This is a genomic window from Actinosynnema pretiosum (assembly GCF_024171695.1).
Classification (GTDB): domain Bacteria; phylum Actinomycetota; class Actinomycetes; order Mycobacteriales; family Pseudonocardiaceae; genus Actinosynnema; species Actinosynnema pretiosum.
In genome coordinates, this window is record NZ_JAMTCF010000022.1 from 1 (window position 1) to 57,671 (window position 57,671).

A 57,671-nucleotide genomic window follows, 5' to 3' on the forward strand; every position below is an offset into this window, starting at 1 on the left:
GGGGGGTGGAGGGGTGCAGGGCTGAGGTGTGCGGGGCGCTGGGGTGCGGGGCGTTGGGGCGGAGGGCTGTGGAGCGGCGGGAGGCGGCGAGCGGCGGGCAGGCGAGGGAGAGCCAGGTCTCCAGGTCGGGCAGCTCGGCGGCGTGCTCGCGGGCGCGCAGCGCGGCGAGCACCCGCCCGGCGGCGGTGGTGCGCCCGTGCCAGACGAGCTGGCGCACCAGCACGGCGGCGTCTCGGGGGTCGAGCGCGGCGGGGTCGGCGGCGAGCGCGTCGGCGAGCGGGTCGAGGTGGCACAGGGCGGCTGCCGGGTTGAGCTGCCAGCGGGCGCGGGTCAGGCGGGCGGTGAGCGCGAGGTCGGGAGGGGGCTCGTGGGAGGTGGGGGGCACGGGCGCGACCCCGGCCCCGGCTCCGAACGCGAAGGCAGGCGCGGACACGGGGGTGGGGACGGGCGCGGGCACGAACCCGGCCCCAGTCCCGGCCCCGGCACCGGACGCGGGCGCGGACACGGGGGTGGGGACGGGCGCGGACCCGGTCCTGGCCTCGGACACGGACCCGGACACAGGCGCAGACACGGAGGTGGGTAGGGGAGCGGACACGAGTGCGAACGTGGACCCGGAAGTGGGCTCTGACGCGGAGGCGGACACGGGGGCGGAGGCAGGCACAGACATGGGCGCGGACCCAAATCCGGACACGGCCCCGGCCACGGACGCGGGCGCGGCCCCAGGGACGGAGGCAGACCCGGCCCCGGAAGCGGGCACTGGCCCGGACACGGAGGCGCCCCCTGACACGGCGGCGGGCGCGGAGGCGACCCTTGAGGCGGAGGTGGGCGCGGTCCCTGACACGGCGGCGGGCGCGGAGACGGGCGCGGTGGCGGGAGGCGCGTGCCGGTCAGCGGGTATGGGAGTCGCCGGACGGTCAGTGGGGGCGGTCCCCCGGTCCGCGCACCCGCACTGGCGGGCGGGGCTGTCCGAGTCCAGACCCCCGCCCTGAGGCTCGGCCTGCGGGCGGTTCGCGTCTCGGCGGTCCGCGTCTCGGCGGTCCACGTCTCGGCGGTGGGCGGCGGTGAGCCGTTCGACGGCGGTGGGCACGTCGTCGGCCGCGAGCGCGAGGTCGGCTGCGGCGACGAGCACGTCGACCGCCCAGGCGGGCGCGGGCAACCCCGCCGTGACGAGGTGGTCGGCGACGGTGGTGGGCGACTCGCCGCGCTCGTGCAGCGTCCGGGCGGCGCGCAGGTGCAACTCGGCGCGGCGGGCGGCGGGCAGCACGTCCAGCACGGCGGCGGGATCGGCCTGGTCGAGCCCGGCTCCCGCCAGGCGGGCGCGGGCGTCGGCGACGGTGGCGGGCGCCCGGCCGAGCAGGTCGGCGACCAGGTCGACGGTCACGGGGGCCGGGGGCGCGGTGGTGGGCGGGCGTGGGACGGCGAGCACGGCGGTGGCGTGCGCGGTGGCGGCCACCTCCGGGCCGCAGCGGTCGAGCAGTCCGGCGAGCGCGGCGCGGTAGGCGGGGCCCGGTCCGGCGTCCCCGGCCGCTAGGTCGCGGGCGAGCGCGCGCACCAGCGCTGGGTTCCCCCCGGTCACCGGCCACGGGGTCCCGTCGAGCAGTCGGGCGGTGGTGTCCGCCCGCAGCGGTGGCAGGTCGAGCACGACCGCGCCCGGCGCACGCGCCACGGTGCCCAGCGGGTCGGCGTCGGGCAGGCGTGGCAGGTCGGTGAGCGCGAGCACGACGGCCGCGCGCCTCGCCAGCGTCACCAAATCGAGCAGCACGCCCACGTCGGCGGTTCCGGCGTCGTCCACGGCCACCAGCACCGGGGCCCTGGAACCGCATCGCCCCACCGCCCCGGCCCGCGCGCCCGTTCCAGGCGTCGAGCAAGTCCCGCTCCCCGGTGGCTCCACACGCCCCGACGACTCGACTGGCTCCCGCCCACCCGGCGACCCGGTCCGGTCCCCCGCGAGCTCCGCCACCCCCGGCAGCGCGTCCGGCTCGGCGGCCAGGCAGCGGAAACCCGCCCCCTCCGCCAGCTCGACCAGCCACCCCAGCAGCGCCGTCTTCCCGTGTCCCGGCGCACCCCTGAGCAGCACCGCGCCCCCGCGCCCGTCCGCCGCGCCCGCCAGCAGGGCCGCCAGCGCCTCGCACTGCCCGTCGCGGTCAACCAGCCGCATCCCTCGCCTCCCCGCGTCCGCACCACCGACCTTCAGGCATGTCAACAGCCCTGTCAGTCGTCTTGTCCACCCCCCGACCACCGCGCCCCCACTGGCCGCCCACCCGCGCCGGGAACACCACGAAGAGCCCTGCCGCGCGGGCGTTCCGGGCTGAACACTCCCTGACGCGACCCCCGAACCAGTTCCAGGAGGCGATCCCCGTGACGCTGATCTACGACGAGCGCAGCGCGCGCAGCCACGACGCCGGAGCCGAGGCCTTCCAGGCGCTCGCGACCGCCGCCGCCGGGTGGGGCGCCCTGCGCGCCGCCGTGGAGCTGCGCCTGCCCGACCTGCTCCCGGAGACCCCCACCGCCGTCACCGAGCTGGCCGCGCTGGCGGGGGCCGCGCCGACGCGGCTGGCGCAGCTGGTGGCGGTGCTCGCCGACGTCGGCGTGCTCGCGCTGGACGAGCGCGCCCTCGTCTCCCACACACCCCTGTCCCGCGCGCTGCGCTCCGCCGACGGCCTGCCGCTCACCCGCCTGCTCACGGCGGGCTGGGCGGACGAGGCGTGGCGCGGGCTCGCGGACGGCGTGCGCGCCGACGCCTCCCCGTTCGAGCTGGTGCACGGCCACTCGCTGTTCGCCCGCTTCGCCACCGACCCCGCCGCCGCCGAGGTGTTCCACGAGGCGGTGGCCACCGGCCCCGGCGACCCGTTCGACGAGGCGATCCGCGCCGCGCTCGACCTGACCGGGGTCGCGCGGGTGGCCGACGTCGGCGGTGGGCGGGGCCGGTTGCTCGCCGCGCTGCTGCGCGAGCACCGCAAGGTCTCCGGCGTGCTGTTCGACCTGCCCGAGGCGGTCCGGGACGCGGCGCCCGAGCTGCGCGGCGACGACCGCGTCGAGATCCGGGCGGGCGACCTGTTCGTCGACCGGGTCGGCTCGGCGGACGTCTACGTGCTGCGCACGGTCCTGCACATGCTGGACGACGAGCAGGCGGTGCGGGCGCTGGCCAACGTCCGGGCCGACGCGCCCGCGCACGCCAGGGTCGTGGTCGTGGAAGCGCTTTCCGACGATCCCGAGCACCGGACCTACGCGGCGCACAGCAGCCTGCGGCTGTTCGTGCTGTGCGGCGGGCGGGAGCGCTCGACGGCGGAGTTCGCCGGGCTGTTCGACCGGGCCGGGCTGGAGCTGCGGTCGGTCACCGCGACCGGGACGCCCTACCACCTGCTGGAGGCCGCGCCACGCCTGAACCCGCGCACGGACGGGTGATCGTCAGCTCTCGCCAGGCCGCACTGGTGCGGCTCTGCTTGACTCGGTCCGCGCTGGCCGCCACACCACCCGGCCCGTTCGCCGGACCCGTTCGCGGGGTCCGCCGTCCAGGGTGGTCGGGCGCCCCGACCGGCCGCACGAGAGCCGCAGGGCGCGGAGCACGAGCCCGGTGGTCGGCGTGGTCCACGCCCCGGTGGCGGGACCCGCGTTCCGAGCGACGTCGAGCGAGAGCAGGACTGCGGGCGCCGCCAGGCGCACCCTCGTGGCGGCGGCGGGCCTGGCGCTCGCGCTGGCCGGACCGCTGGCCGCCTCGGGCACGGCCTTCGCGGACCAGGACCCCGAGGAGAGCAGGTCGACCACGGTCACCATCGCGGACGCGGGCACCGAGAACTGCCTGACCGCGCTGGACGAGCACGCCGCCGTGCTGCCGTGCGACGGCGAGGCCAACCAGGAGTGGGAGCTGGCGGAGGTCGACGGCAACGCCGTGACGCTGGAGGCGGTCGCCTTCGAGGGCAGGTGCCTGGCCAGCGAGGACGTCTGGTACGTCGCGCTCCAGGACTGCGAGGGCGGGGCCAGCGAGACGTGGGCGCTGTACGACCACGGCAAGGAGTCCGTGTCGGGCCTGGCCGAGGTGACCGGTGACGTCGCGTTCGTGAGCCCGACGCAGTTCCCGCTGACCAACCAGTTCGGCCTGGCGATGGTCGGGACCGGCAAGCCCGCCAAGTCGCTGTGGACGGTGACCGAGGTCGAGGAGACCGAGGAGTCCGAGGACACCGTCCAGGGCTGATCCACGGGATGAGGGGGTCTGCGGAACGCGTGCCGCAGACCCCCACCAGCCCAGAAGTCCACTGTGGACGAACGCGAACTACCGGACTCCCCCGAGCACCCGCGCCTCCCGACCGGCCCGCCGGGCGATCAGCGTCAGCAGCGGCCCGGTCGCCGCCGTCGTCACCAGCGCCATGACGACCAGCACCGTGAACAGGCGCCCGTCCAGCACCCCCAGCTCCAGCCCGACGCCGAGCACCACCAGCTCGGTCAGCCCCCTGGCGTTCATCAGCACGCCGACCTCGGCCGCGTCGCGCGCGGGCAGCCCCGCCAGCAGACCGCCTCCCGCCGCGCCGACCAGCTTGCCCGCGCACGCGGCGACGAGCACCAGCAGCACCTCCCCCGCGCCCGACCAGCCGAGGCCGCCGACGTCCACGGACAGCCCGGCCACCACGAAGAACACCGGCAGCAGCAGGGAGCTCAGCCCGCCGACCCGGTCCACCAGGGTCGGCGCGGCCTCCCGCAGCGCGTCCTTGGGCACGACCGCCCCGAACAGGAACGCCCCGAACACCGCGTGCAGGCCGATGGCGGTGGTGGCCAGCGCGAACAGCAGCAGACCCTGCACGACGACCGCGAACAGCACCGCGTCCGCGCGCGGCGAGCCGCCCACCAGCCGGGCCGCCCACCCCACCAGCGGCCGGACGACGAGCACCGCCACCAGGACCAGCGCCGCCGTCCAGGCCAGCACGGCCAGCGCCGACCACGGGCCGCGCGCGGTCACGATCCCGGCGACGACCGCGAGCGCGCACCACGCCACCACGTCGTTCACCGCCGCGCTCGCCAGCGCGACCACCCCCGACCGGGTGCGCTGCATCCGCCGCTCGGCCAGAATCCTTGCCAGGACCGGGAAAGCGGTGATCGACAGCGCGGCGGCGGTGAACAGCGCGAGCGCCTCACCGCCCTGCGGCCACAGCAGCGCCGCGACGCCGAGCCCGAGGCAGAAGGGCAGCACGACCGAGCCCGCCGACACCGCGCCGACCACCCGGCCCGTCCCGCGCAGCCGGTCGACGTCCAGCTCGCAGCCGACCAGGAACATGAACAGCACCAGGCCGAGCTGGGCGGCGAACGCCAGCGGCGGGCGCGCCTCGGGCGGGAACAGCAGCCCGACCGGGTCGCCGGGCAGCAGGCCGAGCAGGCTGGGGCCGAGCGCGATCCCGGCCGCGACCTCCCCCACCACCGCGGGCTGCCCCAGCCGCCTGGCCAGCGCGCCGAGCAGGGCGCCGAGGGCGAGGACGACCGCGAGGTCGAGGAACAGGAGCGCGACGAGCGAGTCGCCGACGGGGGAACCCGCCGCGACCGCGACCGGCGCGCTCAGCCCTTCGCCCCGGCCTGGAGCTCCCACAGCGAGGCGTAGCGCCCGCCGGACGCCACCAGGTCCTCGTGCGCGCCCTGCTCGGCCACGACACCGCCCGCGTCCAGCACGTAGATGTGGTCCGCGTGGCGGATGGTGGACAGCCGGTGCGCGATCACGATCAGGGTGCGGCCCTTGGCGAACGTGGCCAGCGCGCGCTGGATAGCCGCCTCGGTCTCGTTGTCGACCGCCGACGTGGCCTCGTCCAGGACCACCACGGGCGGGTTCTTCAGCACGGTCCTGGCCAGCGCGATCCGCTGCCGCTGCCCGCCGGACAGCGACGCGCCGTGCTCGCCGACCACCGTGTCGTAGCCCAGGGGCAGCGACTGCACGAACGAGTGCGCCTCGGCCGTGCGGGCGGCGGCGCGGACCTGCTCGTCGGTGGCGGAGAACGTGCCGTAGCGGATGTTGTCGGCGATCGTGCCGTCGAACAGGAACGGGTCCTGGGAGACGAACCCGATGGAGGCGCGCAGGTCGGGCAGGCGCAGGCCGCACACGTCCTGCCCGTCGAGCAGCACCCGGCCGGAGTCCGCGTCCTGGAACCGCATGAGCAGCTTCGCGATGGTGGTCTTGCCCGAGCCGGTCGCGCCGACGATGCCGGTGACCTTGCCCGAGGCCGCGCGCAGCGACAGCCGGTCCAGCACGCGCGGGCGGCCATCGTAGGAGAACGACACCCGGTCGAGCGCGATCGCGCCCTTGACCCGCTCGCGCGCGAGCGCGCGTCCCCCGGTCGGCTCGGCGGGCAGGGACATCAGGTGCTCGACCCGGTCGTGCGCGGCGAGGGTGCGCTGGTACTGGTCGACGATCGGGCCCAGCCGGGTCAGCCGCATGACCATCTGCTGCGGCAGCCCGATCAGCGGGCTGAACCGCTCGAACGCGAGCGTGCCGTCCAGCACCTTGAGCCCGCCCACGAGCAGGGTGCCCGCCATCGAGCAGGTGGTCCAGGCGCGGATGCCCTCGCCGAACCGGACGGTGTGCAGCTGGGTGCGGGTGGCCGCGTCGGCGCCCGCCAGCTCCAGCCGGTCGACCAGCTCGGCCTCGTGGTCCTCGGCGCAGGCGCCCTTGACGGTGGCGGCGGCCTCCAGGCTGGCGGAGAGCCTGCTGCGCAGCAGGGCGGCCTGCTCGCCCGCGTCGGCGTAGTCGGCGGCGGCGCGGTCGCGCTGGCGCAGGGACAGCACCGCCACGAACGGCAGCGGCAGGAACGCGATCCAGGCGATGCCCGGCGCGAGCAGCAGGAACGACGGGACCAGGATCACCGCGCTGGTGGCGAGCTGGACCACCTCGCCTGCCGGGCCGGAGAAGAACGCGCCGAGCTGGTCGACGTCGTCGGCGAGCACGCCCGCGACGCGGGTGGGGCGCTCGCGCTGGAGGTGCCGCATCTGCAGGTGCTGGGCGTGGCGGTGCAGGCGGGCGCGCTGGTCGCGCTGGACCCCTTGGCCGAGCTCGCGCCAGCGGGCGCCGGAGGCCGCGGACAGCGCGACGACGACCCCGCAGGTCACGGCGGCGCCCGCGGCGAGGGCGAGCAGCTGGGCGGGGCCGCTCGCGATGCCGAGCGCGGTCAGCGGGGCGTGCTCGCCCTTGATCAGCACCAGCAGGATCCAGCCGAGGAACAGCCCGAGCCCCAGTTCGGCCAGCTGGCAGGCCGCGGTCAGCGCGGCGGCCACGGCCAGCGCCGAGCGGCGCCTGCCGAGGACGCGCACCAGCGGGTGGGCGGAGAGGCGGGTCCCCGGCGCGGTGCGGCGCAGGGGGCGCAGGAGGGCGCGCCAGGCGCGGCGCAGGACGGCGGACGAGACGCCGGTGAGCAGGCCGACCAGGGCGAGCGGTCGGCGCAGGGCGGCGCCCCCGCGCCGGAGCGCGACCGCGCTGCCGGTGGTGTGCGGCGCGGTGGCGGGCGGGGCGGTGGCGGGCGGGGCCGTCGTGGTGCGCCCCTCGACCACCAGCGGCGCGGTGGCCGAGGCGGCGACCGCGTCCCGCAGGGCGGCGCCGACCTCGGTGACGCCGAGCTCCCGGTCGTGCAGCACCAGCACCCGGCCGGTGGCGGGGCTGGCCTGGACCCCGGTGATGCCGGGCAGGCGCAGCAGCGCGGCCTCCAGGGCGCGCGCGGCGCGCGGGTTCCCGCGCACGCGCGGGACGTCCCAGCGCTGGCGACCGGGGACGACCGAGCGCACCCGGAACCCGGTGAGCCTGGTGGTCGGGGCGGCGTCGAGGAGCTGGGTCATGGCGGGGGCCTTCTCTCGGGGGAGGGTCGCGGGGTCAGCGCGCTCTGGCGTCCGGCCCGGTCGCGGCGGGCCCGGTCGCGGCGGGGACGGCTCCCCGCGCGGGCGTGCCCTGCTCGGGCACCTCCACGTCGGCGACGAGCCGGGCGGCGGCCATCTCGGCGGTCACCTCGGCGGCGATGTCCTGGAACTCCTCGCCGACGGCGTGCGCGGCGCGGCGCGCCCCGGCGGCGATCCCGATGGAGGTCTTGACGATGCCTCGGGCGAGCGGTTTGGCGACCCTCCTGGCCACGGGGACGGTCAGGAGACCGGCCAGGAAAGGAGCGACGAAGGGCATGGTGCTCCCCGATTCCTCAGGCGGTGGACGCGCGAAGACGATCAGCGCTTGGGCAGCAACGCTAGTGGAGCGGGCGGGCGCTCCCGGCGGATCGACCGGGGGTTCACACTTTCCGGTGGACAGCACCGCCCGGTGGGCCCAAAGGGGGTGATGGGCGCGAAGTCGGGCGGGCGCCGGGGGCAGGGGGCAGGGGGCCGGGCGGGCACGGGGGCGCTGTCCACCTACACCGGCACGGTGCTGTTCCCGCTGCACGGAGCGAGGCGGGCACAGGGCGCTGGGTCGGGGCTGCGCGGGCACGAGGCGCGGTGGGCACGAGGCCAAGCGGGCGCAGGGCTGGCCGGATGGCCGCAGGGGCGAGGCGGTCGGCAGGGAACTGCGGGCGCACCCCGCGCGACGTCGGGCCCTCGGCCCTCACCGCGCCTGGCGGGAACCCGTCGACCACCGGCTGCGGCGCACGCTTTCCCGCTTCCGTGCCGCCTCATCGCAGGCGGGTGCCCGTGGTGCGGCTGTCGACCGCGCGGGCGGAGGGCTCCCGCGCGCGGGACAGCGGACGCACTTCCCGCAGTAGCAACGCCCTACCGCCCTCGACCTACGCGGGCGACGGAGCGAACGCGCGCTCAGCAATGTCGATGGTGCTACCCCCGACCAGCGCGGGGCGGCGGAACGAACGCGCGTTCAGCAGTGCCGATGGTGGTGCCCCCGATAGGCGCGGGGCGGCGGAACGAACGCGCGCTCGCCGGTGGCGGCCCCCGGCCCGCGCGGGACGGTCTGCGGTTCAGCTGTCCCCGCGCGCGCCCTCGCCGAGCCCGCAGGCGGCCCAGGCCGCCTCGATCATCCGGAACACCTCGTCCACCGCCGCCTCCGGGTCCGGCGCCTCGCGGGCGAGCGCGGAGGCGTCGACCACGAACCGGGCGATCGCCCGGCACGCCGTGGCGCCCGGCGGCGCGCCGAGGTCGGCGGCGAGGGCGGTGGCCAGCGAGGTCGCGTGACGGGCGCGCATGCACTCGTCGTAGCCGCGCAGGGCGGGCGAGGAGTCGATCAGGCGCCACAGCGGGGCCGAACCGGCCCCGGTGCAGTGCCGCACCACCCCGTGGACCTCGCGGCGCAGGGCGAGGACCACCGCCTCGTCACCCCGGTCCGCCACCGCGCCGACGAGGCGCTGCTCGAAGTCCGCGTCGTGCGCGAAGACCAGGGCTTCCTTGCTGTCGAAGTGCGCGAAGACCGTGGTGACGGCGACGTCCGCCTCGGCCGCGACGTCGCGGATGCCGACCGCGTCGTAGCCGCGTTCCAGGAAGAGCCGCAGGGCGGTGTCGGCGATCTTCTGGCGGGTCGCGGCCTTCTTGCGCTCGCGACGGCCGGGCGGTGCGGTCACGGCGGGATGCTACCAAACACAAAAAGCTACCTGTTTCAAAACCCTAACCGTTAGGGCTATTGTCGACGGCATGAAGAAGATCAGCTTCAGCGAGCACGGCGGACCGGACGTGCTGCGGTTGGTGGACGCCGACGAGCCCCACCCCGGACCGGGGCAGGTGCGGGTGGCCGTGCGGGCGGCGGGGGTGAACCCGTTCGACTGGCGGGTGCGCGAGGGGCAGTTCCCGGTCGACCTGCCCGCCGGGACCGGGCTCGACGCGGCCGGGGTGGTGGACGAGGTCGGCGCGGGGGTCGACGGGGTCGCGGTCGGCGACCGGGTGTTCGGCGAGGGGATCGACACCTGCGCCGAGTTCGCGGTGCTCACGGCGTGGGCCCCGATCCCGGAGGGCCTCTCGTTCGAGGAGGCGGCCGGGTACCCGTCCGTGGTGGAGACCGCGCTGCGGGTGCTGCGCGAGGTCGGGGCGGAGGCCGGGCAGACGCTGCTGGTCAGCGGCGCGTCCGGGGGCGTCGGGTCGGCGGTGCTCCAGATCGCGCGCGACCGGGGCGTGCGGGTGATCGGCACGGCGAGCGCGGCGAACCAGGACTACCTGCGCGACCTGGGGGCGGTCGCCACGACCTACGGGGACGGCTGGGCGGAGCGGGTGCGGGCGCTGGGACCGGTGGACGCGGCGCTCGACCTGGCGGGGGCCGGGGTGCTCGCCGACCTGGTCGCGCTGACCGGCGACCCGAGCAAGGTGATCACCATCGCCGACCGGGCCGCGTCCGAGCACGGCGTCCGGTTCTCCGGGGCGGCGCACGACGTGCCCGCCGCGCTGGCCACGGCGGTCGAGCTGATCACCAGGGGCGCGCTTCGCATCCCGGTCGAGCGGTCCTACCCGCTCGCCGAGACCGCCCAGGCGCACGCCGACAGCCAGGCCGGGCACGCGCGCGGCCGTCGGGTGGTCGTGGTCTGAGCCGCGACGGCTCACCGGTGCCGGGGCACCCGGCGGTGCAGCGGTCGCGCCTGCGCGGGGACGGGGGCGTGCGCGTGCGGGGCGGGGTCGCGGTCGAGGCGCCGCCCGGCCGGTGGGGTGGGCGGGTCGAACCGGAGCACCGCGCCCGCCGCAGCGGTGGAGAACGAGCGCGACCCGTCGACGTCGGCGGGGCGCTCGCGCCGGGGTCGGGGGCGCCGCGAAGGGGGGCGCTGAGGTCGGGCGCGCTGGGCGGGCGGGTCGGCCCGACCCGGCGGGCGTGGCCGCGCACCGGCGACCAGCAGGGCGGCGGCCCCGCCCGCGACGAGCAGCAGCGGCGCCCCGAGCGCGACGCGGCCCGCGAGCCCGCGCACGACGGCCGACGAGATCCCGGTGGCCACCCCGAGCAGCACGACCGGGTGCGGTCGGACCGCAGGCCTGGCGGCAGGAGGGGCGGTGGCCAGCGCGTCCCGCAGGGCGGCGCCGATCTCGGTGACGCCCAGCGACCGGCGGTGCAGCACGAGCACCCGACCGGTGACCGGGTTCGCCCGGACGTGGGTGATGCCGGGCAGGCGCGGCAGCGCGGTCTCCAGCACGAACGCGGTACGCGGGTTCCCGCGCACCTGCGGGACGTGCCAGCGCTGGCGACCTGGGACGACCGAGCCGACCCGGACCCCGGCGAGGGCGTAGGGCATGGCGCTCCCCGATTCCCCGAGCGGTGGACGCGCTGGGGCGCGCGTCTCCTGTGCGCCGACGTTAGCGGAGCGAACGGGAACCCTCCCCCGGAGCTCCGGGGGTTTCACGCTTTCCGGCGAGCCCGCGCCGGGACGGTCACGGACCGGGAGCGACCTCGTCCCGGCGGGCGAACGCGCGCGCCCCGAACGCGACCAGCGCGCTGCACACCGCCGCGCCGACGAACGCCAGCACCGACCCGATCACGAACAGCCCGTCGTCGGAGATGATCGCCGCCGAGACGGTGAACCCGAGGGTGAACCCGACCGTCGTGCCCGCCGCCGCGAACCACGGCCGCACCCCGCGCAGCACCACGGCCCCGACCAGCACCACGAGCAGGCACACCGCGCACCCGACGCCCTGCCACACCTGGTACGGCCCCGTGAGGGTGAGCCCGTCGGGCGACAGGTCGCGCTCGGTGTCCCAGCCGAACCACGCGAACCAGCTCAGCGCGGACAGGACCGCGACCACCAGCGCGCCCACGAGCTGGGAGCCGGTCCGGTCGTGATCCGGGTTAGTCGTCACGATCTTGACGCTACCCCGGTTCTCGCGGAGGGGGTCACGGAAGCAGTCCACCGCAACAACAACCCCATCACGGTCCGCCTCGGGCACGTCCGGCGTGGACACCTCGGCCCGCGCTCACCCGAGCAGGACGGCCGCCGCGACGACGCCGAGCCCGTTGTTCACCGCGTGCACGAGCACGCTCGGCCAGATCGACCCGGTCCTGCGGAGCAGGACCGCGCTGAGCACGCCGACCAGGAACGCCACCGGCAGGATCACGTTGATCCCGTGCGCGAGCGCGAAGACCGCCGAGCTGAGCGGCACCCCGGCCCACCAGCCGTACCGGCCCAGCGCATTCGCGACCACACCTCGGAACAGCAGCTCCTCGCCCAGCGGTGTCAGCAGCGCGCCCGCGAGCAGGGAGACCACGAAGGACAGCGCGCCCGCGCCCGCCGCGGCCTGGTAGCCGCCCTGCGGGTTGTCGTTCGCGACGAGCACGGTGTAGGCGGCGACCACGGCGGCGTTCGCGAAGTAGGCGAGCACCCCGAACCCGGCCCCGACCGCGAGCTGCCCGCCGGACGCGCGCCGGAACCCGAACACGTCCAGCCGCCTGATCCGCACCAGCGCGGCGAGCGCGAACGCCCCGATCCCGGCCCCGCCGGACACCAGCAACCCGGCGTGCCCGGCCGCCGCGCCGTCGGCCGGGAGGGACAGCAGCCAGAGCGTCCCCGGCACCAGCAGCGCCACGTACGCGACCAGCCCCACGACCAGCTCCAGCGGCCCCGGCCCGACCGGCTTCCCGTCCGGCAGCCCGACCGGCCGCCCGGCGACCCGCTCCTGCTCGACCACGTTCTTGGTCATCGCTCCCCTGCTCCCCCCTCGACGCCCGCCCTCCGGCGGGACCCTGGCGGCACGCTGTACCGGTACACCGTACCGGCACGGCGTGCGGCACACTGTGCCGGTACGATTTGGGCATGTCGACGCGGGAGAGAATCACCGAAGCCGCACTGAGGTTGGCCCTGGTGGACGGCCTGGGCGGGTTGAGCGTGCGGGCCGTGGCGCGGGAGGCGGGGGTGGGGGCGACGACGCTGCGCCACTACTTCCCGACCCAGGCCGAGCTGTACCGCGTGATCGCCGCGCGGTACGTGAACGCGCAGCTCTCGGACCTGGGGATCGCGGACGCGGACCGCGACCCGGTGCAGCGCCTGCACGAGTGCCTGGTCCAGTTCCTGGCGCCCGCCGACCAGCCGGACCAGCGGTTGTCGCTGGAGAGCTGGTTCGAGCTGCACCGCACCGCGCTCGCCCCGGACGCGCTGCCGACCGGGCGCGAGACCCTGGTGAACGGGCACCACAGCTCGGCGGACGTGCTGACCCGCTGGCTGACCACCCTGGCCGAGCAGGGCCACCTGGCGGCCGAGGGCGTGGCGGGGCACGCCGGGACGGCGCTGGCGCTGATCAGCGGCCTGCACCTGACGATGCTGATCGACCCGGAGCGCTTCGACCACGCCTCGGCGGTGCGCTCGCTGCTCTGGTTCGCGCGCGGCGCGATCACCGGCTAGCGGCACCCGCGACGGGTCCGGACCGGGTCGCAGACGGCCGGGACCCCGGACCGCCCACCTCCGCTGCGGGCGGTGGGCGGTCCGATCACGGCGTCAGCGCCGCTCCTCCCGGTCGGTCACCGGCCGGTCCACGTCGGAGCGCTGCGGCGGGACGACCCCGTCCGCGCCCTCGACCAGCTCCTTCGCCCGCCGCAGCGCGGCCCGCAGCTCGGCGCGGGAGACCCGGCCGTCGACCGGCCTGGCCAGCAGCTCGATGCCGTCACCGCGCGCGGTGGGCCGGTTGCGGATCTCCACCCGGTCGCCCAGCGCGCCCAGCGGGCCCGGCCAGGCGGCGGGCACCCGGTCGCACTCCACCGTCACCACCAGCCACCGCTCGGCGCCCGCGCGGCGACCGCGCCACGCCAGCGCGACGACCACCCCGGCCAGCAGCACCGCCACGGCCCTCATCCGCCGCCTCCTCCCGTGGGATGGCCAGCGGGTAGCCCGCGCTCCGCAGGTCAACCGCCCGGCCGGGGTTTTCCACGCGCACGGCTCACACCGGGTCGTGCCCGTCCGGGTCGGCGGTCACCCGACCGCGCTTGGGCGGGTGCATGAGCGGGGTGTCCTGCGCGTGGACGGGCAGGTCCTCCTGGCGGATGCGGATGGTGGCGGACGGGGTGGAGGTCTCCACCCTGCGGACCGGCGCGTCCGGCGAGTCGAGCAGCTGGGCGGCCCTGGGGGCGAACTCGGCGTCGGTCAGCACGTCGTAGCTGTCCGCGCGCATTCGGACCACGGGCGTGCCGCCGGGCCCCCGGACGATGTGCGCGATCAGCCCGAGCACCCCGGCCAGCAGCCCGCCGCACAGCGCCCCGTAGCCGATGAGCAGCGGCGTCGACACGATCGGGTCGACCCAGCCGAACGCGCTGAAGAACCACCCGAGCGGCGCGCCGATCACCGCGCCGAACCCGGCCGACGTCGCCGCGACGCCCAGCGAGCTCGGACCGGCCGCGATCTGCTCGAAGCTGTGCAGCCCCCGGCCGACGATGGTGGCCCGGTCGACCGGGAAGTGCCGGTCCGACAGCAGCTCGACGGCGCGCTCGGCCTCGGCGTACCGGTCGTAGGTGCCCACCGCGGTCTGCGGCCGGTCGGGGTCGGTCGGCTGGTGCTGCGCTCTGCTCACAGCGGTCAACTCCTCGCTCGTTCCGGTGGCGCTCCCTCAACGCCCCAGGATGCCCGACCGGCGCTCCGGCGAACCGCAAGCAATCACACACCGCTGGCACCGGCCCCACCGCCGGGCCGTCGCGCGGGCGGGGTCAGAAGTGCGCCAGCACCGACTCCCGGGAGACCTCGGCCAGCGTCGCGGGCGACCAGCGGGGGTCGCGGTCCTTGTCCACGATCTGCGCGCGGATGCCCTCCACCAGGTCGTGGTCGCGCAGGCAGGCGGAGGAGACCCGCAGGTCCTGGGCGAGCACGGCGTCCAGGTCGGGCAGCTCGCGGGCCCTGCGCAGCGCCTCCAGGGTGACCTTGAGCGCGGTCGGCGACTTGGTGGTGATCAGCGCGGCGGTGTCGGCGTGTCCGGCGGCCTCCAGCCGGGCGAGGACCTCCTCCACGGTGTCGGCGGCGAAGCAGTGGTCGACCCAGGGGGCGCGCTCGGCCAGCGCGGAAGGCCCTGGATCGGCGGTGTGCCGCGCGACGACCGCCGCGACACCCACGCCCAGGTGCGCGCCGAACTCCAGGTCGTCCACCAGCGCGGGCAGGGCGGTGGAGGGCACGAAGTGGTCGGCCAGCCCGCAGTGGATCGCGTCGGCTGCGGACAGGTGCGCGGCGGTGAGCGCGGCGAAGGCGCCCAGCTCACCGGGCGCGCGGGAGAGCAGGTAGGCGCCGCCGACGTCGGGCGCGAGGCCGATGCCGACCTCGGGCATGGCCAGCCGGGTGCGCTCGGTGACCACCCGCACCGAGCCGTGCGCGGACACCCCGACCCCGCCGCCCATGACGACGCCGTCCATGAGCGCGACGTAGGGCTTGGGGAACGCGCCGATGGTGGCGTTCATGCGGTACTCGTCGGTCCAGAACCCGATCGACTCGTCGCCGCCCGCGCGGGCGTCGTCGTGCACGGAGCGGATGTCGCCGCCCGCGCAGAGCCCGCGCTCCCCCGCGCCGTCGAGCAGCACGGCGCGCACCGAGTCGTCACCGGCCCAGGCGGTGAGCGCGGCGTCGATCTCCACGACCATGGCCCGGTTCAGGGCGTTGATCACGCCGGGTCGGTTGAGGGTGATCCGGCCGAGCCCGCGCTCCACCCGGATGACCACGTCAGACACTGACACCACTCCTCGCGCTGCTCCGCCCGGCACCGGCCCATTGTGCGAGCCGGTGCGGCGGTCGTGCGCGCGGGGGTCTGGTGCCCGAGGAGCGCGCGCTCGACCGGTCAGGGCGCTCAGCGCGCCGCCGTCAGCGCCTCCTCCACCGTCTCGTGCAGCGGGATCAGCTTGTCCACGGCGGTCGCCTCCAGGGAGCGCCGCACGGTGCGGCTGGGCACCGCCCGCACCAGCCCCCGGCCGACGCGGTCGCGCAGGTAGGCGAGCGCGGCGATGCCGGAGGAGGCGAAGAAGGTCACCTCGGACAGGTCGACGACCAGGGCGGACGCCCCGCCGTCGACCAGGTCGGTGGCGAGCACGCGCAGGTCGTCGCTGTTGGACATGTCGATCTCACCCGAGGCTCGCACGACGGCGACGCCGTCGACGACCTCCCCGGTGATGGCGTGGGTCTCGGGAGATGTCACGGCACAATGATGCCCCGATTCGGGCCGCTCGACACGACGGATGTTCACGTCCGCTTCGGGTGGGCCGCACCGGTCCGGCGCGGCCCACCCGAGTTCCGGCGAAACCGCAGGTCAGCCGGTCGACACCGGGGGCTTGGGCAGGCTCTCCGGGACGGTGGCCAGCGCGGCCCGCCAGCGCGCGGCCATCTTGTCGTAGCCCGCCGTGGACGGGTGCACGCCGTCGGCGAGGTCGCCGGGCACGAACCCGTCGTGCATGTCGACCAGGTGGACCCGCCGCCGGTCCGCCACGATCCCTGGTAAAGCGTTGTTGAAGGCGAGCACGCGGGCCTCCAGGACCGGGTCCTCGATCGGCGTGATCTTCGCGACGAAGACCCACGCGGCGGGCGCGGTGAGCTGGATGCGGTCCAGCAGCGCCCCGAGCCTGGCCGGGGCGTTGGGGACGTCGTAGTCCTGCCCGATGTCGTTGGTGCCGATGTGCAGCAGGACCACCCTGGGCGTGGTGGCGCGCAGCCAGCCCTGGATCCTGGCGTGGAGCTCGTCGATGCGCCAGCCGGGGTGGCCCTCGTGGTCGTGGTCGCCCAGCTCGGACGGGCCGTTGGAGCCGGAGCCGACGAAGTCCACCGCGTACCCCTCCGCGACCAGCCTGCGCCAGAGGCCGACGCGGTACCCGCCGGGCACGTTCCAGCCGTCCGTGATGGAGTCGCCGAGCGGCATGACGCGGGTGCCGCCGTTCGACTCGGCCGCGCCTGCGCCGGGGGCGACCAGCAGGGTTCCCGCCAGGACCACGACCAGGGCGAGCAGGGCTTTCCGGGGTGACCACACCATGGGCGGAACCGCCTTTCCCCAGGCACACCGGGGAGAGCGGGCTCGGACGGCGGATCAGCGGGCTCGCCCACCCAGGTCGCGCGCTCGAAGAGCTGTGGCCGCCAATGTAAGGACGGCTCACGTGCGGTGTCCACGGATTCCGGGCGGGATGTGCGCGCGGCCCACCCCAAGGGAGCAGCGGCGCTCCCACGGGACTCGGCGGGCGGACTCGGCGGCCAGGTTCGGCGGGCGGGTTCGGCGGGCGGGTTCGGCGGCCGTTCTCAGCGGCTGGGCACGTCGTGCCCGGCGTCCTCCCCGCGCGCCGCCCCGGCGCCCACCCCGCCGACCGGTTCGGTGCGGTCCTGCTGCGGCACCGCCGAGGCCCCGCCGCGCTCCAGCGCCGCGCCCTCCACGTCCAGCACCGGCAGCCAGCGCAGCGACCGGGGCAGCCACCAGGCGGCCGAGCCCATGATCGCCAGCGCGGCCGGGATGGCGACCATGCGCACCACCACCGCGTCCACCAGGATGCCGATGGCCAGCGCGAACGCGATCGGCTTGATCGTCGCCTCGCCCTCGGGCACGAAGCCCGCGAACACCGCGAACATGATCGCGGCGGCGGCCACCACGACCGGCGCGGCCTGCCGGAACCCGGTGACGACCGCCTCGCGGGGCTCGGCGCCGTGCGCGTGCGCCTCGTGCATCCGGGACACCAGGAACACCTGGTAGTCCATGGCGAGGCCGAACAGGATGCCGGTGACCATCATCGGGGCCAGGCTCATCAGCGGCCCGGTGGTCTCGGCGCGCACCACGTCCTTGAGCCAGCCCCACTGGAACACGGCGGTGGTCGCGCCGAGCGAGGCGCCGACGGTCAGCAGGAACCCGAGCACGCCCGCCACCGGCACCGGCAGCGAGCGGAACACCAGGACCAGCAGCACGAGCGCCAGGCCGACCACGAGCACCAGGTAGGTGGGCAGCGACTCGTCGAGGCGGTGCGAGACGTCCACGCCGACGGCGGTGGTGCCGGTGACGTAGACCGTGGCGCCGTCGACCCCGGACACGGCCGAGCGCAGCTCGTCGACCAGGGCGATCGTCTCGGCGCTGTCCGGCGCGGACGCGGGGACGACGTTGACCAGCGCGGCGGTGCCGTCCGAGTTGACCTGGGCCTGGCCGACGGCGGCGACGTCGCCGAGCTCCTTCGCCCGGCTGGACACCTCCAGCGCGTGCCTGGCGACCTCGTCGCCCTCGACCAGCACCAGCAGCGGGCCGGTGAAGCCGGGTCCGAAGTGCTCGGAGACGATCTCGACGGCCCTGGCCTGGGTGCTGCCCTCGGCGGGGCGCTGGGCGAGGCTGGTCTGCATCGAGAACGCCGGGATGGCCACGACGGCGAGCGCGGCGACCGCGACCACCAGCACCGGCCAGCGGTTCTTCGTGGTGGCGCTCGCCCAGCGGCGGTAGACGCCCCGGTCGACCGGGCGGGCGCCCGCGCGCAGGCGGCGCGGCAGGGCGCGGCGGCCGATGAAGCCGAGCGCGGCGGGCACCAGGGTGACCGCGATCAGGACCGCGACCACGACCGTGGCGGCGGCGGCCACGCCCATCTCGGTGAGGAACGGGATGCCCGCGACGGCCAGGCCGGTCAGCGCGATGACGACGGTGATGCCCGCCGTGACCACGGCCGACCCGGCGGTGCCGACGGCCATCGCGATGGCGGAGGGCACGTCGCGGCCGTCGATCAGCTCGTGCCGGAAGCGGGTGACGATGAACAGCGCGTAGTCGATGCCGACCGCGAGGCCCAGCATCACCGCCAGGATCGGGGTGGTCGACTGGAGCTCGACGAACCCGGTGAGCAGGGTGATGCCGAGCGCGCCGATGCCGACGCCGACGACGGCGGTGAGCATGTTCATGCCCGCCGTGACCAGCGAGCCGTAGGTCAGGGCGAGCACGAGGAGGGCGACCGCGACGCCGATGACCTCGGCAGGGCCGCCGATGCCGACGACCTCCCTGGTGGCCTCGCCGGTGACCTCGACGGCGAGCCCGCCCTGCCGGGCCCCGGCGACGGCGTCCAGGAGGGCCTGGCGCTGCTCGTCGGTGATGTCGGGGGCCTGGACGTCGTAGGTGACGGTGCTGTAGGCGACGGCCTGGTCGGCGGAGACGACGGGCGCGGCGGGGTTGAGCGGGTTGGTGGCGGAGGTGACGCCGGGCAGCCCGTTGAGCGCGCCGACGAGCCGGGTGACCTCGCCCGCGACGAGCTGGTCGGTGATCCGGGCGCCCTCGGGCGCGCGCACCACGACCTGGGCGGACGCCCCGGACGGCCCGCTCCCGAACTCGGCCCGCATCCGCTCCAGGGCGGTCGTGGACTCCTGGCCGGGGATGGAGAACGTGGTGACGGTCTTGCCCGCGAGCGCGGTGGCCCCGAACCCGAGCCCGATCAGCAGCACGAGCCAGGCGAACACCACCGCCCCCCGGTTCCGGTACGAGGCCGAGCCGAGCCGGTGCAGGAAGGTCGCCATGCCACTGGTCCTTTCACCACCTGATGTCCCGAATCAGAATTCCCCGCCGATGGGCATCGGTGAACGGACACTTTCCGGTGATTGGTCCGGTGTGGACGGTGGGTTTCACCCGGTGAGGCGACAAAGCGGCGGACCGGCAGCGCGACCGGCAGAACAGCGGCAGCTGCCCCCTGGCACCGCGACGGCGCCCGCCGCCGTTCCTAGCGTCGACCCCGACAGCGCGTTATCCCTCCGACCGCAGTGGGGTGTGGATCCGGCATGGCTGGCAGGGCACTGCTCATCGATTCCGCCGACCTGGACGACGTGGCCTCGGCCGCCGCGCTGGGCTTCGTCAGCGGGGTGACCACCAACCCGACCCTGATGCGCCGCGCCACCGCCGAGCCGCTCAAGCACCTGGGCGAGCTGCTCGCGGCGAGCGGGCTGCCCGAGGTCTACTACCAACCCACCGGCGCGCGCGGGCCGCTCCTGGACGAGGCCGTCGAGGCCTGGTCGCTGGACCCCGACCGGGTGGTGCTCAAGGTCCCCGCGACGCCGTCCGGGGCGCCGCTGGCGCGGGAGCTGGTCTCCAGGGGCGCCCGCGTCGCGCTGACCGCCGCGCAGGACCCCGTGGCGATGGCGGTGGCCGAGGCGATCGGCTGCCACGCGGTCATCCCCTACGTCGACCGGGCGCTGCGCGACCCCAGGGTCGCCTCGGAGCTGGTGCGCGACCTGGTGGCGCTGCGGACCGGCCCGACGCTGGTGGTGGCCGCCTCGGTCAAGAGCGCGGGCCAGCTGACCCGCGCGCTGGCCGACGGGGCCGACGCGGTGACCGCGCCGCTGGACGTGCTCGCCGCCGTGCTGGGCCACCCGGCCCCGCTGGAGGCGGAGCGGGCGTTCGAGGCCGAGTACGCCGCCGAGCCGGGGACCGACCGGTGAGCGGGTTCGCCGCAGCGCTGTTCGACATGGACGGCGTGGTCGTGGACACCGAGGCGACCGTGGCCGCGTTCTGGCGGTCCGTGGCCCGCGACGAGGGCTTCGCGATCAGCGACGAGGACATGGACCGGCACGTGCACGGCCGCTCCGCGCTGCACACGCTGCGCCACGTCTTCCCCGACCTGCCCGAGCACCGGCACGGCGAGGTGTACGAGCGGATGCGGGTGGACAACGAGACGCTGCGCTACAGCGGGATCCCCGGCGCGTCCGCGCTGCTGGCGGCGCTGGCCGACGGTGGGGTGCCGCTGGCGCTGGTGACAGGGGCCCAGTCGTGGAAGGCCGACGCGGTGCTGGGGCAGCTGGGCCTGGCCGGGCTGTTCGGGGTGCGGGTGAGCGCCGAGGACGTGGCGGCGGGCAAGCCGGACCCGGCCTGCTACCGGCTGGCCGCCGAGCGGCTGGGCGTGCCGATCGCGCGGTGCGTGGTGTTCGAGGACGCGGTGAGCGGGGTGACCTCGGCGGTGGCCGCCGGGGCGACGTGCGTGGCGCTGGCCGCGCCGCACCGGGTGGACGCCGTGCGGGCGGCCGGGGCGTCGGCCGTGGTCGGCGACCTGTCCGGGGTGCGGTTCGACGCCGCCCTCGGGGTGCTGGACCTGGACGGGGCGGTGGCGCTGCCGCTGTCCGGCGCCCGCGCGGCGAGGGCGGTGACCCCGTGACCGGGACGGCCGAGGGCACGACGCGGACCAACCCGACCGCGACGGCCGCCGCGCTGCTGCCCCAGCCGGTCGACCGCTGGGACACCGCGGGGGCGTTGGGGCTGACCGGCCGCGACGAGGTGGTGCACCGCTCGCACCTGGTCGGCGCGGACCGGGCGCTGACCAGGGAGGGCGGCGGCAACTTCTCCGCCAAGGGCGTGGCCCCCGACCTGCACGGCGAGCTCGTGGACGTGCTGTGGATGAGCGCGTGGGGCTGCGACGGCGCGACCACCACCGCCGAGGACTTCCCCGTGCTGCGCCTGGCCGAGCTGCGGCGCCTGCGCGCCGGGGCCGAGGTGGACGAGTCCGCGATGGTGGCGCACCTGGTGTCCTCGGGCCTGGTCGGCGAGCAGCGCCGCCCCGGCATCGAGACCCTCACCCACGCGTTCATCCCGGCCGCGCACGTGGACCACTGCCACCCGGACGCGGTGATCGCCCTGACCTCGTTCCCCGGCGGTCGCGAGGCGGCCGAGGAGGAGTTCGGCGACGAGGCGATCTGGTTCGACTACCGGCAGTTCGACGTGGGCGTGGCCCGCGAGCTGGCCGACCGGATCGAGGCCGCCCCGCGCTGCCGGTTCGTGCTGCTGGCCCACCACGGCCTGTTCACCTGGGCCGACACCAGCGAGGCCTGCTACCGCAACTCGCTGGAGGCGGTGGCCCGCGCCACCGCCGCGCTGGGCCGGGCGCTGCGCGGGCCCGCGGACCTGGGCGGGCGCGTGGTGGAGCCGCTGGACGAGGCCGGGGCCGACGCGGTGCTGGGCGAGGTGCTGCCGGTGCTGCGCGGCGAGCTGGGCCGGGGCACGCCCGGCGTGGTGCTGCACGTGGACCGCTCGCCGGAGGCGGTGGAGTTCACCTCCTCGGCACGCGGGCCGGAGCTGAGCCAGGTCGGGCCGGGCTGCCCGGACCACGTGGTCACGGTCGGCTTCCGGCCGCTGCCGCTGGACGCGCCCACGCCCGGCGACCCGGAGCTGCGGCGGCGGGTCGTCGAGGCGGTGGCGGGGTTCCGCCGCTGGTACGACGGCTCGTACGAGCGGCACGCCACCCCGGTGGCGCGGGCGATGGGCAAGCGCGGCAGCGCGCCGAAGGTGCTGCTGCTGCCGGGCGTGGGCGTGGTGGCGGGCGGCGCGGACGCGGCCAAGGCGCGGCTGTGCGCCGACCACTTCGAGCAGACGATGGTCGTCGCGCGCGCCACCGACGCGGCGGGCGGCTACCGGACGCTGACCGAGGAGCAGTCGGTCGTCGACGAGTACTGGCCGCTGATGCGGCTCAAGCCGCAGCTCAAGCCGCCGGACGGGCGGCTGTCCGGGCGGGTCGCGCTGGTCGGCGGCGGCTCGCCGGAGGCGGTGGCCGCGATCGCCGGGCGGCTGGCCTCGGCGGACGCGCACGTGGCGCTGGCGGGCGTGCCCGGCGAGGTCGCCGAGGCGCTCGTGGCCCGGCACGGCGAGCGGCGCGCGGTCGCGGTCGGCTCCGGGGAGCGCGCCGTGCGGGAGGCGGTGCTGGCCTACGGCGGGTTCGACGTCGTCGTGGACCTGGACGCCGGGGGCGCGCTGGCGGACGCCGCGCTGCCGGTGCTGGCCGCCCAGGGCCTCGGCGGGTCGCTGCTGACCGCCTCGGGCGAGGAGCGCGCCGACGAGCTGGCCGACACCGCGGCGCGCCTCGCCGCGCTGGGCGAACCGCACGGGGTCGGCGCGGCGGCCGTCACCTCCGCCGACCCGGCCGCGATCGCCGACGCGGTCCTGTTCCTGACCACCACCGACACCTGGCGAAACCCGGTCCTGCGACCGCTGGCCGGGCGGAAGGGCTGAGCGCACCGTGAGCCTGAGCACCAACACCGACAACCGCGTCGAGCTGATCGGCCTGGCGGGGTACCTGCCCGAGGGGCACGCCCTGCTGGCGTCCTGCTTCGACGCGCACCACACCATCGGCGGCGGGCTGTTCGCCATCGGGGACTCGGTCGACGAGATCGACCGGATCTCCAGCTCCGGGCTGGACCGCTCCGGCGGGCTGCTCTACCGGTGCCTGTGGAGCGCCGACGGCAGCCCGGCCGAGCTGGTGGTCTACGACGAGACCGGGGTGCGCCGCTACCACCGGCTGGACGGGGTCTCCACCCCGCACGACATCCTCGCCACCGACGCGGGCGTGCTGGTCGCGGCGACCATGCAGAACGAGGTGCAGTGCGTGGGCGCGGGCGGCGAGGTGCTGTGGCGCTGGCGCGCCCCCGGCGAGCCGGACAGCTGGCACCTCAACAGCCTGGCCCGCTACGGCGACCGCACGGTGGTGTGCGGCTTCGGCGAGTTCCTGCGCCGCCGGGGCTGGGACGAGAGCGGCAAGCCCGCGACCGGCCGGGTGGTGGACCTGGAGAGCGGCGAGCCGGTGCTGGAGGGCCTGACCGCGCCGCACAACCCGTGGCACGACGACGAGGGCTGGCTGGTGTGCGACTCGGCCACCGGCGACCTGGTGCGCTTCCCCGCAGCAGGCGCAGCAGGCGCAGCAGGCGCCGGTTGCGCGGAGAGCGCCGCAGACGCGGCGGGGTCCCGCGCCGAGCGCCTGCCGCTGCCCGGCTGGCCGCGCGGCCTGGTGGTGACCGACCGCTACCTGTTCGTGGGGCTGAGCCCGCACCGGCACGCCGCCACCTCGGTGGAGACCGCGGCGGTGGCCGTGGTCGACCGCCGCCGGTGGGAGCTCGTCGGCGTGGTGAACCTGCCCGCCCGCGAGGTGTACGCGCTGGTGCTGGCCCCGAACGCGCTGGTCGAGGGCGCGCGGGCCGGGTTCGGCGCGAACCGGACCCGCGTGCACGAGCAGGGCCAGTGGCAGATGTTCGACCAGGTGGGCGTGCGGCCCCGGCGGCTGTGGGCGCTGGGCGACCCGCTGACCGACGAGGAGCGGCAGGTCGGGATCACCGTCGACGAGCCCGCGCTGGCGCAGGTCGAGGCGGGCAGCCTGATCGCGGTGGACTGCGCGGTGCGCAACACCGGCACCGGGCTGCTGACCCCGGCCCCGCCCTACCCGGTGCGGGTGGTGCACCGCTGGCTCGACGGCGACGGCGAGGAGGTCGCCACCCAGCAGATCCGCTCGGCGCTGCCCCGCTCGCTGCCGCCGCAGGGCTCGGCGCGGGTGACCGTGCGCGCGCGGGTGCCCGCCCGGCCGGGCGCCTACCGGCTGCGCGTCACCCTGGCGCAGGACGGCGGGGCCCCGTTCGACGAGGTGGACGCGGGCAACGCCGCCGAGGTCGGCTTCGAGGTGGTCGCCGACCGGGTGGACTACCGGGCGCTGGCCGCGTTCGGCCTGTACCCGGCGCAGGTGCGGGCGGCCTGCACGACCGGGGCGACGGTCTCGGCGGTGGTGCGGTCCCTGCTCACCCGTCCCGGCGGCACCCCGAACGGGCTGGTGCTGGCGCTGGTGCGGGAGCTGGGCGAGGACGCGTTCGTGGCCGCGGTGGCCTCGGTGCTGCGCGGCTCGGCCTCGGCGATCCGGCACGTGGTGCTGGAGGCGCTGCCGGACGGGGACGAGGCCAGGATGACCGGGGCCGAGGCGGTGGCGCTGGCGCTGCGCCGGGCGGGCACGCGGGTGGCGTTCGCCTACGCGGGCACCTCGGAGCTGGCGCTGTGCGACGCGCTGGCCAGGCTGGGCCTGCTGGTCAACGGGCGCGGCGACCGCGAGTCGCTGTTCCAGGCGGGCGGCGCGAGCAGGCTGTCGCCGGGCACGGGCGCGGCGGTGCTGCACGGGGCGCGCGGCCTGACCAACGCGCTGGGCGCGCTGGCGGACGTGCGGCGCAACGAGATGGGCGCGCTGGCCGTGGTGGGCCTGCCCTCCACCGGCTCCGCGCCGTTCCTGCCGCCGCACGGCGAGCACGGGCTGATCGGGGCCAGCGCCGAGTTCGCGAAGTCCTCCTACGAGCTGGGCCCGGTGCCCTCGGACCCGGCGGAGCGGGCGGTCTACGCCGAGCGCTTCACCGCCGACCTGGCCTCGGCGCTGGACGACGTGCGCCTGGCCCCGCACGGGCCGGTGCTGTTCGCGGTGCCCCAGGACGTGGCCGAGGCCGAGTGGGTGCCGCTGGACGCGGTGCCCCCGGCCGGGGAGCCCGCCGCCCCTGAGCCGGAGGCGGAGTCGCTGCGCGCGGCGGCCTCGCTGGTGGCGGGCGCGGTCAAGCCGGTGGTGCTGCTGGACGACTACGCGTTCAACCACCGGGGCGTCCGGGCCGCGCTGGCCGAGTTCTGCGCCGCCACCGGGGCCCCGGTGCTCCAGGTGAAGTACAAGCGCGGCCCGATGCTGTTCGAGCGGCTGGACGTCGAGGACGTGCCCTCGTTCCTCGGCTGGTACGACCCGGCCTCCGCCGAGCACCGGGCGCTGCTGGCCGAGGCGGACCTGCTGGTGACCGTCGAGGACCGCAACATGTACCCGAGGGTGGTCGGGCCGCTGCCCGGCTGCGCGAAGGTGGCGGTGAGCTCCAAGCCGTCGGCGGTGGCCAAGAACGGCTACCTGGGGCCGGACGACGCGCTGGTCGGCCCGGACGTGCCGGGGGCGCTGCGCGCGCTGGCCGCGACGGCGCAGGGCGCGCCCGAGCGGCCCTGGTACGACGCGGAGCGGGTGCGCTCGGGCGCCGGGGCGCACGCGGTGCCCGAGCAGGCCGCGCAGCTGCGGCGGGGCGTGGCGCTGGCGCTGGCGTCGGCGGCGCGGGCGGGCAGGCCGCCGGTGCTGGTGGACGACAGCCAGATGTTCGGCGGGGCGCTCTCGGAGGAGTACGACTCGCTGCCGCGCGGGCTGCGGGTGTTCGGCGGGCACGGCGGGTTCGTCGGCTCCGGCATCACCGTGGCCACCGGGCTGGCGCTGGGCGAGCCGGGCGTGAAGGTGTTCTGCACCCTGGGCGACCAGGGGTTCACCAACTCCATGCAGGGCCTGGTGGCCGCGGTGCAGGAGTCCGCGCCGGTGACGTTCGTGGTGTGCAACAACGGCGGGGCGGTGTCGCTGCGCAAGCAGTCGCGGCCCAGTGGGTGGTTGGACAACGGCTCGCACCACTACCTCGACAACGCGGCGGGGATGCGCTACGCCGAGTTCGCCGAGGCGCTGGGCGTGCGGTCGCGGCGGGTGGACCTGGGCGACTGGCTGGACCCGGTGAACGCGCGGGCCGGGCTGGAGACGTTCGCCGAGGCGCTGCGGGCCGCGGCCGAGGTCGACGGGCCGACGCTGGTGGAGCTGGTGCTGCCCGGCGACCCGGAGTTCTGGGCCGGGGTGTGGATCACCGAGGGCTTCGAGCGGCCCGCGCCCGCCGCCGTCCACGAGGGGGTCTCCCGTGCGTGAGATCCCGGTGGAGGCCGTGCCGCTCGCCCCGTACGCGGCGGCGCTGGGCGAGGAGCGGCTGGCGGCGGTGCGCGCGGACGCGGCGCTGACGGCGCGGGCGTTGCGCGGGCGGACCGTGTGGAACGTCAACTCCACGGCGGGCGGCGGCGGGGTGGCCGAGCTGCTGCACGCGCTGCTGCCGCTGGCCCGCGCGCTGGGCGTGGACGCGCGCTGGCTGGTGATCGACGGCGACGAGGAGTTCTGGGCCACCACCAAGCGGCTGTGCACCCGGCTCTACGGGGAGCCCGCCGACGACGGGGCGCTCGGCCCGGCGGAGCTGGCGCACTACCGGCGGGTGACCGCGCAGAACGCGCGCGGGCTGGCCGGGTTCGTGCGGCCCGGTGACGTGGTCGTGGTGCACGAGGCGCACCCGGCGGGCCTGGTCGAGGAGGCCGGGCGGCTGGGCGCGACGGTGGTGTGGCGGCGGCACACCGCGCGCGACGAGCCCAACGAGCACACCCGCGAGGGCTGGGCGTTCCTGCGCCGGTTCGTCGAGCGCGCCGACGCCACGGTGTTCCTGACCGGGAGCGCGCGGCAGGACTGGGCTCCGCGCCCGCACGTGATCCCGCCGTCGATCGACCCGTGCTCGCCGAAGAACTTCGAGCTGGACGGCGGGCAGGTGGTGGCGGTGCTGCGCGCCTCGGGGCTGCTGTCCGGCGGCGGGGGGCCGGTGGAGGTCGCGCCGCCGCTGGGCGGGCCGGTGACGGTGGGCCGGGAGGTGGTCGCGGTCCGGGAGGGCGGGCCGCCGGACCCGGCGACGCCGCTGGTGGTGCAGGTCTCGCGCTGGGACGAGCTGAAGGACATGTCCGGGGTGCTGCGGGCGTTCCTGGCCTCCGGCGGGCACGGGGCCGAGCTGGTGCTGGCGGGCGCGGACGTCACCGGCGTGTCCGACGACCCGGACGCGGCGCGGTTCTTCGAGCTGTGCCGCGTCGAGTGGGCGGCGCTGCCGGTGGAGCAGCGGCGGCGGGTGCACCTGGTGTGCCTGCCGATGGACGACCTGCGGGAGAACGCGGTCGTGGTCAACGCGCTGCAGCGGCACGCGGCCGTGGTGGTGCAGAAGAGCCTCGCCGAGGGGTTCGGGCTGACCGCGACCGAGGCGATGTGGAAGGGGCGACCGCTGCTGGCCAGCGCCGTGGGCGGGCTGCGCGAGCAGGTCGTGCACGGCGAGTCGGGGCTGCTGCTGGAGGACCCGCGCGACGTGGCGGGCGCGGCGCGGCTGCTGGGCGACCTGCTGTCCGACCCGGCGCTGGCGCGCAGGCTGGGCGAGGGCGCTCGGCGCAGGGTTTCGGAGCGCTACCTGCCCGACCGGCACCTGGGCGACTGGGGCCGGTTGGTGCGGGCGGCGGTGAGCGCGGAGGTGGTGTGAGGTGCGGACGCTGGGAAGCGGCGGGCCGGTCGTGTCGGACCTGGGCCTGGGCTGCATGGGCATGTCGCAGTTCTACGGGGCCTGGGACGACGCGGAGTCCGAGCGGGTGATCCTGCGGGCCCTGGAGCTGGGGGTGACGCTGCTGGACACCGCGGACATGTACGGGCCCTACGAGAACGAGCGGCTGATCGGCCGCATCGTGCGGGAGCGGCGCGACGAGGTGGTGATCGCCTCGAAGTTCGGCAACGTCAAGAACGGCGCCGGGGACGTGGTCGGGGTCAACGGGCGGCCGGAGTACGTGCGCACCTCGTGCGAGGGGTCGCTGCGCAGGCTGGGCGTGGACACCATCGACCTGTACTACCAGCACCGCGTCGACCGCTCGACCCCGGTCGAGGAGACCTGGGGGGCGCTGGCGGAGCTGGTGCGGGAGGGCAAGGTCCGGCACCTGGGGATCTGCGAGGCGTCGGCCGAGACGGTGCGGCGCGCGCACGCGGTGCACCCGGTCGCCGCCGTGCAGACCGAGTACTCGCTGATCAGCCGCGACCCCGAGCGCGGGCTGCTGGCGGCGCTGCGGGAGCTGGGCGTCGGGTTCGTGGCCTACTCGCCGCTGGGCCGGGGGCTGCTGACCGGCCGGTTCTCCACCCCCGACGCGCTGGGCGCGGACGACTTCCGCCGCACCCTGCCGCGCTTCCGGGGGGAGGCGCTGGCGCACAACGCCGCCGTGGTGGAGCGGATCGCCGAGGTGGCGCGCGGGCGCGGGGTGACCCCGGCGCAGCTGGCGCTGGCGTGGGCGCTCTCGCGGGGGCCGGACGTGGTGCCGATCCCCGGCACGAAGACGGTGGCGCGGCTGGAGGAGAACCTGGCGGCGCTCCAGGTGGCGCTCTCGCCGGAGGAGCTGGCGCTGCTGGACGAGGTGGCCCCGCCCGGCTGGGCCGAGGGCGAGCGCTACCCGGACATGTCGAAGGTGGACGTCTAGTGGCGGGCGGGGCGTGGTGGCGCGACGCGGTGCTCTACCAGGTGTACCCGCGCAGCTTCGCCGACTCCGGCGGTGACGGGGTCGGCGACCTGCGGGGCGTGCTGGAGCGCCTGGACCACCTGGAGTGGCTGGGCGTGGACGCGGTGTGGCTCTCGCCGTTCTACCCGTCGCCGCAGGCGGACTTCGGCTACGACATCAGCGACTACGAGTCCGTGGCCCCGGAGCACGGGACGCTCGCGGACTTCGACGAGCTGGTGGAGCAGGCGCACCGGCGGGGCATCCGGGTGGTGCTCGACCTGGTCATGAACCACACCTCGGACGAGCACCCGTGGTTCACCGCGTCCCGGTCCGGCCGCGACGACCCCAAGCGGGACTGGTACCTGTGGGCCGATCCCGCGCCGGGCGGCGGGCCGCCGAACAACTGGCTGAGCGCGTTCGAGCGGTGCGGTCCCGCGTGGACGCTCGACGAGGCCACCGGCCAGTACTACCTGCACAGCTTCACCCCCGGTCAGCCGGACCTGAACTGGCGCAACGACGAGGTGCGCGACGCGATGCGCGCGGTGTGGCGGTTCTGGCTGGAGCGGGGCGCGGACGGGTTCCGGGTGGACGTGGCGCACCGGCTGCTCAAGGACCCGCTGCTGCGCGACAACGACGTCGAGGTGGCGTCGGCGCGCAGGCACGTGTCGCACCCGTCGGTGCGCCAGCGCAACATCGACCTGCCCGAGGTGCACGACGTGCTGCGCGACCTGCGCTCGGTGCTCGACGAGCACGGGGCGTTCGCGCTGGGCGAGGTGCCGATCAGCGACGACGCCAGGCTGGCCGCCTACTTCGGCGGGGACGGGATGCAGACGGCGTTCCACGTGGCGTTCTGGGAGCAGCCGTGGGACGCGGCGGCGTTCCGGCGCTGCGTCGAGGGGTTGGCGCGGGCGGCGCGGCCGGACGCGCTGGCGACCTACGCGCTGGCCACGCACGACATCCCGCGCACGGCCGAGCGGTACGGCGCGGGGAGCGGGGAGGACGCCGGGATCGGGGCGGCGCGGGCTCGGGTGGCGGCGGTGCTGGCGCTGACCCTGCGCGGCGTGCCGTGCGTGTACTACGGCGAGGAGATCGGCATGGGGCACGCGGTGCTGCCGCCGGGAGGCGAGCACGACGTGGACGGCCGGGACGGCCAGCGCGCCCCGATGTCGTGGACCGCCGACGGCGGGTTCACCACCGGGACGCCGTGGCTGCCGCACGCGCGCGACGTCGCCGAGGTGAACGTGGCGGCGCAGCGCGGGGACCCCCGGTCGCTGCTGGCCCTGTACCGCTCGCTCATCGCGCTGCGCAAGGAGAGCAAGGCGCTGCGGGAGGGGACCCAGCGGCTGCTGGACGCCCCGGAGGGCGTGTTCGCCTACCTGCGCGAGGCCGGGCCGGAGCGGGTGCTGGTGGCGCTGAACCTGACCGGGGAGCTGGTGCGGTTCGCGGTGCCCGGCGGGGCGGCGGGCGTGGTGGCGCTGTCCAGCGACCCCGACCGGCCCGCCGGTTCCTTCTCCCCCGACCCGCTGCTGCTGGGCGCGCTGGAGGGCCGCGTGGTGCGGGTGGGGCAGCCGTGAGCCGCAACTGGGCCGGGAACCTGACCTACCGGGCCGCCGAGATCGTTCGCCCGTCCACTGTGGACGAGGTGCGGAAGGTGGTGGCGGGCGCGGACAGCGTGCGCGCGCTGGGCACCCGGCACTCGTTCAGCGACCTGGCCGACTGCCCCGGCGGCACCCTGGTGGAGCTGGCGGGCCTGCCGCCGGTGGTGGAGGTGGACTCCTCGGCGGCGCGGGCGCGGGTCTCCGGCGGGCTCGACTACGCGCGGCTGTCGCGGGAGCTGGACCGGGCCGGGTTCGCGCTGCCGACGCTGGCCTCGCTGCCGCACATCAACGTCGCGGGCGCCTGCGCCACCGCCAGCCACGGCTCCGGGGTGGCGAACCCCGTGCTGTCGGAGTCGGTGGCGGCGCTGGAGCTGGTCACCGCGGACGGCGACCTGGCGCGGCTGGACCGCGCGGACCCGGACTTCGCCGGGGCCGTGGTGGCGCTGGGCGCGCTGGGCGTGGTCACCGCGCTGGAGCTGGACCTGGTGCCCGGCTTCGAGGTGGCGCAGCGGGTCTACCTGGGGCTGCCGCTGGAGGTGCTGGACGAGCACTTCGCCGAGCTGGTCTCGTGCGCGCACAGCGTGTGCCTGTTCACCGACTGGGCGGGCTCGGCGCTGACCCAGGTGTGGGTGCAGCAGCGGGTGGGCGACCCGGAGCCGTCGGCGGTGGGGCGGGACTGGTTCACCGCCGTCGAGGCCGACCGCCGCCGCCACCCGGTGGACCGGCTCGACCCGGCCGACTGCACCGAGCAGGGCGGGGTCCCCGGCCGCTGGTTCGAGCGGCTGCCGCACTTCCGGGCGGACGGGCGGCCCAGCTCCGGCGACGAACTGCAGTCCGAGTACATGATCGACATCGCGGACGCCCCGGCCGCGCTGCGGGCCGTGGACGCGGTGCGCGCCGAGGTGCGGCCCGCGCTCCAGGTGTGCGAGGTGCGCACGGTCGCGCCGGACGGGCTGTGGTTGAGCCCCTGCTACGGCAGGGCCAGCGCGAGCGTGCACTTCACCTGGGACCCCGAGCCGACCGCGGCGCTGGCGGCGGTGGCGGCGGTGGAGCGGGCGCTGGAGCCGTTCGACCCGCGCCCGCACTGGGCCAAGACGACCACGTCGACCCCGGAGGCGGTGGCCGCCCGCTACGAGCGGGTGGACGACTTCGCCGACCTGGTGCGCCGCTACGACCCGGAGGGCCGGTTCGCCAACGACTTCACCCGGCGGCACCCCGGCCTCTCGCCCTGATCCCGGCCAGCGCCGCCGAACGACCGCACCGCCGAACGGACACGACCGGAGACAACCGGAGACGAGGAAGATGGCAGACACGGCCAAGCAGCCCGCCACCGCGCGGCGCGACCCGACGGGGCACGTCGCCGCGCACCGCTCCCCGGAGCCCGACGCCCCGAGGCCCGGCTCCACCGCGCCCGAAGCCCCGGCGCCCGGCTCCACCGCGGCCCGCCCCCCGGAGGTGCTGAGCACCGCGCGCGGCGCCACCGTCTGGTTCACCGGCCTGCCCAGCTCGGGCAAGTCCACCCTGGCGCGCGCCGTCGCCGCCAGGGTCTCCGCGGGCCGGGTCGAGGTGCTCGACGGCGACGAGGTGCGCCGCACCCTGTCCGCAGGGCTCGGCTTCTCCCGGACCGACCGGGAGATCAACATCGAGCGCATCGGGTTCGTCGCCGACCTGCTGGCCCGCAACGGGGTCCTGGTGCTGGCGGCGGTCATCTCGCCCTACCGGGACGCCCGCGCGCGGGTCCGCGACCGGCACCGCGCCGACGGGGCCCCGTTCTTCGAGGTGCACGTGGCGACCCCGGTCGAGCGGTGCGCCGCGCGGGACGTCAAGGGCCTGTACGCCCGGCAGCGCGCGGGCGAGCTGACCGGCCTGACCGGCGTGGACGACGTCTACGAGGAGCCCGCCGAGCCGGAGCTGCGGCTGGGGACCGAGGACGACGTGGCGCGCACCGCCGACCGGGTGGTCGCGCTGCTCGTCGACGCGGGGGTGCTGCGGTGAGCGCCACGGCCGAGGCCGCCTCCGGGCTCGACCGGGAGGCGGCGCTGACCGACCTGGAGGACGAGTCGGTGCACGTGCTGCGCGAGGTGGTCGCCACCTCCGACCGGCCCGTGCTGCTGTTCAGCGGCGGCAAGGACTCGATCGTCGTGCTGCACCTGGCGCGCAAGGCGTTCTGGCCCGGCCGGGTGCCGTTCCCGGTGCTGCACGTGGACACCGGGCACAACTTCCCCGAGGTGATCGCCTTCCGGGACCGGACCGTCGCCGAGCTGGGCCTGCACCTGGAGGTGGCCTCCGTGCAGGAGGCCATCGACGCGGGCCGGGTGGCCGAGCGGCCGGACGGGGTGCGCAACCGGTTGCAGACCACCCCGCTGCTCGACGCGATCGCCGCGCACCGCTTCGACGCGGTGATCGGCGGGGCGCGCCGCGACGAGGAGAAGGCCCGCGCGAAGGAGCGGGTGTTCTCGGTGCGCGACGAGTTCGGCCGCTGGGACCCGCGCAACCAGCGCCCCGAGCTGTGGGACCTGTACAACGGCAGGCACCGGCCCGGCGAGCACGTGCGGGTGTTCCCGCTGTCGAACTGGACCGAGCTGGACGTGTGGGGCTACATCCGCCGCGAGGGCGTCGCGGTGCCGTCGATCTACTACGCGCACCGGCGGCCCGTGGTGCGCCGCGACGGGATGCTCGTGGCCGTCACGGAGTTCACCCCGGCCGCCGAGGGCGAGCCGGTGTCGGTGGAGTCGGTGCGCTACCGCACCGTCGGCGACGCCACGTGCACCGGCGCGGTCGCCTCGACGGCGGCCACGCCGGACGAGGTGGTGGCCGAGGTGGCGCGCAGCGCGCTCACCGAGCGCGGGGCCACCCGCGCCGACGACCGGTCGGGCGAGGCCGCGATGGAGGACCGCAAGCGGGAGGGGTACTTCTGATGCCGGGACTGCTGCGCGTGGCGACGGCCGGGAACGTCGACGACGGCAAGAGCACCCTGATCGGCAGGCTGCTGCACGACGCCAAGGCGGTGCTGGCGGACCAGCTGGCCGCGGTGGAGGGCGACAGCGCGCGCCGGGGGTTCGACCGGCCCGAGCTGGCGCTGCTGGTGGACGGGCTGCGCGACGAGCGGGAGCAGGGCATCACGATCGACGTGGCGCACCGCTACTTCGCCACCCCGCGCCGCTCGTTCGTGCTGGCCGACACGCCCGGCCACGTCCAGTACACCCGCAACACGGTGACCGGCGCGTCGACCGCGGACGTGGCGGTGGTGCTGCTCGACGCCAGGACCGGGCTGACCGACCAGGGCAGGCGGCACACCGCGATCGCCGCGCTGCTGGGGCTGCGGCACGTGGTGCTGGCGGTCAACAAGATGGACGCGGTGGGCTTCTCGGCGGAGGTGTTCGAGCGGCACGCGGCGGAGTTCGGGGCGGTGGCGCGGCGGCTGGGCGTGCGGTCGTGGACGGCGGTGCCGCTGTCGGCGCTGCACGGCGACAACGTGGTGGAGCCGTCCGAGCGCACCCCCTGGTACGGCGGGACGCCGCTGCTGCGGCACCTGGAGGAGCTGGAGCTGGAGCCGGAGCGGCACCCCGGCGGTCGGTTGCCGGTGCAGCTGGTGATCCGGCCGCGCACCGAGGCGCACGCGGACTTCCGCGGCTACGCGGGCCGGGTCGCCGCGGGTGGGCTGGCCGTGGGCGACGAGGTCGTGGCGCAGCCGGACGGGTGGCGCACGGTGATCACCGGCATCGACACCGCCGACGGGCCGCTGGAGCGGGCGGGCGTCGGCCGGTCGGTGGTGGTGCGGCTGGCCGACGAGCTGGACGCGGGCCGGGGCGCGCTGCTGTGCTCGGGGCGGCAGCCGGAGGTGGCGCGCGCCCTGGAGGCGGTGGTGTGCTGGCTGGCGCACGAGCCGCTGCGGCCGGGCGGGCGGTACCTGCTGCGGCACACCACGCGGGAGCGCCGGGCGGTGGTGGAGTCGGTGGGGTCGCGGCTGGACGTGGCGACCCTGGAGCGCGGGCCCGCCGAGGAGCTGGCGCTCAACGACATCGGGGTGGTGCGGTTGCGCCTTGACGGGCCGGTGGCGGTGGACCGGTACGCCGAGAGCCGGTCCACGGGGGCGTTCGCGCTGGTCGACGAGGTCAGCGGGGGGACAGCGGCGGCGGGGATGGTGCTGGGGACGCGCTGACCGGGGCGCACGGGTCGGGGTTCGCGGCGGTGGCGGGGGTGGTCCCCCGGTCACGGGCGTCCGGCGGCGAGCCCAGCCCCGCGTCGGGGTCGGAGTCGGGGTCCGGGGTGCGGTCGGGTTTCGGGGTGCGATCGCCGCGCGGGTTCGCGGCGGTGGTCCCCCGGTCACGGGCGTCCGGCGGCGAGCCCAGCCCCGCGTCGCGGTCGGGGTCCGGGGTGCGGTCGGGTTTCGGGGTGCGATCGCCGCGCGGATTCGCGGCGGTGGCGGGACTGTCCGGGGGTTTGTCGGCACCGACGCCGTGCGGGGGTCCGCCGTTCGCGCTGCGCGAGGGCTCGCCACCAGTGCCGTCCGGGGGCTCGCCGTTCACGCCGTGCGGCGGCTCGCCGCCAGCGCCGTGCGGGGACTCGCCGCCGCAGGCGCCTCCCCCTGGTCCTCCGCCGCCGGGGAGCTCGTCGGCGCCCGAGCCGCCAGCGGGTCCCCCACCCGCGCCGACTGCGCCGCCCGAGCCACTCGCGCCGACTGCCCAACCCGAGCCGCCCGCGCTCCGGGCGCTCCCGGCGTCGTTCCCGTCTCGGTCCACGTCCGCGTCCGCCGCCTCGGCAGGCGGCCCCGGTAAGCCCCTGGTGTAAGCCCGCACGACCTCGTGCACCGCGTACCGCCCCGGCGAGCGCTGCGCCAGCAGCCGCACGTCCAGCAGCCGCTCCAGCACCGCCTCGGCGCGGTCCACCGCGAGCCCGGCCAGCTCCGCCACCCGGTGCGCGTCGAAGTCGGCCGAGGGCAGCGCCCCGACCAGCCGCAGCACCCGCCGGTGCGCGGGCTCCAGCTCCTCGAACGAGAGCCCCACGGCCGCCGCGACGCTGCGGTCCTCCACGGCCAGCTCCCCCAGCCCGCCGCGCCGGTCGCGCAGCCGCTCCACCATGTGCGCGATGCTCCAGGCGGGCCGGTTGTGCAGCCGGGTGCAGGCGATGCGCACCGCCAGCGGCAGCCCGCCGCACGCGGTGACCAGCTCGCGGGCGGCCTCCGGCTCGGCGGCCACCCGGTCCGCGCCCAGCACGCCCTCCACCACGCGCAGCACCTCGTCGGGCGGCGGCGGCTCCAGGGACAGGGTCAGCGCCCCGTCCAGCCCGGCGATCCTGCTGCGGCTGGTGACCACCACGACGCTGTCGGCCGCGCCGGGCAGCAGCGGGCGCACCTGGGCGGTGTCCACGGCGTTGTCCAGCAGCACGACCAGCCTGCGCCCGGCCGTGCGCATCCGCCACAGCGCCGCCCGGCCCACCGTGCCCGGCGGCAGCCGGTCCGAGGGCACGCCCGCCTGGCGCAGCAGCACCTCCAGCGCCTCCTCCGGACCGACCGGCGGGCGCACCGGCGAGTGGCCGTGCAGGTCGACGTAGAAGCGGCCGTGCGGGAACTCCTCGGCGAGCCCGTGCGCGACGTGCACGGCCAGCGAGGTCTTGCCGACGCCCGGCATCCCGTCGAGGCCGATGATGGTCAGCCCGCCCCGGCCCTCGCGCACCCGCTCGCGGATGCGCTCCTGCTCGGCGGCGCGGCCGACGAAGTCCGCCATCGCGTAGGGCAGCGCCTGCGGCGGCGCGGCGAACACCGGCGCGGCGGGCGCGCGCTCCACGCCCGCGAGCGCGGGGTCGCTGCGCAGCATCCGCTCGTGCAGCGACGCCAGCTCGCGGCCGGGGTCGACGCCCAGCTCGTCCCCGAGCAGCCTGCGGCCCTCCCGGTACAGGCGCAGCGCCTCGGCCTGGCGGCCCGCCCGGTACAGCGCGAGCATGAGCTGCCCGCGCGTGCTCTCGCGCAGCGGGTCCTCCACGAGGCGGGCGTGCAGCTCCGGCACCAGCTCCCGGCCCTCTCCCCCGGCCAGGCGCAGCTCGGCGAGCCGGTCGGCGGCGGCGAGCCTGCGCTCCTGCAGGATCGTGGCGGCCGGGCCGATCACCGGGCTGTCCAGCCCGGCCAGCACCGGTCCCCGCCACAGCGCGAGCGCCTCGTGCAGGTGCGCGGTCTCGGCCCGCGCGTCCCCGCCCGCCGCCGCCTCGCGGGCCTGCCGCAGGCAGCGGTCGAACACGCCGAGGTCGGTGCGCTCCTCGGTGACGTCCGCCCGGTAGCCGCTGCCGTCGGTGGTGATCACCCGCGCGCCGCCGGGCACCCGCCTGCGCAGCTCGGCGACGATCTTGCGGACCTGGTTGACGGCCGTGGGAGGCGGCTGCGCTCCCCACGCGGCCTGGAGCAGGGTCGGCAGCGACACGACCCGGCCCGCCTCCAGCAGCAGCACGGCGAGCACGCACTCCGACCGGGCCCCGCCGAGCGGGACGCGCCGCGCGCCCGCCCACACCTCCAGTGGTCCGAGCAGCCGGAACTCCACGTGGTCCTCCCCCAGTTGCCGCCGACCGCCCTCGGTCACCGGGGAGCACGAACGCGATGACCAGGCACGGGACTCGCCACAAAATCCGCCGACAAAACACTCGCAGGCCATGTTCACTCGGATGCACATCGGTTTTCCGCACTGGGAAGCGATGGGGAATCGTTGCGGTATCGGCCTTGGCAAACTGACCGTAGCAGAGCGCGCAAAGGCAGCAGAACCACGTGGAACGGGGTCGCATGGGAACAAGGCCGAACACGGAACTGGGACTTCTGCTCAAGCGGCACCGGGTGCGCCACGACCTGACCCAGGCGCAATTGGCGAACCGGTCCGGCGTGAGCGTGCGGACCATTCGGGAAATCGAGCGCGGCACCGGCGCGCGGCCGAGGGGGCGCACCGTGGCGCTGGTCGCCGGGGCGCTGGGGCTGTCCGGCCAGGAGCGGGCCGCGCTGTCCGGGGTCGCGGGCGGACGGGTCGGGGCGGACGAGGCGCACGCCGGGCCGGTGGCCCCGCCGTCGCCGCTGGACGCGCTGCTCGGCCGGGAGGCCGAGGTGGGCGCGCTGGCGTCGTCGCTGCGCACGGGGGCGCAGCGGCTGGTGACCGTGACCGGGCTCGGCGGGGTGGGCAAGACCCGGTTGGCGCTGGGGGTCGCGGGGGTGCTGCACGGCGCGGAGGGGTTCTCGGTGCTGTGGCACTCCACCGACCCGCGCTACCCGGCGGGCGCGGGCCCGTCGTGGCCGGAGCGGCTGCTGGACCGGGCCCGTCCCGCCGGGGCGGGACGGGCGACGCTGCTGGTGCTCGACGGTGGGCGCGCGGGCGCGGAGCGGGTGCTGCCCGCGCTGCGGGACTGCCGGGACCTGCGGGTGCTGATCACCGCGTCGGGCCCGCTGGGCCTGCCGGGCGAGCGGGTGTTCCCGCTGGCGCCGCTGGCGGTGCCGGAGCGGGGCGCGACCGGTGCGGAGGCGGTGTCGCGGTTGCCGTCGGTGGCGCTGCTGGCGTGCCACGCGCGGCGGGTGCGGCCGGACTTCCGGGTGGTCGAGGCGAACGCGGAGGCCGTGGCGGCGCTGGTCGGCTGGGCGGACGGGGTGCCGTCGGCGCTGGAGGCGCTGGCGTCGTGGTTCGCGCTGTACGAGCCGGAGGAGCTGCGCGGGCACGTGGCGCAGGACCCGGTGGCGTTCCTGGGCGGGACGGCGGGCGCGGTGCGCCGGGCGCTGGGCGGGCTGGGCGCCGGGGAGCGGGCGCTGCTGCGCGCGCTGGCCGCGCGGGGCCGGGACTGGTCGGTGGCGGACGCGGCGCGGGCGTCGGGCCTGGCCGGGACGGCGTGCGCGGGGCTGCTGCGGGGCCTGCTGGCGGCGGGCGTGCTGCGGCCGACCCCGAACGCGCCGACCGCGCGGCTGCGGGTGCCGATCCTGGTGCGGCACCTGTGCGCGCCGGTGGCCGAGGTCGGGGTCGGGGCCGAGGCGACCAGGCCCGAGGCGGGGGCCCACGCGGTCAGCCCCGAGGCCGAGGAGGGTGCGCGGACGAGGGGCGGCGCAGCCCGGCGCGCGGCGTGACCAGGCCCGAGGCGGGGACCGGGGTGACCAGGCCCGAGGTGACCAGGGCGGAGGCGGGCGCGCGGCGAGGCGACGCCCCGGTTCGGCGCGCCACGAGGCCGGGTCGAACGCGGGCCTGCGCCGGACCGCCCTGGGCGCGGCGTAGGCGGCGGGCGCGGGGCCTGCCCCCCCGGTCCGTCGGTGCCCGCCGCGCTCAGCAGGCCCCGCCACCGCCCGCGCCCACCCGGACCCGCGTCTCGCACAACCCCCGCCACACGGCGCCCACCGCACGACCTCTGCCGCGCCCCCCGACCTCCACCACCCGCCTGACGGCCCCCGCCTTCCAACCACCACGTGGCGCCCGCTTCGCGACGCCCACCGCACGGCCGACACCGGATGGCCTCAGCCCCGCACCCTTCTGACCTCCGCCCCCTGACGGCCCCCGCCGCCCAACCACCACCACGCGGCACCCGCTTCACGACGCCCACCGCACGGCCGACACAACACGACCTCTGCCCCGCACCCCTCCGACCTGCGCTTTCCAGCCACCGCCACCCGCACCCGCCTCGCGGCCCCGCCTTACGCCCCCGCTACCCGCTACCCGCTACCCGTTCCAGCCTCGCGGCCCACCCCGTCCCGGCTCCCCCTCCCACCTCAACCCCCCGCCCCGAACACCCCCACCGGGTCGTCCAGCACCCGCTGCCACGCCAGCTCCGCCGCCCCCACCAGGCTCCAGTCCCGCAGCTCCGCCCGCCGCAGCGGCACCGCCCCGCTGCGCCCCCACAGGCTCCACCCGGCCACCGCCGCCGCCAGCCGCTCCGGTTCCGCCGCCAGGAGGTGCCCGTGCAGCCCCCCGAGCACGACCCGGTCCGGGTTCAGCACGTTCACCAGCCCCGCCAACCCCACCCCCAGCAGGTCGACGGCCCCGTCCACCGCCGCCCGCACCCGAGGGTCGCCCGCCCGCTCCGGCAGCAGCGCCACCGCCCGGTCCAGCGGCGACCCCGACCCCTCCGGCGACCGCCCGGCGGCGGCCAGCAGCGCCAGCGGGTCGGCCTCCACGTCCAGGCACCCCCGCCCCCCGCAGTGGCACGGCCTGCCGCTCGGGTTGACCGTCAGGTGCCCGACCTCCATCGCCAGCCCGGCCCCACCCCGGTAGAGCGCCCCGTCGACCACGAGCGCCCCGCCGACCCCGCGCCGCCCGGTCGCCACCACGAGCAGGTGCGCCGCGCCCCGTCCGGCCCCGTGCCGGTGCTCGGCGAGCGCGCCGAGGTTGATGTCGTTGGCCACGTCCGCCCCGCCGGGGAGCCCGGCCCGCGCGGTCTCGGCGGCCATGATCGCCCGCACCGGCACCCCCGCGCTCCAGGCCACGTGCAGCGGGTTGAGCGCGGTCCCGTCGGGCTCGGCCACGGCCGACGGCACCGCCAGCCCCGCGCCGACGCAGGCCCGCCCACTGCGCCGCAGCAGCCGCACGCCCTCCCGGACGGCGGCGCGCACTACGAGCTCCGGCTCGGCGGGCACGACCAGCGCGCGCGTGCGCCGCGCGGCCACCTCGCCGCCGAGCCCGACGAGCGCGACCTGGTATCCGTCCACGTGCACCTGGGCGGCCAGCGCGACGGGACCGCCGGGCGCGGGCGCGATCCGGTGCGACGGCCTGCCCGGCGCGTCGCCGGGCGCGCCGGGGCTGCTGTCCACGCGCACCAGGCCGAGCCCGGCCAGCTCCGCGAGCACCGCGCCCGCGGTGGTGCGGGTGGTGCCCAGCGCCGCGGTCAGCTCGGCGCGGACGCGCACCCGGCCGGTGTGCACCAGCTCCAGCGCTCGTCCGACCAGGGAGTTCCCCCGTGCCATCTTTGCCCTCCGCACCGCGCGTTCCTAGACTGGGTTTGTGACGCCAATGGACAAATTATCCCCTGGGTCCGCCGTGACGGGCGCGAACGCGCGCGACCTGGCGCTGGTGCGGATCGCCACGACGGGGTTCTTCGCCCTGGGCGGGTTCGTCTTCGCCGGGTGGGCGGTCCGCATCCCCGCCGTCAAGGAGCAGGTGTCGGCGAGCCCGGCCACGCTCGGCCTCGCGCTGTTCGCGATGACCGGCTCGGCGGTGGCCACGATGGCGGTCACCGGCGGGCTGTGCAGACGGCTGGGCAGCGGGCGGGTCACGGTGGTGGCCGCCGCGCTGCTGGCGGTGAGCGCGGTGCTGCCGACGCTGCCGCGCACGGCGGTGGGCCTCGGCCTGGCGCTGCTGGTGTTCGGCGTCGCCTACGGCGCGATCGACGTAGCCGTGAACAGCGTCGCGGTGGACCTGGTGGCCGCGCTGCGCAGGCCGATCATGCCGAGCCTGCACGCGGCGAACAGCCTGGGCAGCCTGGCCGGGGCGGGGGCGGGCGGCCTGCTCGCGCCGCACCTGTCCCCCACCGCGCACATGCTGCTGGTCGCCCCGCTGGGCGTGGTCGCGGCGGCGGCGGGCGGCTGGGTGCTGCTCACCCGTCCGCTGCCGTCCTCGCACCGGCAGGAGCCGGAGGGGGACGCGCGCGGAGGAGGGGGCCGCAGGCTGCTCCCCCGGCTGCGGGCGGGACTGCCGCTGTTCGCCGCGATCGCGCTGTGCGCGGCCTACGGGCAGGGCGCGCTGGACAGCTGGGTGCCGCTGCACATCACCTCGGACCTGGGCGGCGGCGAGGGCGTCGCGGCGGCGGGCTACGCGATCGTGCAAGGCACCATGACGGCGGGCAGGTTGGCGGGCGTCGCGCTGCTGGAGCGGCTCGGGCAGACCGTCGTGGTGGTCGCGGGCGGGGCGCTGGCCTGCGCGGGCGCGCTGGTGGCCGCGCTGGCCCCTGCGCTGCCGGTGGTGCTGGTGGCGCTGGCTGCCACCGGACTCGGCCTGGCCAACATCTTCCCGGTGGCGATCGGTCGGGCGGGCGCGATCGGTGGTCCGTCCGGGGTCGCGTTCGCCTCCACGCTCGGTTACGGCGGCATCCTGCTGGCCCCGCCGACGATCGGTTTCCTGGCCGAGGACTTCGGTTTGCCGAAAGCGTTCACCCTGATCGCCGTGATGATCGGCGCGGCTGCCGTGATGGGATACGCGGCGCGCAAGCAGCAGTTTTCCTGAGCCGCCCGCGCGACGCCTCCGGGTTATCGCCCGCAGGCGTGATCCCGGCCGGGGCTGCGGGTAATCCAGAATTAATCGGGCGGCCACCCGTGAATTCACCTGGCGCGCGTCCGGGCGGACCGAAAAATTGTTGAAAGCGTTCGGCGCACCCCGGCCGGGACGAGATCGGTCGCGGCCCGCCCCCGGTCCGGGGCGGGCCGCGCTAGCGCGCCAGCAGCACCAGCAGCACCGCGTTCAGCGCGATGACCGCCACCGCCGCCGCCCACGCGGCGAGCCGCGTGCCGCGCCCGTTCGCGTGCTCCCCCATCACCGCGCGCGACGAGGTCAGCCGCACCAGCGGCACCAGGGCGAACGGGATGCCGAACGAGAGCACCACCTGCGACCACACCAGCGCCTGCGTCGGGTCCGCGCCCACCGCGAGCACGAGCAGCGCGGGCGCCAGCGTCACCAGGCGGCGGGTCAGCAGGGAGACGCGCACGTCGAGCAGGCCCTCCAGCACCACCGCACCCGAGTACGACCCGACCGCCGTGGAGGCCAGGCCGGACGCCAGCAGGCCCACCGCGAACAGCAGCGCCACCCCGCCGCCGAGGGCGTCGCCGATGGCCGCGTGCACCTGGTCGAGGCCGTCCAGGCCGGGCACGTCGCGCAGCGCGGTGGCCGCGAGCAGGAGCAGCGACAGGTTCACCGCGCCCGCCACGACCATCGCCAGCACCACGTCCACCCGCGTGGCCGCCAGCAGCCCGCGCAGGGCGTCGCCGGTGGCCCGGCCGTGCCGGTCGCGGGCCAGGGCCGAGTGCACGTACACCGCGTGCGGCATGACCGTGGCGCCGAGCATCCCGGCCGCCAGCACCACGCTGTCCACCCCGTCGAAGCGCGGCACCAGCCCGCCCAGCGCCTCGGCGGGCGGCGGGGAGAGCAGGAGACCCGCGGCGAAGCCGATGGCGATGATCAGCAGCATCCCGGTGATCACCCGCTCGAACGCGCGCTGCCCGCTGCGGTCGCGCAGCACCAGCAGGACCGTCGACACCGCGCCGGTGATCACCCCGCCGAGCAGCAGCGGGAGGTCGAACAGCAGGTTCAGGGCGATCGCGCCGCCGACCACCTCGGCCAGGTCGGTGGCCACGGCCACGCCCTCGGCCTGCGCCCAGTAGGCCAGCCGCGCGGGCCTGGACAGGCCGTCGCGCACCGCTTCGGGCAGCGAGCGGCCGGTGACCAGGCCGAGCTTGGCGGAGAGGGTCTGGACCAGTCCGGCCATGACGTTCGCGGCCACCAGCACCCAGACCAGCAGGAACCCGTACCGGGCCCCGGCGGCGGTGTTCGTGGCGACGTTGCCGGGGTCGACGTAGGCGATGGCCGCGACGAACGCGGGCCCGAGCAGGGCCGTTCCCGAGCGGAGCCGGGTCGCGCGGGTGGCACGGGTGACGCGGGTGGTCGCCACGGCGCCCCTCCCTCCAGTTGCACTTGAGTGGCTGTTGCACATTATTGGCAGCAACGCGGGCGGACCACTCCCCGGTCCGCCCCGTGGGACGCGGCGGGGCCGCCGCCCGAAGGCGACGGCCCCGCCCGGACCAGGCCGCCGGACCGGCTCAGCGCGGCACGGGTCCGGCCCAGCGCGGCTCAGTCCCAGTCGAGCGTGCCGCCGGAGGCGTACTCGGTGACCCTGGTCTCGAAGAAGTTCTTCTCCTTCTTCAGGTCCACCGCCTCCGACATCCACGGGAACGGGTTCTCGGTCGCGGCGAACACCGGCTCCAGCCCCAGCTGCGCGCACCTGCGGTTGGTGATGAACCGCATGTACTGCTCGCACAGCTCGGCGTTGAGCCCGAGCAGCCCGTTCGGCATGGTGTCGCGGCCGTAGGCGATCTCCAGCTCGCACGCCTCGGTGAGCATCGTGCGCACCTCGGCCTGGAACGCCTCGCCCCACAGGTGCGGGTTCTCGATCTTGATCTGGTTGATCGCGTCGATGCCGAAGTTCAGGTGGATCGACTCGTCGCGCAGGATGTACTGGTACTGCTCGGCGATCCCCACCATCTTGTTGCGCCGCCCCAGGGACAGGATCTGCGCGAACCCGGTGTAGAACCACATGCCCTCGAACACCACGTAGAACGCCACCAGGTCGCGCAGGAACGCCTGGTCCGCCTCGGGCGTGCCGGTGCGGAACTCCGGGTCCTCCAACGACTTCGTGTACTTCAGCGCCCACGCCGCCTTGTCGGTGATCGACGGCACCTCGCGGTACATGTTGAACAGCTCGCCCTCGTCCAGGCCGAGCGAGGAGCAGATGTACTCGAAGGTGTGGGTGTGCACGGCCTCCTCGAACGCCTGGCGCAGCAGGTACTGGCGGCACTCGGGGTTGGTGATGTTGCGGTACACCGCGAGCACGACGTTGTTGGCCACCAACGACTCCGAGGTCGCGAAGAAGCCGAGGTTGCGCTTGATCGCGTGCCGCTCGTCGGCGGTCAGGCCGTTCGGGGAGCGCCACAGGGCGATGTCGGCCTGCATGGACACCTCGGTGGGCATCCAGTGGTTCGCGCAGCCCGCGAGGTACTTCTCCCACGCCCAGTGGTACTTCAGCGGCAGGAGCTGGTTCACGTCGGCGCGGGCGTTGATCATCGCCTTGTCGTCGACGTGCACGCGGCCGGCGCCGCGCTCGATCTCGCCGAGGCCCGTGGTGTCGGCGGCGTCGGGGGTGGTGGTCACTGGCAGGCCTCGCAGTCGGGGTCGGTGATGGAGCAGGCCGCGCCCTCGGCGGGCAGCACCAGCTCGGGCTCGGGGACGGTCGCGGGCGACGGCGCCGCAGGACGGGCGGCGGGGGTCGCGGCGGGCGGCAGGGTGACGCCGGTGAGCTTGCCGTCCGTGCCGCGCAGGGTGGACTTCTCCACGTGCGTCGCGCTCGCCGAGCGCAGGTAGTAGGTGGTCTTGAGCCCCTTGCGCCAGGCCAGCCGGTACAGCTCGTCCAGCGCCCGGCCGCTCGGCGCGGCCAGGTACAGGTTCAGCGACTGCGCCTGGTCGATCCACTTCTGCCGCCGCGACGCCGCCTCGATCAGCCAGTCCGAGGACAGCTCGAACGCGGTGGCGTACAACGCCTTCAGCTCGGCGGGCACCCGGTCGATCGCGGTGAGCGCGCCGTCGAAGTACTTCAGGTCCGACACCATCGCCGCGTCCCACAGCCCGCGCGCCTTGAGGTCGGCGACCAGGCGCCGGTTGAGCACGGTGAAGTCGCCGGACATGTTCGCCTTGACGAACAGGTTGCGGTACAGCGGTTCGATGGACTGCCCGACGCCGCAGATGTTGGAGATCGTCGCGGTGGGCGCGATCGCCATGACGTTGGAGTTGCGCATCCCGCGCCGCGCCTTGTCCCGCACCGAGGACCAGTCGAGAGTGCTGGAGGTGTCCATGTCCAGCACGCCGCCGCGCGCGTCGGCGAGCAGCGCGATCGAGTCGATCGGCAGCACGCCCCGGCTCCACAGCGAGCCGTCGAACGACTCGTACGAGCCGCGCTCGGCGGCCAGGTCGGCGGACGCGTCCAGCGCGTGGAAGCTGATCAGCTCCATGCTCAGGTCCGCGAACTCCACCGCTTCGCTTGAGGCGTAGGGGATGCGCTGCGCGAACAGCGCGTCCGCGAACCCCATCAGGCCCAGGCCCACCGGCCGGTGCCGCAGGTTGGAGCGGCGCGCCTCGGGGATGGTGTAGAAGTTGATGTCGATGACGTTGTCGAGCATCCGCACGGCGGTGCGGGTGGTGCGCGCCAACCGGTCCCGGTCCAGGCCCGCCGACGTCACGTGGTTGGCCAGGTTGATCGACCCGAGGTTGCAGACCGCGACCTCGTCGGCGCTGGTGTTCAGCGTGATCTCGGTGCACAGGTTGGACGAGTGCACCACGCCCGCGTGCTGCTGCGGGGAGCGCACGTTGCACGGGTCCTTGAACGTGATCCACGGGTGCCCGGTCTCGAACAGCACCGTCAGCATCCGCCGCCACAGGTCGACCGCGCGCACCCTGCGGTGCACCCGGATCTCACCTCGGTCGGCGGCCTCCTCGTAGGCGCGGTACCGCTGCGCGAACGCGGTCCCGTACAGCTCGTGCAGGTCCGGGGTCTCGTCCGGGGAGAACAGCGTCCACTCGGCGTCCGCCTCGACCCGGCGCAGGAACTCGTCCGGCACCCAGTTCGCGGTGTTCATGTCGTGCGTGCGCCGCCGGTCGTCGCCGGTGTTCTTGCGCAGCTCCAGGAACTCCTCGACGTCGACGTGCCACGTCTCCAGGTACGCGCAGGCCGCGCCCTTGCGCTTGCCGCCCTGGTTGACCGCGACCGCCGTGTCGTTGGCGATCTTCAGGAACGGCACGACGCCCTGCGACTGCCCGTTGGTGCCCTTGATGTGCGCGCCCATGCCGCGCACCGGCGTCCAGTCGTTGCCGAGGCCTCCGGAGTACTTGGCCAGCAGGGCGTTGTTGCGGTAGCCCCGGAAGATCGCGTCCAGGTCGTCGTCCACGGTGGTGAGGAAGCAGGACGACAGCTGCGGGCGGGTGGTGCCGGAGTTGAACAGGGTCGGGGTGGAGCACATGAAGTCGAACGAGGACAGCAGCCCGTAGAACTCGATCGCGCGCGCCTCGCGGTCGTCCTCGCGCAGCGCCAGGCCCATCGCGACGCGCATGAAGAACGCCTGCGGCAGCTCGTAGCGCACGCCGTCGTCGTGCAGGAAGTAGCGGTCGTACAGGGTCTGCATCCCGAGGAAGTCGAACGCGAGGTCCCGCTCGGGCCGGATCGCCGCCGCCAGGCGGGGCAGGTCGAACGTCCGCAGCTCGGGGTCGAGCCGGTCCACGGACACGCCCAGCTCGACGTACGCCGGGAAGTAGTCCACGTAGGACATCTGCTCGCCGGTGGCCTCCACGGGACGCCCCGCGACGTGGCTGAGCGCTTCGCGGCGGAGCTTGTCCAGCAGCAACCGGGCGGAGGCGAACGAGTAGTCCGGCTCGGTCTCCACGAGGGTGCGGGCGGCCATGATCTGCGCGGTGGCCAGCTCGTCGACGGTGATGCCGTCGTAGAGGTTGCGGCGGGTCTCGGCCAGGACGGTGTCGGCGCTGACGTCGGTCAGCCCGGCGCACGCCTCGGCCACGACGGCGGCGACGCGGTCCCAGTCCAGCGGCGTGACCTGCCCGTCCGGGTGGGTGACCCGGAAGGTCGGGGTGGCGGTGGGCGCCACGGCCCGGACCTTGGCGCGCTCCTCCCGGTAGAGCACGTACGCGCGGGCGACGGCGTGGTGCCCGCCGCGCATGAGCACCAGCTCGACCTGGTCCTGGATCTGCTCGACGTGCAGGGCCACGTCGGGCCGCACGTGCTTGAGCAGCGCGGCCTCGACCTGCCCGGTCAGCTCCTCCACCAGCGGGTGCAGCCGGGACGACGCGACCGCGCCGTCACCCTCCACCGCCAGGAACGCCTTGGTCATCGCCACCGAGACCTTGGTGGCGTCGAACGCCGACACCGCGCCGTCGCGGCGGACCACCCGGACCGGGGCCTTGGCGACAGCGGCGGGTGTGGTTGTGGTTGGCACAGCCCTCTCTCTCCTCGCGAGCCGGACACCGCCGGGGCTCACGAGAGGGGGGCACGCCGCAGCCGGGCGCGTTCGGAGGGCGCGCGCCGACTGTCCGCGCGGCCCTCCCACGAGGCCCCGGACGAGCGCGCGCCGAAGGGGCTCGGCGCGCGCGTCGACGGCAGGTCTTCGGACTCGTGGACACCCGGCGTTCCCGCCGGACCTACTGGCCGTCGCTTCCCAGGCCCGAACCGGACCCAGTGCTGTGTGACGGCGGTCGTTTCCACTCACCGCTGCGGGGCAGTCCCGGATTCGCACCGGGTTCCCTCTTGCCTCGCCGCCCCCTCGGGAGGGACCGGCGAACCGCTGACGGGCGAGACACTACATGTTGTGGAGGGGCGCGGACGCCACCCCCACATCGGCGCGCCGGGACGGGGGTGGGGTATCACGCGAACCGGTGGTCGACGGCGCTCGGGAACCGGCGGTCACCAGGCCGAGGTCTCCCACTCGGCGCCGGGCCCGAGCCCGGCCACCCACGCGGGATCGCCGACCAGGACGGTGAGCCTGCCCGAGGGCGCCCGGTCCGGATCGGCCCACAGCTCCCGCCACCGCTCGCCGAACGCCTCCGCCCAGGCCTCCCCGTCCTGCGGCGCGAGCCCCCGCTCCCGCAGCGCCCGCTCCACCCCGGCGCGGGCGGCCTCCTCGTCGAAGGGGGAGTTCCGCACCCCGCCCACCTCGACCGACCGCACGACCGCCGAAGCCAGCGCGGCCTCCTCCTCCACCGGCGGCCTCGGGACCGCCGGGTCGCGCGGGGCGTCCACGAGCACCCGGAAGGCGAACACCGGCGAGCCGGTCAGCTCCCCGGCGTCCGGGTGCACCGCGCGCAGCGCCAGCACCACCCCGTCCGCCAGTCGTTCCTCGACCCGCGCGCTCCACAGCGCCGACATCGCGCCTCCTTCACAGCGTGATCTCGCCCCTGGCGAGGGCGTCCGCCAGGTTCCGGACGGCCTGCTGGTTGTTGATCCTGGCCGCGAACGGGATGGTGCCCTGCGGCGCCGCGGCGCGCCGGGGACGTGCGGTGGGCGCGCCGGGCGCCTGGTACTTGATCTCGTTCAGGGCGTGCTCCGCCGCGCCGCTCGGCCCGAGCCCGCCGCCCTCCTCCAGGTAGCGCTCGAACTCGGCCTTGTTCGCGCCGCCGAGGGTGGCCAGGAACGCCAGGTCGGCGGCGGTCCAGTTGTAGCCGGGCGCGATGGTCTGCAACTGGGGCAGGGTGAGGGTGACGATCGGGATCGCGTTCGCGCCGAGGTCGGTGGGCTGGGGGTCCTGGAAGGTGAACGTGGTGCCGTTGTGCCGCGTCGTCCACTGGTCGTTCGCCGCGCTGTAGTACTCGTGGTGGACGTTCAGGCTGGTCGGGAAGAACTGCTGGTTGTCCTGCTGCCGCTGGGTCCCCACCTGGTTCGCGGGCGGGTAGTTGACCGAGACGCCGTAGAACACGCGGTCGCCGGGGTTGGCGGCGGCGGTCGCGACGTCCTGCTTGAGCGCGGCCTCGAACTGGATCTCGTAGTTGCGGTTGTCCCGCTGCGAGGCGGGCACGAGGTTGCCCGACCCGCCGTCGCCGCCCGCCTTCTCGTTGACCAGGTGGAACCGGATCCAGAACTTGGCGAGCTTGAGCTGGCGGATGTAGGCGTAGCCCGCCGGGTCGACGTGCGGCGCGGAGCCAGCGGGCTTGCTGCCGTCGCTGACGATCTGGCTCTCGATGGCGCGGCGGGCGTTGTTGACCGGCTCGGAGCGCTGCCTGCGGTCGTGCGCGTAGGAGCTGCCCGCCTTGGCCTGCGGCCGGGTCGGCACGCGCTGCACCGGGGTCGCGCCCCCGTCCCGCCTGCCCCGTGCCACGCGCAGCAGGTCGCCCGCCAGGCCGCCCCGCCCGGCCGCGACCCGCGGCGGGTCGGGCGCGCCGTCCGCGCCGCGCAGCATCCTGGTGAGGGCGGTGTTGCCCACCTCGCGCTGCAGGCGCACGGCCCGGTCGGCGGACAGCGCGTCCCCGGCGGTGGCCGCGACGCGGGGCGCGGGGCGGGGGTCCTGCCGGGCTTCCCCGCCACCGGGGTGCGGGCTGTGCGCGCGCATTCGGATCGCCTCTCGCCGGTCACCGCGTCGAACGGGGTCCCAGCAGAGCAGCGCGCGGCGCGGCGGGGGAAGGACCGGGAGGGCAGCGCAGGGGCAGGCCTCAGGGGCGGAAGGGCTCCCCTTGAGCGTCCACAGTGGACTCGACTGCCCCTGCGCCACTCGGCGGCGGCGTCCCCCGCGCGCCGCCTGCTACGTTCCCGGTGGACCCGCGCGGGGTCCGGGGAAGCCGGTGCGATTCCGGCGCGGTACCGCCACCGTGAGCGGGACGTTCGTCGTCCCGCGAGCCGGACCGCCGCCCTCGCGCGCCTTTCGAGCGCCCGGCGGAGCACCGGGAGAAGGGGAGCGCTGGAGCGTGCGCGCACGACGGACGGGGTTCCGTGGCTGATCACCTGGTGCTGGTCGGGCTGGCCGCCGACGCGCACGCGCGCGAGGCCGACCTCGGCGCGCTGGCCGACGCGGTGGGCGCGCGCGTGGCGTACCTCCAGCTCGGCGAACCCGCGCTGCACGACGTGCTGGACGAGCTGGCGCGGGACGGGCGCGGACGCGCGGTCGACCTGGTCGCGACGCCGTCCGCCGGGACGCCCGCGCCCGCCCGGTCGTGGCTGCGCCGGGTCGCGGGCGACTGGGTGCGGCGCAACCCGGACGCGCTGCGCGTGCGGGTGGTGGACCGGCCGGTGACCGGCGAGGAGGCCGGGCTGACCTCCCCCGCGTGGGACGCGGTCCCCGGTCACGGCAGGCACGTCCTGGTGTGCCGGGGTCCACGCTGCACGGCTCGGGGCGCGGCGGGCACGGCGGCGGCGCTGGCGGCGCGGTTGCGCGAGCGCGGGCTCGGGGACGACGCGGTGCTGGTGGCGCAGAGCGGCTGCCTGTACCCGTGCAACCACGCGCCGGTGGTGGTCGTCCACCCGGACGACGCGTGGTGGGGCCCGGTCACCGCCGAGGACGCGGCGGCCCTGGTCGACTCGTGGGCCGACACCCCGGCGGGGCTCGGCGCGCGGGCGGTGCGCAGGCCACCGGGGGACGCGGCGGGCTGAGCGCGCGGGGCCGCCCCACCGGACGGCCCCGCCCCACCGCTACCGGATGTCCCACTCCTGGTTCGCCGCCCCGCTGCACCACCAGGCCCCCACCCGGTTCGTCGGCGCCCCGGTCGGGTGCTCGTGGTCCAGGCACAGCCCGCTGGCCGCGTTCACCAGCAGCTCCGGCCGGTCGTACGCCGAGCTGCCGATCACCCACTTCTGGTTCGACCCGCCGTTGCACCCCCACGCCCCCACGACGTTGGTCGACGCCCCCGCCGGGGTCTCCTGGTCGAGGCAGTCGCCCGTGGCCACGTTCACCACCGCCACCCGGTCCAGCCCCAGCCAGTGCAGCGCCCACCGCTGGTTCGCGCCGCCGTTGCAGTCCCACGCGCCCACCCGGTTCGTCGGCGACCCGCCGGGGTGCTCCTGGTCCAGGCAGGTGCGCATGGTCCTGGTGATCTCCACGTCGCGCCGCGTCCCGGTGAACCCCGCCGACACGTACGGGTGGCGCTGCCCCTCCGCGACCCGGATCGGCGTGGTCGACGGCGGGACGCCGAGGACGTCCGAGTTGCGCACGTCCTTGTCCGCCCGGTACTTCGTGGGCCAGCCGGGACCGTCGACCTCCACCCGGTACACCCCGGCGGGCAGGTCGCGGAACGCGTACTGGCCGGGCGCGGCGACCTGCCTGCTCAGCCAGCCCTCGTAGTCGCTGAACCCGGCGATCTTCCAGGTGGCCGCGACCATCGCCTCGCCCGACTCGTAGGCCCCGCTGCCGCTGGCGTCCCACCAGCCGTACCCGCTGATCTCCCCGCCGCGCTGGGCGAACCCGACGTCGACCGGGTCCGCGCCGAGCCGGACGACGACCTCGCGCGCGCCGATCACCTCGTAGCCCTCGGACTCCGCGCTCAGCCGGTACTCCCCCACCGGCAGGTGCGGGACGCGGAACTCGCCGTTCACGTCCGTCGTGGTCCGGAACGCCATCGCGCCCAGCGCGTGCACCACCACCCCGGCCCGGCCCGGCTCCTCGGGGTCGCGCGCGCCGTCGCCGTCGCGGTCGAACCACACCCGGCCCACCACGGTCCCCGCCACCTCGGCGGACGCGGTCCCGGTCACCAGCCCTCCGGCCGCGCACAGGGCGGCCAGCACGGCCCCCGCGCGTCTGAGCCCGCGCCCCGTTCGCACCAACCCGCCGCCACCGGCGGTCGCGGCACGAGCCGGTGCCGTTCCGCCACTGCGCCCCGCGTTGCCCGTCCAGCCCATCGCCACCACGTCCCCGCTCTCGGTCGTGTTCGGAGAGTAACCACGTGGACCGGGGCGCCGAGATCCCCGAATCGGGCGAACACCGACCACGCAGCGGAACGGCGGTCTGTTGTCGTCCGCAGCACGGCGGTAACCTCGCCCCGTGGTGGACTTCCAGCGCGCCCGCAGACCGGAGCAGGTCCAGGCGCGCAGGGCCGCCATCCTGGACGCCGCCGAGGCCGCGCTGGAGCAGCGCCCGCTGGACGCGATCACGCTGCGCGAGCTGAGCTGCCGGGTGGGCCTGGCCAAGTCGAACGTGCTGCGCTACTTCGGCACCCGCGAGGCCGTCTACCTGGAGGTGCTGCGGCGGCGCTGGTCGTCCTGGTTGGACGGCCTGGCGCCGGTGCTGCGCTCGTGCGCGCCGCAGCCGGTGCCGTACGGGCGGGCCATCGCGGTCGCGACGGCGGTCGCCGAGGCGCTGGTGGCCGACCCGCCGCTGTGCGAGCTGTTCGGGTCGATGGCCAGCGTGCTGGAGCGCAACGTGGACGTGGACGTGGCGCGCGGGTTCGCGGCGGCGGCCGGGCGGCGCGCGGACCGGTTGGCCGGGCTGGTCGCGGAGCGCCTGCCGCACCTGGGCGCGGCCGGGACGCGGCACTTCGCGGAGTCGGTCGTGGTGGTGACCGCCGGGCTGTGGGGGCGGGCGAGGCCGACCGAGGAGGTGGCGCGCGCGAGCGCGGAGCTGGGGCTGCCCGCCGCCGACGAGGCGTTCCGGGCCGCGCTGGCCGAGAGCCTGGTCAACCAGCTGATCGGCCTCGCCGCCCGCGCGAGCTGACCCGCCCGCCCCAGGGACCCGCCGCGCCCGCTCGCGCGTGCTGACAGCCCTGGGAAGCTCCCGTACGCTCCGCAGATAGCAGGACCGTTGGTTCGTTAACCAGGAGCCGTGATGTCAGCACCGCCCAAGCCCCCCGCGCCCCGCCGCAGCGCCCGGCGGCGGATCACCTTCGCCGCGGTGCTGATCGCGATCACCACGCTGCTGTTCGCCGTCCCCTGGTTCGGCCTGCTCGCGCCGAGCGCCCAGTGGCCGTGGCCGGTGACCGCCGTCGGCACGCTGGTGATCGGCGGCGCGTACGTGGCGCTCCCGCTGCTGATGGTCCGCTCGCTGGGCGCGAAGCGCAGCGACCGCGCCACCCGCGTCGCGCACCTGCTGCTCGGGCTGGTGTGGATCGCGTTCGCGTGGACCCTGGTGACCGACCTGCTGCGCCTGGCGCTGGCCGTGGCCGGGGTGGAGAACCCGTTGCGCGCCAGGGTGATCGCGGTGCTGCTGCTGGTCCTGGTCGTGGTGATCGCGGTCTGGGGCAACCGCCAGGCGATGCGCGTGCCGCCGGTGCGCCGCGCGGACGTCGTGCTCCCCCGGCTGGACCGCGCCTTCGACGGCCTGACCATCGCCGTCATCGCCGACACCCACTACGGCGCGATCGACCGCTCGGCGTGGTCCAGGGGCCTGGTCGAGCGGGTCAACACGCTGGGAGCGGACGTGGTCGTGCACGCGGGCGACATCGCCGACGGCACCGTCGAGCAGCGCCGCGACCAGTCCACCCCGCTCGGCGACGTGCAGGCCCCGCACCGGTTCTACGTCTCCGGCAACCACGAGTACCTGTCGAACGCGCAGGCCTGGCTGGAGCACCTGGCCGAGCTGGGCTGGACGAGCCTGCACAACCAGCACCGCGTGCTGGAGCGCGACGGCGCCCGCCTGGTGTTCGCGGGCGTGGACGACATCACCGCCGCGCACTCCGGCGAGCCCGGCCACCGCCAGGACCTGGCCGCCGCGCTGGACGGGGCTCCCGATGGCGCCCCGGTCGTGCTGCTCTCGCACCAGCCGAGCGAGATCACCAAGGCCGTCGCGGCGGGCGTCGACCTCCAGCTGTCCGGGCACACCCACGGCGGGCAGATCTGGCCGTTCCACCTCCTGGTGCGGTTGCAGCAGCCGGTGCTGTCCGGGCTGAGCAGGCACGGCGAGCGCACCCGGCTGTGGACCAGCAGGGGCGCCGGGTTCTGGGGGCCGCCGTTCCGCGTGTTCGCGCCGAACGAGGTCTCGCTGCTCACGTTGCGCGCGGCGTGAAGCCCGGCGACAAGGTCGCCGCGGGGGTGCTGCTGGCCGGGGTGGCGTGCGTGGCCACCGGCTGGCTCCCCGGCGACCAGGCGTGGGCGAGCCTGGCCCGCGTCGCGCCGCTGCTGCTGTTCCTGACCAGCGTCGTGGTGATCGCGGAGCTGGCGCGCGAGGCGCTGGTGTTCGACGTGGCCGCGACCGGCATGGCGATCGCGGCGCGCGGGCGGCCGTGGGCGCTGTTCGCGCTGTGCGTGCTGTTCGCGGCCACGCTCACCGCGCTGCTGAACCTGGACACCACCGCCGTGCTGCTCACCCCGGTGCTGCTGGCGCTGGTGGTGCGCACCGGCGTGCCGGGCCTGCCGCTGGCGATGGTGGCGGTGTGGCTGGCGAACACGGCGAGCCTGCTGCTGCCGGTGTCGAACCTGACGAACCTGCTGGCGGCGGACCGGATCGGGCTGACCGCGACCGGTTTCGCGGCCCGCATGTGGGCGCCGCAGCTGGCGTCGGTGCTGGTGACCGCCGCGGTGCTGTGGGCGCTGCACTGGCGGAAGGTGGAGCCGTACCGGGTGCCGGAGCCGGTGCGCCCGCGCGACCGCAGGTTGTTCGGGGTGTCGCTGGCGGCGTGCCTGCTGTTCGCGGCGGCGATCCCGTTCGTGCACGACGGGATCGCGTTCGTGGCGGCCGGGATCGCGCTGGCGCTGGTGGCGGCGTTCGCGGCGCTGGACCGCTCGGTGCTGCGGCCGTCGCTGGTGCCGTGGCGGCTGCTGGTGCTGGTCTCGGGCCTGTTCCTGCTGGTGCCCGCGCTGGTGCTGCACGGGGTGGGCGACGCGGTGAGCGCGCTGGTCGGCACCGGGCTGGCGCGGACGGCGGCGGTGTCGGCGGGGCTGGCGAACGCGCTGAACAACCTGCCCGCCTACACGGCGGTGGAGGCGGCGCTGCCGGGCGCGGACGCGGACCACCTGCTGGCGGTGCTGATCGGGGTGAACGCCGGGTCGGTGGCGCTGCCGTGGGCGTCGCTGGCGACGCTGATCTGCCTGGAGGCGTGCGCGCGGGCCGGGGTGCGGGTGCCGATGGCGCGGTTCGTGGCGTCGGGGGTGCTGGTGGCGGTGCTGACCGTGGCGGCGGCGACGGGGGCGCTGTGGCTGACGGGGTGAGCGTCAGCCCCGGTGGGGTGCGGGCGCCCAGCCCTGCGGCCAGGCGCGCGGGCGGTCGCGCGCCGGGTCGGCCCGGACGTCCTCGGCGGTGGGCGGCCGGGCGAACGCGGCGGCGCTGAAGTCGACGCGGCCGAGGAACAGGCTCCGGTCGAACCAGGTCTCGCCGTCGAAGCGGGCCCGGTGGAAGAGCGCGGCCCCGGCGAAGGCGATGTCGCCGAACGAGGCGGTGCCCCCGAACCCGGTGGCCCGGAACAGGGCGAGTCCGGCGAACCGGGCGTCGTCGAACCGCGCGCCGCCGATGAACTGGGCCTGGGCGAAGGCGGCGGGGCCGTCGAAGTCCGCGCCGGTGAACTCGGCCTCGCCGTGGAAGGCGGCGCGGGTGAAGTCCGCGTTCCCGGTGAACGCGGTGCCCACGAACACCGCGCGCCCGGCGAGGACGGCCCCGGTGAAGCGGCTGTCGGCGAGGGTGGCGCCCTGGAAGGTGGAGCCGTCCTCGACGCGGCAGCCGGACAGGTCGAGGCCGGTCAGGGTGGTGTCCGCGAGGTCGAGGGGCAGGCCGGGCCAGTGGTCGGCCGGGCGGTCGGGGCGCAGGTGGCGGGCGAGGACGGCCTGGGCGGCGCGGTGGGTCCGCCCCTCGGCGTCGTTCGGGAACGGGGTGCGCAGCGCGTCGCAGAGCAGCGCGACGGCGGTGGCGCGGTGGTCTGGCTCGTCCTGGGCGAGCAGCTCCAACGCGCGGAGGGCGGCGTGGCGGGTGAGCGGTTCGGGGGCGGCGAGCCGGTCGACGGCGTCGGCGAGGCGGGCGCGGGCGTCCACCCGCCTGGCGTGGGCGAGCTCGGCCTCGCGCAGGGCCAGCTCGCGCTCGCGCAGCTCCAGCTCGCGGTGGTGGCGGTCCGGCGGGCGGGGCGCGGTCACGGGGAGCTGGGGCACCGCTGGATTGTCCGGGGTCGGCGAGAGCAGTCGATCACCGGCGCGTCCGGCCGCCGGTGCGCTTTACTGCCCGCATGTCGCGTGACGCGGGTGGGGCTTTGCGGATCGGCGGGAAGGTCGTGGCCTTCCTGGGGTTGAGCGCTGCGGCGGTGCTGCTGTCCGCGCTGGTGACCGGGGTGCTCGTGCCGGTGGAGGACGGGCAGCCGTGGCCGGTGGTGGCGGTCGCGGCGGGGTTGGTGCTGCTGGCGACGCGGTGGTTCGAGGGGGCCTGGCGCGGGCTCGGGCCCGGTCGGTGGTTCGGGCCGGGGTTGCTGCTGGGGGTCGCGGCGGTCGGCCTGCTGGCGTGGGGGCTGATGCTCGACGGGGTGCTGCGCTGGACGCCGAACGCCGGGTTCACCGCGCCGCTGGCGCTGACCGGCACCGCGTACTTCTGCTTCGCGGTGCTGCTGGAGGAGCTGGTGTTCCGGGGGTACGCGCTGCGCCGCCTGGCCGAGGTGTGGGGGCCGAAGGTCGCGGTGGGCGGGTTGGCGGTGCTGTTCGGCGGCTACCACCTGCTGGTGCTGGGCGCGGCGCCCTCGGTGAAGTCCGGCGGGTTCGGCGAGCTGCTGTGGACGGCGGCGGGTCCGGCGATCGGGGCGGTGGTGTTCGGCGTGGCCGCGCTGCGCACGGGCGGGATCGCGCTGCCGGTGGGGCTGCACCTGGGGTGGAACTGGGCGCAGTGGCAGTTCTTCGCGTTCCCGACCGACGACAACCCGGTGGGCCGGTGGACGCCGCTGGTGACGCCGGGCGTGGACCCGGTGGTGTTCAAGGTCGGGTACGTCGTGGTGATGGCGCTGGTGCTGGGCGCGGTGCTGCTGGTGACGCGCCGCCGCGAGCCGCGGGGCCGGGCGGTGGCGCTGCCCGCGTGATGACCCGCGTGATCGCTCGCGGGTGGACACTGGCGGGGTGACCCGCTTCCTGTGCCTGCTGTTCCCGAACGTCACCCAGCTCGACCTGACCGGTCCCGCGCAGGTGTTCTCCCGCCTGCCGGGCGCGGAGGTCGAGCTGGCCTGGCACGACCTGTCCCCGGTCCCCACCGACGCGGGGTTCTCGATCGTGCCGACCACGACGCTGGCCGACGCCGGGCAGGCGGACGTGCTGTTCGTGCCCGGCGGGCAGGGCGCGTTCGAGCTGTTCGAGGACGAGGTGGCGCTGGAGTTCCTGCGCCGCCAGGCTGCGGGGGCGCGGTTCGTGACGAGCGTGTGCACCGGCTCGTTCACCCTCGCGGCGGCCGGGCTGCTGACCGGCAGGCGCGCGACGAGCCACTGGGGCTCGCTGCCGCTGCTGGCCGGGCTGGGCGCGGTGCCGGTGGCGGAGCGGGTGGTGCGGGACGGGAACATCGTGACCGGGGCCGGGGTGTCGAGCGGGGTGGACTTCGCGCTGTCGCTGGCCGCCGAGCTGTTCGGCGACGCGGAGGCGAAGCGGGTGCAGCTGATGATCGAGTACGACCCGAGGCCCCCGTTCGACGCGGGCGGCCCGACCCGCCCGGACGTGGACCCCGACGAGGTCGCGGCGATCACGGCCCGGCTGGCGGCGGCGCGCGGGCCGCTGGTGGCGCGGGCGGCGGAACGGCTGCGGCTTGACAGCCGGAGCTAATAAACTTAGCTTGAGGGCTACTACTGTTAGCTTGGAGGTCGTGGGTGCGCGGTGTCGAGCGGGAGGTAGCCCGTGGCTAGGGCGGCGCTGTCGGCGGAGGCGGTGGTGGACATCGCGCTGCGCCTGGTCGACGAGGAGGGCGCGGGCGCGCTGACGCTGGCGGCGGTGGCGTCGCGGGCGGGGGTGGCGACGCCGTCGCTGTACAAGCACGTGCGCAACCTCGCGGACCTGCGGGCGCTGATGTCGGCGCGGATCGCGACCGAGCTGTCCGACCGCATCGGCGACGCCGCGCTGGGCCGCTCGGCCGACGAGGCGGTGCGCGCCCTGATGCTCGCGTGGCGCGACTACGCGAAGGAGCACCCGCACCGCTACTCCGCGATGCTCCAGAGCTCGCAGCCGCTGGTGGACCAGGCGGCGAAGCGGCTGGTGGAGATCCTGCTGGGGGCGATGCGGGCGTACGGGATGGACGAGGTCCGGGCGGTGCACGCGGTGCGCTGCCTGCGCGCGGCGGTGCAC

The 57,671-nt window shown here is 76.1% G+C and carries 46 protein-coding genes, 1 pseudogene and 2 riboswitches (1 of these 49 running past the window's edge); of the genes and pseudogenes, 24 read left to right on the forward strand and 23 right to left on the reverse strand.

Annotated elements, in window-relative coordinates; translation table 11 throughout:
- Positions 1-2,158: pseudogene (locus LV78_RS41235) on the reverse strand (AAA family ATPase); the annotation flags it as partial.
- Between the two features lie 200 nt (positions 2,159-2,358).
- On the opposite strand from LV78_RS41235, the gene LV78_RS33860 reads away from it, so the two are divergent.
- On the forward strand, positions 2,359-3,405 hold the full coding sequence (locus tag LV78_RS33860; protein WP_253850064.1) for a methyltransferase: 1,047 nt from the start codon (positions 2,359-2,361) through the stop codon (positions 3,403-3,405).
- A gap of 112 nt (positions 3,406-3,517) precedes the next feature.
- On the forward strand, positions 3,518-4,192 hold the full coding sequence (locus LV78_RS33865) for a ricin-type beta-trefoil lectin domain protein (RefSeq protein WP_253850065.1): 675 nt from the start codon (positions 3,518-3,520) through the stop codon (positions 4,190-4,192).
- A 78-nt stretch (positions 4,193-4,270) separates the two neighbouring features.
- On the opposite strand, the gene LV78_RS33870 is transcribed toward LV78_RS33865, so the two are convergent.
- The 4 genes from LV78_RS33870 to LV78_RS33890 all read right to left on the reverse strand — a co-directional run bounded on the left by LV78_RS33870 (position 4,271) and on the right by LV78_RS33890 (position 9,506).
- The gene (locus LV78_RS33870; RefSeq protein ID WP_253850066.1) at positions 4,271-5,572 is read right to left on the reverse strand and encodes a cation:proton antiporter domain-containing protein; all 1,302 of its coding nucleotides are present in this window, start codon (positions 5,570-5,572) and stop codon (positions 4,271-4,273) included.
- Positions 5,542-7,800 carry an ABC transporter ATP-binding protein gene (locus tag LV78_RS33875; RefSeq protein ID WP_253850067.1) on the reverse strand — a complete coding sequence of 753 codons (2,259 nt, stop codon included), beginning with the start codon at positions 7,798-7,800 and terminating at the stop codon, positions 5,542-5,544. Before LV78_RS33875 ends, LV78_RS33870 begins: the two co-directional genes overlap by 31 nt.
- A gap of 34 nt (positions 7,801-7,834) precedes the next feature.
- Complete coding sequence (locus LV78_RS33880; RefSeq protein WP_253850068.1) at positions 7,835-8,134, reverse strand: DUF5132 domain-containing protein; 300 nt, start codon at positions 8,132-8,134, stop codon at positions 7,835-7,837.
- A 775-nt stretch (positions 8,135-8,909) separates the two neighbouring features.
- A complete protein-coding gene (locus tag LV78_RS33890) occupies positions 8,910-9,506 on the reverse strand; it encodes a TetR/AcrR family transcriptional regulator (RefSeq protein WP_253850069.1) in 597 nt (198 codons plus the stop codon).
- Between the two features lie 70 nt (positions 9,507-9,576).
- Between LV78_RS33890 and LV78_RS33895 the strand changes: the two genes are divergently transcribed.
- The gene (locus tag LV78_RS33895; protein WP_253850070.1) at positions 9,577-10,458 is read left to right on the forward strand and encodes an NADP-dependent oxidoreductase; all 882 of its coding nucleotides are present in this window, start codon (positions 9,577-9,579) and stop codon (positions 10,456-10,458) included.
- Between the two features lie 11 nt (positions 10,459-10,469).
- Here LV78_RS33895 and LV78_RS33900 read toward each other — a convergent pair whose 3' ends face one another.
- The 3 genes from LV78_RS33900 to LV78_RS33910 all read right to left on the reverse strand — a co-directional run bounded on the left by LV78_RS33900 (position 10,470) and on the right by LV78_RS33910 (position 12,549).
- Positions 10,470-11,150: an HMA2 domain-containing protein gene (locus LV78_RS33900; RefSeq protein WP_253850071.1), complete on the reverse strand. Its 681-nt coding sequence runs from the start codon at positions 11,148-11,150 to the stop codon at positions 10,470-10,472.
- Between the two features lie 136 nt (positions 11,151-11,286).
- Positions 11,287-11,712 carry a hypothetical protein gene (locus LV78_RS33905; RefSeq protein ID WP_253850072.1) on the reverse strand — a complete coding sequence of 142 codons (426 nt, stop codon included), beginning with the start codon at positions 11,710-11,712 and terminating at the stop codon, positions 11,287-11,289.
- A 114-nt stretch (positions 11,713-11,826) separates the two neighbouring features.
- Positions 11,827-12,549 carry a CPBP family intramembrane glutamic endopeptidase gene (locus tag LV78_RS33910; RefSeq protein WP_253850073.1) on the reverse strand — a complete coding sequence of 241 codons (723 nt, stop codon included), beginning with the start codon at positions 12,547-12,549 and terminating at the stop codon, positions 11,827-11,829.
- A gap of 113 nt (positions 12,550-12,662) precedes the next feature.
- On the opposite strand from LV78_RS33910, the gene LV78_RS33915 reads away from it, so the two are divergent.
- Positions 12,663-13,247, forward strand: coding sequence for a TetR/AcrR family transcriptional regulator (locus LV78_RS33915; RefSeq protein WP_253850074.1), 585 nt, complete (start codon positions 12,663-12,665; stop codon positions 13,245-13,247).
- 93 nt (positions 13,248-13,340) lie between these two features.
- Here LV78_RS33915 and LV78_RS33920 read toward each other — a convergent pair whose 3' ends face one another.
- From LV78_RS33920 to LV78_RS33945, 6 genes are all read right to left on the reverse strand, one after another.
- The gene (locus LV78_RS33920; protein ID WP_253850075.1) at positions 13,341-13,694 is read right to left on the reverse strand and encodes a hypothetical protein; all 354 of its coding nucleotides are present in this window, start codon (positions 13,692-13,694) and stop codon (positions 13,341-13,343) included.
- Positions 13,695-13,779: 85 nt separating this feature from the next.
- Positions 13,780-14,406, reverse strand: a complete 627-nt coding sequence (locus LV78_RS33925; protein WP_253850076.1) for a general stress protein — start codon at positions 14,404-14,406, stop codon at positions 13,780-13,782.
- Positions 14,407-14,539: 133 nt separating this feature from the next.
- Positions 14,540-15,544, reverse strand: a complete 1,005-nt coding sequence (locus LV78_RS33930) for an enoyl-CoA hydratase/isomerase family protein (RefSeq protein WP_253850077.1) — start codon at positions 15,542-15,544, stop codon at positions 14,540-14,542.
- Between the two features lie 116 nt (positions 15,545-15,660).
- Positions 15,661-16,005: an STAS domain-containing protein gene (locus tag LV78_RS33935; protein WP_253850078.1), complete on the reverse strand. Its 345-nt coding sequence runs from the start codon at positions 16,003-16,005 to the stop codon at positions 15,661-15,663.
- Between the two features lie 111 nt (positions 16,006-16,116).
- The gene (locus LV78_RS33940) at positions 16,117-16,830 is read right to left on the reverse strand and encodes an SGNH/GDSL hydrolase family protein (RefSeq protein WP_253850079.1); all 714 of its coding nucleotides are present in this window, start codon (positions 16,828-16,830) and stop codon (positions 16,117-16,119) included.
- 260 nt (positions 16,831-17,090) lie between these two features.
- Positions 17,091-19,316: an MMPL family transporter gene (locus LV78_RS33945; RefSeq protein WP_253850080.1), complete on the reverse strand. Its 2,226-nt coding sequence runs from the start codon at positions 19,314-19,316 to the stop codon at positions 17,091-17,093.
- Between the two features lie 258 nt (positions 19,317-19,574).
- Here LV78_RS33945 and LV78_RS33950 point away from each other — a divergent pair, with 258 nt between their 5' ends.
- From LV78_RS33950 to LV78_RS34000, 11 genes are all read left to right on the forward strand, one after another.
- A complete protein-coding gene (locus tag LV78_RS33950) occupies positions 19,575-20,231 on the forward strand; it encodes a transaldolase family protein (RefSeq protein WP_253850081.1) in 657 nt (218 codons plus the stop codon).
- Positions 20,228-20,941, forward strand: a complete 714-nt coding sequence (locus LV78_RS33955; RefSeq protein WP_253850082.1) for an HAD family hydrolase — start codon at positions 20,228-20,230, stop codon at positions 20,939-20,941. Before LV78_RS33950 ends, LV78_RS33955 begins: the two co-directional genes overlap by 4 nt.
- Positions 20,938-22,785 carry a class II aldolase/adducin family protein gene (locus LV78_RS33960; RefSeq protein ID WP_253850083.1) on the forward strand — a complete coding sequence of 616 codons (1,848 nt, stop codon included), beginning with the start codon at positions 20,938-20,940 and terminating at the stop codon, positions 22,783-22,785. Before LV78_RS33955 ends, LV78_RS33960 begins: the two co-directional genes overlap by 4 nt.
- A gap of 7 nt (positions 22,786-22,792) precedes the next feature.
- Entirely contained in the window at positions 22,793-26,278 is a 3,486-nt protein-coding gene (locus LV78_RS33965) for a thiamine pyrophosphate-dependent enzyme (RefSeq protein ID WP_253850084.1), read from the forward strand.
- The gene (locus tag LV78_RS41875) at positions 26,271-27,683 is read left to right on the forward strand and encodes a glycosyltransferase (protein WP_253850085.1); all 1,413 of its coding nucleotides are present in this window, start codon (positions 26,271-26,273) and stop codon (positions 27,681-27,683) included. Before LV78_RS33965 ends, LV78_RS41875 begins: the two co-directional genes overlap by 8 nt.
- Before the next feature lies 1 nt (position 27,684).
- Positions 27,685-28,659 (forward strand): aldo/keto reductase, encoded by a 975-nt coding sequence (locus LV78_RS33975; RefSeq protein WP_253850086.1) that lies wholly within the window; start codon positions 27,685-27,687, stop codon positions 28,657-28,659.
- Complete coding sequence (locus LV78_RS33980) at positions 28,659-30,251, forward strand: alpha-amylase family glycosyl hydrolase (protein WP_253850087.1); 1,593 nt, start codon at positions 28,659-28,661, stop codon at positions 30,249-30,251. The genes LV78_RS33975 and LV78_RS33980 overlap by 1 nt, the downstream gene beginning before the upstream one ends.
- Positions 30,248-31,507: an FAD-binding protein gene (locus LV78_RS33985; RefSeq protein WP_253850088.1), complete on the forward strand. Its 1,260-nt coding sequence runs from the start codon at positions 30,248-30,250 to the stop codon at positions 31,505-31,507. Before LV78_RS33980 ends, LV78_RS33985 begins: the two co-directional genes overlap by 4 nt.
- Positions 31,508-31,577: 70 nt before the next feature.
- Complete coding sequence (cysC, locus tag LV78_RS33990) at positions 31,578-32,270, forward strand: adenylyl-sulfate kinase (protein ID WP_308208788.1); 693 nt, start codon at positions 31,578-31,580, stop codon at positions 32,268-32,270.
- The gene (cysD, locus tag LV78_RS33995; protein ID WP_253850089.1) at positions 32,267-33,193 is read left to right on the forward strand and encodes a sulfate adenylyltransferase subunit CysD; all 927 of its coding nucleotides are present in this window, start codon (positions 32,267-32,269) and stop codon (positions 33,191-33,193) included. The genes cysC and cysD overlap by 4 nt, the downstream gene beginning before the upstream one ends.
- Complete coding sequence (locus LV78_RS34000) at positions 33,193-34,437, forward strand: sulfate adenylyltransferase subunit 1 (protein WP_253850090.1); 1,245 nt, start codon at positions 33,193-33,195, stop codon at positions 34,435-34,437. The genes cysD and LV78_RS34000 overlap by 1 nt, the downstream gene beginning before the upstream one ends.
- On the opposite strand, the gene LV78_RS34005 is transcribed toward LV78_RS34000, so the two are convergent.
- The gene (locus LV78_RS34005) at positions 34,391-36,805 is read right to left on the reverse strand and encodes an AfsR/SARP family transcriptional regulator (RefSeq protein WP_253850091.1); all 2,415 of its coding nucleotides are present in this window, start codon (positions 36,803-36,805) and stop codon (positions 34,391-34,393) included. The two genes, LV78_RS34000 and LV78_RS34005, sit on opposite strands and share 47 nt — an antisense overlap.
- A gap of 236 nt (positions 36,806-37,041) precedes the next feature.
- Between LV78_RS34005 and LV78_RS34010 the strand changes: the two genes are divergently transcribed.
- Positions 37,042-38,355, forward strand: a complete 1,314-nt coding sequence (locus LV78_RS34010; RefSeq protein WP_253850092.1) for a helix-turn-helix domain-containing protein — start codon at positions 37,042-37,044, stop codon at positions 38,353-38,355.
- A 633-nt stretch (positions 38,356-38,988) separates the two neighbouring features.
- On the opposite strand, the gene LV78_RS34015 is transcribed toward LV78_RS34010, so the two are convergent.
- Positions 38,989-40,179 (reverse strand): ROK family protein, encoded by a 1,191-nt coding sequence (locus LV78_RS34015; protein WP_253850093.1) that lies wholly within the window; start codon positions 40,177-40,179, stop codon positions 38,989-38,991.
- A 46-nt stretch (positions 40,180-40,225) separates the two neighbouring features.
- On the opposite strand from LV78_RS34015, the gene LV78_RS34020 reads away from it, so the two are divergent.
- Positions 40,226-41,434, forward strand: coding sequence for an MFS transporter (locus LV78_RS34020; protein WP_253850175.1), 1,209 nt, complete (start codon positions 40,226-40,228; stop codon positions 41,432-41,434).
- Positions 41,435-41,636: 202 nt separating this feature from the next.
- Here LV78_RS34020 and LV78_RS34025 read toward each other — a convergent pair whose 3' ends face one another.
- The 5 genes from LV78_RS34025 to LV78_RS34045 all read right to left on the reverse strand — a co-directional run bounded on the left by LV78_RS34025 (position 41,637) and on the right by LV78_RS34045 (position 49,077).
- On the reverse strand, positions 41,637-42,872 hold the full coding sequence (locus tag LV78_RS34025) for an Nramp family divalent metal transporter (protein WP_253850094.1): 1,236 nt from the start codon (positions 42,870-42,872) through the stop codon (positions 41,637-41,639).
- A gap of 179 nt (positions 42,873-43,051) precedes the next feature.
- Entirely contained in the window at positions 43,052-44,128 is a 1,077-nt protein-coding gene (locus tag LV78_RS34030) for a ribonucleotide-diphosphate reductase subunit beta (RefSeq protein ID WP_253850095.1), read from the reverse strand.
- Positions 44,125-46,974, reverse strand: coding sequence for a ribonucleoside-diphosphate reductase subunit alpha (locus tag LV78_RS34035; RefSeq protein ID WP_253850096.1), 2,850 nt, complete (start codon positions 46,972-46,974; stop codon positions 44,125-44,127). The genes LV78_RS34030 and LV78_RS34035 overlap by 4 nt, the downstream gene beginning before the upstream one ends.
- Before the next feature lie 142 nt (positions 46,975-47,116).
- Positions 47,117-47,336: riboswitch (cobalamin riboswitch) on the reverse strand.
- Between the two features lie 102 nt (positions 47,337-47,438).
- The gene (locus LV78_RS34040) at positions 47,439-47,900 is read right to left on the reverse strand and encodes a hypothetical protein (RefSeq protein WP_253850097.1); all 462 of its coding nucleotides are present in this window, start codon (positions 47,898-47,900) and stop codon (positions 47,439-47,441) included.
- 10 nt (positions 47,901-47,910) lie between these two features.
- Positions 47,911-49,077 carry a DNA/RNA non-specific endonuclease gene (locus tag LV78_RS34045; protein ID WP_253850098.1) on the reverse strand — a complete coding sequence of 389 codons (1,167 nt, stop codon included), beginning with the start codon at positions 49,075-49,077 and terminating at the stop codon, positions 47,911-47,913.
- 220 nt (positions 49,078-49,297) lie between these two features.
- Positions 49,298-49,368, forward strand: a riboswitch (cobalamin riboswitch).
- A gap of 86 nt (positions 49,369-49,454) precedes the next feature.
- Between LV78_RS34045 and LV78_RS34050 the strand changes: the two genes are divergently transcribed.
- Positions 49,455-50,111, forward strand: coding sequence for a (2Fe-2S) ferredoxin domain-containing protein (locus LV78_RS34050; protein WP_253850099.1), 657 nt, complete (start codon positions 49,455-49,457; stop codon positions 50,109-50,111).
- A gap of 39 nt (positions 50,112-50,150) precedes the next feature.
- Here the strand turns inward: LV78_RS34050 and LV78_RS34055 are convergent, their stop codons facing one another.
- Positions 50,151-51,275 carry a ricin-type beta-trefoil lectin domain protein gene (locus tag LV78_RS34055; RefSeq protein WP_253850100.1) on the reverse strand — a complete coding sequence of 375 codons (1,125 nt, stop codon included), beginning with the start codon at positions 51,273-51,275 and terminating at the stop codon, positions 50,151-50,153.
- Positions 51,276-51,495: 220 nt separating this feature from the next.
- Between LV78_RS34055 and LV78_RS34060 the strand changes: the two genes are divergently transcribed.
- The 3 genes from LV78_RS34060 to LV78_RS34070 all read left to right on the forward strand — a co-directional run bounded on the left by LV78_RS34060 (position 51,496) and on the right by LV78_RS34070 (position 54,593).
- A complete protein-coding gene (locus tag LV78_RS34060) occupies positions 51,496-52,164 on the forward strand; it encodes a TetR/AcrR family transcriptional regulator (RefSeq protein ID WP_253850101.1) in 669 nt (222 codons plus the stop codon).
- Between the two features lie 111 nt (positions 52,165-52,275).
- Complete coding sequence (locus tag LV78_RS34065; RefSeq protein ID WP_253850102.1) at positions 52,276-53,451, forward strand: metallophosphoesterase; 1,176 nt, start codon at positions 52,276-52,278, stop codon at positions 53,449-53,451.
- Positions 53,448-54,593 (forward strand): ArsB/NhaD family transporter, encoded by a 1,146-nt coding sequence (locus LV78_RS34070; RefSeq protein WP_253850103.1) that lies wholly within the window; start codon positions 53,448-53,450, stop codon positions 54,591-54,593. Before LV78_RS34065 ends, LV78_RS34070 begins: the two co-directional genes overlap by 4 nt.
- 3 nt (positions 54,594-54,596) lie before the next feature.
- On the opposite strand, the gene LV78_RS34075 is transcribed toward LV78_RS34070, so the two are convergent.
- Positions 54,597-55,520, reverse strand: coding sequence for a pentapeptide repeat-containing protein (locus tag LV78_RS34075; RefSeq protein WP_253850104.1), 924 nt, complete (start codon positions 55,518-55,520; stop codon positions 54,597-54,599).
- Positions 55,521-55,594: 74 nt separating this feature from the next.
- On the opposite strand from LV78_RS34075, the gene LV78_RS34080 reads away from it, so the two are divergent.
- From LV78_RS34080 to LV78_RS34090, 3 genes are all read left to right on the forward strand, one after another.
- The gene (locus tag LV78_RS34080; RefSeq protein WP_253850105.1) at positions 55,595-56,428 is read left to right on the forward strand and encodes a CPBP family intramembrane glutamic endopeptidase; all 834 of its coding nucleotides are present in this window, start codon (positions 55,595-55,597) and stop codon (positions 56,426-56,428) included.
- 37 nt (positions 56,429-56,465) lie between these two features.
- The gene (locus LV78_RS34085) at positions 56,466-57,155 is read left to right on the forward strand and encodes a DJ-1/PfpI family protein (protein ID WP_253850106.1); all 690 of its coding nucleotides are present in this window, start codon (positions 56,466-56,468) and stop codon (positions 57,153-57,155) included.
- A gap of 72 nt (positions 57,156-57,227) precedes the next feature.
- A protein-coding gene (locus tag LV78_RS34090; RefSeq protein WP_253850107.1) for a TetR/AcrR family transcriptional regulator crosses the window boundary here: on the forward strand, positions 57,228-57,671 show its 5' portion. 108 nt of this gene lie beyond the right edge of the window; the window shows 444 of its 552 coding nt (coding positions 1-444); the start codon lies at positions 57,228-57,230; the stop codon falls past the right edge of the window.

Coding starts and splice junctions, on each gene's coding strand:
- LV78_RS33875 (WP_253850067.1), bottom strand. CDS start 7,800: ATGACCCAGCTCCTCGACGCCGCCCCGACCACCAGGCTCACCGGGTTC.
- LV78_RS33880 (WP_253850068.1), bottom strand. CDS start 8,134: ATGCCCTTCGTCGCTCCTTTCCTGGCCGGTCTCCTGACCGTCCCCGTG.
- LV78_RS33895 (WP_253850070.1), top strand. CDS start 9,577: ATGAAGAAGATCAGCTTCAGCGAGCACGGCGGACCGGACGTGCTGCGG.
- LV78_RS33900 (WP_253850071.1), bottom strand. CDS start 11,150: ATGCCCTACGCCCTCGCCGGGGTCCGGGTCGGCTCGGTCGTCCCAGGT.
- LV78_RS33910 (WP_253850073.1), bottom strand. CDS start 12,549: ATGACCAAGAACGTGGTCGAGCAGGAGCGGGTCGCCGGGCGGCCGGTC.
- LV78_RS33915 (WP_253850074.1), top strand. CDS start 12,663: ATGTCGACGCGGGAGAGAATCACCGAAGCCGCACTGAGGTTGGCCCTG.
- LV78_RS33920 (WP_253850075.1), bottom strand. CDS start 13,694: ATGAGGGCCGTGGCGGTGCTGCTGGCCGGGGTGGTCGTCGCGCTGGCG.
- LV78_RS33940 (WP_253850079.1), bottom strand. CDS start 16,830: ATGGTGTGGTCACCCCGGAAAGCCCTGCTCGCCCTGGTCGTGGTCCTG.
- LV78_RS33945 (WP_253850080.1), bottom strand. CDS start 19,316: ATGGCGACCTTCCTGCACCGGCTCGGCTCGGCCTCGTACCGGAACCGG.
- LV78_RS33950 (WP_253850081.1), top strand. CDS start 19,575: ATGGCTGGCAGGGCACTGCTCATCGATTCCGCCGACCTGGACGACGTG.
- cysC (WP_308208788.1), top strand. CDS start 31,578: ATGGCAGACACGGCCAAGCAGCCCGCCACCGCGCGGCGCGACCCGACG.
- LV78_RS34000 (WP_253850090.1), top strand. CDS start 33,193: ATGCCGGGACTGCTGCGCGTGGCGACGGCCGGGAACGTCGACGACGGC.
- LV78_RS34010 (WP_253850092.1), top strand. CDS start 37,042: ATGGGAACAAGGCCGAACACGGAACTGGGACTTCTGCTCAAGCGGCAC.
- LV78_RS34015 (WP_253850093.1), bottom strand. CDS start 40,179: ATGGCACGGGGGAACTCCCTGGTCGGACGAGCGCTGGAGCTGGTGCAC.
- LV78_RS34020 (WP_253850175.1), top strand. CDS start 40,226: ATGGACAAATTATCCCCTGGGTCCGCCGTGACGGGCGCGAACGCGCGC.
- LV78_RS34040 (WP_253850097.1), bottom strand. CDS start 47,900: ATGTCGGCGCTGTGGAGCGCGCGGGTCGAGGAACGACTGGCGGACGGG.
- LV78_RS34045 (WP_253850098.1), bottom strand. CDS start 49,077: ATGCGCGCGCACAGCCCGCACCCCGGTGGCGGGGAAGCCCGGCAGGAC.
- LV78_RS34065 (WP_253850102.1), top strand. CDS start 52,276: ATGTCAGCACCGCCCAAGCCCCCCGCGCCCCGCCGCAGCGCCCGGCGG.
- LV78_RS34080 (WP_253850105.1), top strand. CDS start 55,595: ATGTCGCGTGACGCGGGTGGGGCTTTGCGGATCGGCGGGAAGGTCGTG.